Raw genomic sequence first — 57,185 nt, forward strand, 5'->3', positions numbered from 1 at the left:
GGGCGTACTCCACGTGAGCCTGGTCATATCGCATGTCGTTAGCTAGGCTTATTAGTTAGGCTAACTATAGTGACGGAGCAGACGGTGACGGCGAAGAGCGTGCCACCGGCGCAGCTGGCGGTCCAGCTGCGGGATGCGATTACCCGACTCAACCGGCGGGTCCGCCAGGCCAGACCGGTTGGTGACCTGACGGTCACCCAGCTCTCCGCGCTCACCAGCCTCCGGCTGGCGGGCGCGCTGACGCCCCGGGAACTTGCCGACGTCGAACGGGTCCAACCGCCGACGATGACGAAGATCGTCGCGAAACTGGAGGAGCGCGGCCTCGTGCAGCGCACCCCCCACCCGACCGACGGCCGGCAGGTGATCCTCGCCGCGACGGAGGGGGGCGGAGCAGTGCTGGACCAGTTTGAGCGCGTTCGGGACCAGTGGCTGGCCCACCGGCTGGCCGAACTGAGTGCGGAGGAACGGGAGACGCTGCGCCAGGCAGCAGAGATTTTGCAACAGCTCACCCGTACCTGAAGCTCCCGCCTCGCCTGCGCCGTCACGGCAATGACGCGTACGCGAGGGAGGCGCACCAAGAGTGCAGAAGAAGCTGAGCACGATGTTCCAGTCTCTACAGGTCCGCAACTACCGGCTATTCGCCTCCGGGCAGCTGATCAAGCTGATCGGCGTCTGGATGATGTTCATCGCCCAGGACTGGCTCGTCCTCGAGCTCACCGACAACTCCGCCACCGCGCTCGGTATCGTCACGGCCCTCCAGTTCGCTCCCGTTCTGCTGCTCACGCTGATCTCCGGGCGCCTCGCCGACCGGTACGACAAGCGCGTCCTGCTCTTCGCCGCCAACCTGTTCTGGACCCTCCTCTCCCTGGCCATGAGCCTGTTGGTGATCACCGGTCGGGTGCAGCTCTGGCACGTCTTCGCCTTCGCTGCCCTCCTCGGCGTCGCCAACGCGGTGGAAACCCCGGTTCGGCAGGCATTCGTCTCCGAACTGGTCGGCACCCCGCTGCTGCCGAATGCCCTCTCCCTCAACGCGGCCACCTTCAACTCCGCGCGAATCGTCGGCCCCGCCCTCGCCGGCCTGGCCATCGCTGCCGTTGATGTGGGGCCGGTCTTCCTGGTCACCGCCCTCAGCTCGATCGCGCCGCTGGTGAACGTGATCCGGATGCGCCCCGCCGAGCTGCACCGCGAGGCGCTACCGCCGCGCGAGGAGCGGGCCTCGGCCCGGGTGGTGGACGGGCTGCGCTACGTCTGGGCCCGGCCGGACCTGCTGCTGCCGATGGTCCTGATCTCGGTCATCGCCACCTCACTCTTCAATTTCCAGCTCACCCTCGCGGCGCTGGCCAAGACCGTCTTCGACACCGGAGCCGCCTCGTTCGGTCTGTTCAGCAGCGCCCTCGCGGTAGGTGCCCTGGCCGGGGCCCTGGCCGGCACCGGGCGTCGCAGCCGCCCCTCGGTGTGGCTGGTGCTCTCCGCGGCCGTCGTCTGCGCCACCTTCGGCACCCTGGTCGGGCTGGCTCCCACGTACTGGCTGGTGGTGGCGCTGCTCCTGCCGACCGGCTTCTCCACGGTCTTCTTCGCCCAGGCCTGCAACCAGCGCATCCAACTGGGCACCGACGCCGCCTTCCGAGGCCGGGTCATGGCGCTGTGGGTGCTGGTCTTCCTGGGCACCAACCCGGTCGGTGCGCCGGTCATCGGGTGGCTCGCCGAGACGTACGGCGCCGGGGCCAGCATCTGGATGGGTGGGCTGGTCTCCCTCACCGCCGCGCTGCTCGCCCTGGCCTGGCAGCTGCGCCGCTCGGGAGCCCGGCTGCGGTTCCGGGTGCTGCCGATGCCCCGCTTCTACCTCACCGAGCGGGTGTGAGGCCCGCGCGGCGGAGCTTGACAAAACGGCTTATTGTGGCAAATCGGTGGCAGGACGATCGTAGTCGGCCTAGCGTCGGGGCGTGGAGGTGGGACGTGCGCTACTGGTACCCCTGATGGTCGCTGCCGTGGTGTGCCTGCCCATGGTGATCGCCCTGCTCATCTGCGCCGACGAACTCGTTGACCGATTCGCCGGTCGATGGGCGCGGTGGCGGAGCCGACAGCGGGAACGGCGGATAGTCGCTCGTCTGGACCGGGCGGTCGAGGCCGACGCGCTCACCCGGAACATTGATCTGAGCCGGTTGGACCGGCCGGATCGGCAGCCGCTGGAACAGCTCGCCACCGAGCTACGCCAACTCCGGGGTCATCAGGTCGGCCGGGGGCGGGCCACGGTCTGGCACGCAGCGACGCTCGCCAGCTACGACAATCGGCTTCGGCTGGCCTGCGCGGCCCTCGGAATCAGGCAGCACCTGGACGAACTGACCGGGGTGGACCGGGAGCTGGAGCGGGTACGGGTCGAAGGGCTGCTGCACCGGGCGGGCCTGACCTTGCCTGGTGCCCGGCCCGAGCACCGACAGCGCCACCGTTGAGGGGTAGCTGGGGAAGCGACCGGCGGCCGGCTTGAGACTCTTCGTCGCCGTATACCCGCCGCCAGCGGCGGTGGAGCACCTCCGTGCGCGGATCACCGAGCTGCAGGTCGGCCGGGCCGCCAGCGCCGGTGTCCGCCTCGTCGACCCGACCCAGGCGCACGTCACGCTCGCCTTCCTCGCAACGGTGGCAGCGGACCGGCTGGTGGCCGTGGAGCACTCGCTCGACCAGGCGGCGCGGTGGTCCCGCGACTCGTGGCCGGCCCCGCCGCGGCTACGCCTGGCCGGCGGCGGAACATTCGGGCAGGGCCGCTCCACCGTCATGTGGGTGGACCTGCGGGGTGAGGTGGTGGAGCTGCACCGGCTGGGTCGACTCGTCCGGTCCCGGTTGCGGGCCAACGACCTGCGCCACGACGAGAAGCCGTTGCGCCCGCACCTGACCGTGGCCCGGCCCGGCGACCGACTGACATCGGCCGAGGTCGCGGCCGATGTCGCGGCGCTACAGGCCTACGCGGGCCCCCGGTGGCCGGCGCGGGAACTGGTGCTGACGCGAAGCCAACCGGGGTCGCCCCCCAGCTATCACCGCCTGGCCGTCTGGCCGCTCTGAGTCAGGAGGACTCGCGGGCGGACGGTGCGCTGCCGAAGAGCACGTCGTCCCAGCTCGGTAGCCGCTTGCGCGGTTTGCTGCTGCTCTCGCCGGACTCGGTGCTGCCCGCCGTCGCGGGACCCGTGCGGCGCGGCCGGAGCACGGCCAGCGACGGAACAGCCGGCACCTCCTTCGGCGCGTCCGAGTCGTCGTCGAAGGCCGAACCCGGGCCGCCGCCGAGCAACGCCGCCGCGCCGCCAGCGACCGTCCGTGGCCGCGGTGCCTCCGGGCTGGCCGGGCTCCGGGAGTCGAGGCCACGGCCGGACGTGCCACCGAGCGGGCGGTCCAGGGTGGCGAGCAGGGCGTCCCGACCGGCGCGGATCGGATCGCGGCTTGGCCGCTTGGGCTCGGCCGGGCCCGGCAGGCCGTGCCCACCGCGGCCGGGCTCGGCCCGCGCCGGGCCGGGCAGCCCGTGGCCACCGCGCTCGGCGGTCGGTTCCTGCCCGAGGATCGGCATGGGACGCTCGGCGCAGAGGTACTGCGCCATGTCGTCGTGTGGCGTGACCGACTGCCGGGACTTCTCCAGCTCCCAGACGGCCTGCGCGGTGGCCTTGCCGGAGGGCCAGGTAGCGACGATCCGCCAGGTCCCGTCTTCGCGACGCCACGCATCCCACGAGATCTTCTCAGTGTCGATGCCGTGCTGGGACAGCCGACCGTTGACCACCTCGGCGAGGGGGGTCGGCTTCTCGGCCCCGCGCAGCCGGGTGCGCCGGGCGTGCTGGGCGAGCATGGCCCGCTCCTGGAGGACCGGGCCGGCGTAGCGCAACACCCGGTCAACGGGGACGCCCGCGATCCGGGCGACATCCTCGGCGGACTCGCCGGCCCGGATCCGGGCCTGGATGTCCCGTGGGGCCAGCGAGGGGGCCGGGTCGGTGCCCGGCGTGGCGGCCAGCGCCAGGGGCGCGGACCCGGGCTCGGCGTGCAGGGCGGTGGAGACGCGTGCGTCAAGGGGGAGCGCGAGAAGTCGCCCGACCTCGTCGGTGAGGACCAGTGCCTGGCCGTCCTCGGAGAGAGCGACGAAGCGTACAGGGCGCATGGTCTGCCTCCGTCCCGCCTTGCTGGCCCCGCGCCACAGGCGAGCCACCCGGGCGTTCGTACCACCGTACGCCCATCTGCCCGCAGGTGGGGGAACCGACACCCCGTGTTCCCGGCTGAGCTGCGATGATGATCACGGTGGGTGGCTGCCGGAAAGCGGCAGGTCACCCACCGTGACGGTAGCTCAGAGTCGTTCGACCACGTGGTCGATGGCGGCAGTCAAAGCCTCCACATCGGCTGGTTCAATCGCCGGGAAGAGGGCGATTCGTAGCTGGTTGCGACCGAGCTTGCGGTACGGCTCGGTGTCCACGATCCCATTCGCGCGCAACGCCTTCGCGACGGCGGTGGCGTCCACCTCGGCCACGAAGTCGACGGTGGCGACCACGTTGGAGCGTAGCGCCGGGTCGGTGACGAACGGCGTCGTCGCCGGGGAACGCTCTGCCCAGCCGTAGATGATGCCGGCGCTCTCCGCGGTGCGCTTGGCCGCCCAGGACAGGCCCCCCTGCGCGTTCATCCAGTCGGTCTGCTCCGCGGCGAGGAGAATGGTGGCCAGGGCCGGAGTGTTGTACGTCTGCTCCAGCCGCGAATTGTCGATCGCCGTGCCCAGGTCGAGGAAGGCCGGGATGTACCGGCCGCCGGCCTTGACCTCGGCCGCGCGCGCCAGCGCCGCCGGGGACATCAGGGCCAGCCACAGGCCACCGTCGGAACCGAAGCACTTCTGCGGGGCGAAGTAGTAGACGTCGGTCTCGCCGACGTTGACCTCCAAACCGCCGGCGCCGGAGGTGCCGTCCACCAACAGCAGCGCGCCCTCGTCCGCGCCGGGCACCCGGCGGATCGGGACCGCGACCCCGGTGGAGGTCTCGTTGTGCGGGGTGGCGTAGACGTCGACCCCGGCCTCCGCCACCAGGCTCGGGGCGCTACCGGCCGGCGACCGGTGAATGGTGGGTGCACCGAGGAACGGTGCGTCCTGCACCGACTTGGCGAACTTGGCGCCGAACTCGCCGAAGCTGGCGAACTGGGCCCGGTCCCGGATCAGGCCGAACGCGGCGACCTCCCAGAAGGCGGTGGTGCCGCCGTTGCCGAGGACGACCTCGTACCCCTCGGGCAGGGTGAAGAACTCAGCGATCCCCCGGCGAAGTCGGGCGACCTGGTCGCGGACCGTGCTCTTGCGGTGCGAGGTGCCGAGGTAGTCGCCCGCCGCCGCCGCGAGGGCGGAGACCGCCGCCGGACGAACCTTGGACGGGCCGCAGCCGAACCGCCCGTCGGCGGGTCTGAGGTCGTCGGGAATTCGGATGGTCGATGCGTCAGCCACGGTCTTGGAATCCTTCCGCAGGGCGAGGGAGAGGCCGGGGAGGTGCCGGTGCGGATCGATGGCGCGCGACGTGCGGCGCGCACGGCCGATCCTCCGACCGGCGGCGCTGCCAGTCCTCATCCTTACACCCATCGCCGCCCCGACGGCCGCGGGTCCCACCGGCGGGGCTGAGGCGTACGCCACAACCCTCGCCGGTGCGGTTGGTTCGGTTCGATGCCGGTCGGACGGCGGGTGGAACCTGGCCCCAGCCCGGGCGACGGTCAGACGCCGTGCGGGACCTGGTCCCAGCCCTCGACCTCGTGCGGCCGGCGGGGGCCCGGTCCGACGTAGCGGGCGGAGGGGCGGACGAGCCGCTGGAGCTTCTTCTGCTCCAGAATGTGTGCGCTCCAGCCACCCATCCGGGCGCAGGTGAACATCGAGGTGAACATGTGGGCGGGCACCTCGGCGAAGTCCAGCACGACCGCGGACCAGAACTCGACGTTGGTGGCGAGAACCCGGTCCGGCTTGCGACTGTGCAGCTCGGCCAGGGCGGCCTTCTCCAGGGCCTCGGCGACCTCGAAGCGGGGCGCCCCCAACTCCTTGGCGGTGCGGCGGAGTACCCGGGCTCGCGGGTCCTCGGCCCGGTAGACCCGGTGACCGAAGCCCATCAGCCGTTCGCCGCGATCGAGTACGCCCCGGACGTACCCCTCGGCGTCACCGCTGCGCTCCACCGCCTCGAGCATGTTCAGCACCCGGGAGGGCGCCCCGCCGTGCAGCGGCCCGGAGAGCGCACCGATGCCGGAGGAGATGCAGGCGGCGGCGTCGGCGCCGGTGGAGCCGACAATGCGGGCGGTGAAGGTGGAGGCGTTCAGGCCGTGCTCGGCGGCCGAGATGAAGTACGCGTCCACGGCCTTGACGTGCCGCGGGTCCGGCTCGCCCCGCCAGCGCTTCATGAAGCGCTCGACGATGGTGGAGGCCTTGTCGATCTCCTTCTGCGGCACGGCCGGCAGGCCCAGGCCCCGCGCGGACTGGGCGACGAAGGAGAGCGCGGTCACCGACACCCGGGCCAGGTCCTCGCGGGCCTGCTCGTCGGAGATGTCGAGCAGCTGGTGCAGACCCCAGTACGGGGCGAGCATCGCCACCGCGGACTGCACGTCCACCCGGATGTCACCGGAGTGCACCGGGACCGGGAACGGCTCGGCGGGCGGTAGACCCGGGCCGAACCGTCCATCCACCAACAGGGCCCAGACGTTGCCGAACGAGATCTGACCGATGAGATCTTCGATGTCCACGCCGCGATAGCGCAGCGAGCCACCCTCCCGGTCCGGTTCGGCGATCTCGGTCTCGAAGGCAATGACGCCCTCCAGCCCCGGTTTGAAGTCGGCCATGTCGTCTCCTGGATCTGGCTCGGTGCGCCCGGGACGGGCCCGCGTCGGGCCCATGCCTTAGGCGACCCTCAGGGATGTGTTCGTGACATCTTGCCTGCTGACCACGGGACTTTCGACCCATGACCGCTGTGCCTCACCCGACATCCCCGGACGGAACGGCCGTCGAGGAGTCGGTGACACTGGGTGTACGGGCAGGCTGTCAGCGACACGACGGGTCGGTCCGTCATCTGGGAGGGGAGTGGATGTGACAGGCGACACAGTGCCGCCGGCGAACCTACGTAACGAGTACGCCGCGGACCTGGGCCTGACCGAGACGAACCTGGCTGGTGACTGGTACACCCAGTTCGACCGCTGGTTCACCGAAGCGGTGGCCGCCGGTGTGCCCGAGCCGAATGCGATGGTGCTCGGCACCGCCGACGCGGCTGGCCGGCCGAGCGCCCGTACGGTGCTGTTGAAGGGGTATGGGTCGGACGGCTTCGTCCTGTTCACCAACTACGGGTCGCGCAAGGGCACCGAGCTGGCCGCCAGCCCGTACGCGAGTCTGGTCTTCCCCTGGTTCGTGCTGGAGCGCCAGGTGGTGGTGACCGGTCGGGTGGAGCGGCTCGACCGGGCCGAGACCGAGGCGTACTTCGCCAGCCGGCCGCGCGGCTCCCAGCTCGGGGCGTGGGCGAGTGAGCAGTCGCGGGTGCTCCCGGACCGGGCCGCGCTGGATGCCGCCTACCAGGCAGCAGCGGAGCGTTTCGTCGCCGGGGCGCCGATCCCGGCGCCGCCGCACTGGGGTGGCTTTCGGCTGCGCCCCGACGAGGTGGAGTTCTGGCAGGGGCAGGCGAGCCGGCTGCACGACCGGCTGCGGTTCCGCGCCACCGACGGGGGCGGCTGGGCCGTCGAGCGGCTGGCGCCGTGACCGAGGTGCGGGCGGCCCGGCGGCGAAGCGGCCGGTGGGCGATCGACCTGCGCCCGCTGGCGGTGCCGGCGTTCCGCCGGATGTGGCTCGGCAACGCCATGGCGATGTTCGGCTTCCAACTCACCTCGGTCGCCGTCCCGGTGGAGATGTACGCCCTGACCGGGGAGTCCTACTGGGTTGGCCTGCTCGGCCTCGCCGGCTTCGCGCCCCTGCTGCTCTTTGGGCTGTGGGGCGGAGCGGTGGCCGACGCGCGGGACCGGCGTCGGGTGCTGCTCGCCGGGTCGGCGCTGCTCTGGACCACGATGCTCGGCCTGCTGGCGCAGGCCTGGCTCGGCGTGGGCAGCCCCGTGTTGCTGCTGGCGCTGGTGGCCGTCCACTCGGCCGGCTTCGCGATCAGCGCGCCGGCGCGAACCGCGGCCCTGCCCCGACTGCTGCCACCGGGTTTGGTTCCGGCGGCCGCCACCCTCAACTACACCACCTTCACCGCGGCCGCGGTGGTCGGCCCGCTCGCCGCTGGGCTGATCTTCGCGGTTGCCGGCACCGAGGCTGGACTGCCGATCGCGTACGCGGCGGACGTGCTCCTGTTCACCGGGTTGGTGGTGGCCGCGCTGCGGCTGCCGGCGATGCCGCCGGAGCCGCTCGGCGATGGCGAGGTGCGGCGCGGTGGGTTGGCGGGGATCAGGGACGGACTCCGGTACCTGACCACCACGCCGGTGCTACTGCTGTCGTTCGCCATCGACCTGATCGCGATGGTGTTGGCGCTGCCGCGGGCGTTGTTTCCGGAGATTGCCGAGGAGCGGTTCGGTGGCGGGGCGGCGGTCGGCTGGCTCTTCAGCGCCATCGCGATCGGCGCCATGCTGGCCGGCCTCACCTCCGGCTGGATCAGCCGGCTGCACCGACAGGGGCTTGGGCTGGTCGTGGTGGTGGTCGGCTGGGGCCTGGCGGTTGCGGCGGCGGGGCTGGCCCAGCAGCTCTGGTTGATGGTCCTGTTACTCGCGGTGGCGGGCGCGGCCGACCTGGTCAGCGCGGTGCTACGCCAGTCGATGCTGCTGGTCTACGCGCCGGACCGGATGCGGGGCCGGCTTCAGGGGATGAACACGGTGGTCGTGGCCGGCGGGCCGCGCCTCGGTGACCTGCGGGCCGGTGCGATGGCGGGTGGTTTCGGCAGCGGTGTCGCCTGGGTTGGTGGTGGTCTGCTCTCGGCGGTACTCGCGCTCGGGCTGGCGGTGGCCTTCCCGGCCCTGATCCGCTACCGGAGGGCGGTTGTCGCCGGTGAGTAGCGGGTCTGACCGGTGCTGTCGCCAGCGAGCAGCGGATCTGACCGGTTAGGGTCCGGGGATGGACTTCCCCGGGCAGTGGGCCCCGTCGGGGGCACAGTGGACCATCGCGGCCGCCGGCCACGAGGCGGTGATCGTCGAGGTCGGTGGCGGAATTCGGACCTTCCGATCCGGCGGGGTGGAGCACCTGGACGGGTACAGCTCAGCCGAGTTGTGCCCGGACTCCGCCGGCCAGGTGCTCGCCCCCTGGCCGAACCGGCTCCGGGACGGTAGCTATCACTTCGCGGGCCGCGACCTCCAGCTGGCGATCAGCGATCCGGAGCACGACGCGGCCTTCCACGGGCTGGTCAACTGGGTGCCCTGGCAGTTGTTGGAGCGATCGGCCGACGCGGTGACGCTCGGCTGTGAGCTGGCGGCCACCCCCGGCTACCCCTGGTCGCTGCGGCTGCGGAGTCGGTGGGCTGTCGGCCCGGACGGGCTGCGGGCCGAGCATGAGGTGACCAACAGCGGCGGCGAGGCGGCGCCCTTCGGCTTCGCGGTGCACCCGTACCTGCGGGTGCCGGGCGGCGGCTCGGTTGACGATGTCCTGCTGCGGTTGCCGGCGCGGAGCCGGCTGCAGGTGGACGGGCGGCTACTCCCGATCGCCCAGTCCTCGGTCGTCGGTACCGAGTACGACTGGACCGTGTCGCGTCGGATCGGCCGGGCGGTGCTCGACGACACCTTCGGTGACGTGGTGCGGGACGGCGCCGGCGGTTCGGTGGTGGAGCTGGCCGCCCCGGACGGCGGGACCCGGGTCCGGGTCTGGGCGGACCGGCGATTTGGCTGGTGGCAGGTCTTTACCGGGGACACCCGCTCCGGGCCGCGGCGTCGACGTTCGGTGGCGCTGGAGCCGATGACCTGCCCGCCGGACGCGTTCCGCTCCGGCCGGGATCTGCTGACGTTGCGGCCGGGCGACACCTGGCGCGGCGTCTGGGGCATCCGGCCGGCGTAGTCGAGGAGGCGTGATGGAGTTCGTTGAGGTGGTGCGGCGGCGTCGGATGGTCCGCAACTACGATCCCGATCGGCCGGTACCGCCGGAGGTGGTGGACCGGCTGTTGGCGCACGCGATCCGGGCGCCGTCGGCGGGCTTCTCCCAGGGGTGGGGTTTCCTGGTGCTGGAGGCCGCCGAGGATCGGGATCGGTTCTGGGCGGCGACCACGCCGGGCACGGGCGGCCGGGAACGCTGGCTGGCCGGAATGCGTCAGGCTCCGTTGATCATCGTGCCGCACGCCAACCGGTCGGCGTACCTGGACCGGTACGCGGAGCCGGACAAGGGGTGGGCGGACCGGTCAGCGGAGCGTTGGTCGATGCCCTACTGGTACATCGACACCGGCTTCGCCGCTTTGTTGATGCTGCTCACCGCCGTTGATGAGGGGCTGGGGGCGTGCTTTTTCGGTATCCCGCCGCAGCGGCTGGCGGACTATCGGGCGGCTTTCGGGGTGCCGTTGGAGTATGAGCCGGTTGGCGCGGTCACCGTCGGCTACCGTGCGGTGGATCAACGATCCTCGTCGCTGCGCCGCGGGCGCCGCCCGGTGGAGGAGGTGGTCCGACGTGGGCGGTGGAGTTAGTCCGAAAAACGCTGTCTATCCAGTTGGTAAAGCGATCTGTCAGGGCGAAACTGTCATAAAGCGGTAGAACGTGGCGTGACTTGGCCGGTTAGGCTGACACGGTCATTGGCGCCGCTGCTCGCGGCGTCGCGTGCAGCGGTGCCAGGTCGGGGGCGGCCGGTCGCGGGGAGGGGAGCTAACCGTCGTGATCTTCAGAGCGGTCCGGGATGGGCGTCCGTACCCCGAGCACAGCCTGACGCTCAAGCAGTGGGCCGAGATCCCTCCGCGTCCGTTGCGCCTGGATCAGTTGATCACCACGAAGCGTGAGTTGGCGCTGGACAAACTCCTCGCCGAGGATTCGACCTTCTATGGCGACCTGTTTCCGCACGTGGTGCAGTGGGACGGCGGGCTCTACCTGGAGGACGGGCTGCACCGGGCCCTGCGAGCCGCGCTGCAGCAGCGCAACCAGATCCATGCCCGGGTGTTCGCCTTTTCCGCGACGGTCGACTGAAGCGGCGCGGGCTGAGCCTTCGTTAAGGTGCCTCCATGAGCCCTCTCGATTTGCTGGACGTCGATTCGTCACTGAGTGCCGAGGAGCGGCAGATTCGCGCCGTCGTCCGCCAGCTGGTGGACGATCAGGTGCGGCCGTACGTCGCCGGCTGGTATGAGGAGGGCCGCGTGCCCGCCCGCGAGCTGGCCCGGGAGTTCGGCAAGCTGGGCCTGCTCGGCATGCACCTGACCGGGTACGGCTGCGCCGGCTCCTCCGCCGTCGCCTACGGTCTGGCCTGCCTCGAATTGGAGGCGGGCGACTCGGGCATCCGCTCCCTGGTCTCGGTGCAGGGGGCGCTGGCGATGTACGCCATCTGGCGCTACGGCAGCGCGGAGCAGAAGCAGCGTTGGCTGCCCACGATGGCTGCCGGGGAGGCGATCGGCTGCTTCGCACTGACCGAGCCGGACCACGGATCCGACCCGGCGTCGATGGCCACCCGGGCCCGCCGCGACGGCGACGACTGGGTGCTGCACGGCACCAAGATGTGGATCACCAATGCGACGATCGCGGATGTCGCGGTGATCTGGGCCCGTACCGACGAGGGGATCCGCGGCTTCGTCGTGCCGACCCGGACGTCCGGGGTGACGGTGCGCGAGATCCGGCGCAAGATGTCGCTGCGCGCATCGGTAACCGGGGAGATCTCCCTGGACGACGTGCGGCTGCCGGCGTCAGCCCGCCTGCCCGAGGCCGTCGGGCTGAAGGCGCCCCTGGGTTGCCTCACCGAGGCGCGGCACGGGATCGTCTGGGGAGCGCTCGGCGCGGCCCGGGACTGTCTGGAGACGGCGCTGGAGTACGCGGGCAACCGTACCCAGTTCGGCCGCCCGCTGGCCGGGTTCCAGCTCACCCAGGCGAAGCTCGCCGACATGGCGGTGGAGTGGAGCAAGGGCTACCTGCTGGCGTTGCAGCTCGGTCGCCTCGCCGACGCCGACCGGCTCCGCCCCGACCAGGTCAGCGTTGGCAAGCTCAACAACGTTCGGGAGGCGCTGGCGATCGCCCGGCAGTGCCGCACGATCTTGGGGGCCAACGGCGTCTCCGGTGCGTACCCGGTGCTGCGGCACGCCAACAACCTGGAGAGCGTGCTCACCTATGAGGGCACCTCGGAGATCCACCAGCTGGTGATCGGGCAGCGGCTGACTGGCGTGTCCGCTTTCGCCTGATCGCTCCCGGCGCGGGTCCGGCCCCGGTGCGGGCTGTGGTATCGGGTGGAGATCGGGGTCGGGGCGGGTAGGCTGGCCGGCCGGCCCGACATTTCCGGGCACCCCGGAAGGCCCGCCGTGCCGGCGGTCATCCCGGGCCGGTGATCCGCGCGGTGGGTAGGACGGCGAGGAAGTGCAGCCATGATCAGCATATTCGATCTCTTCAGTGTCGGTATCGGGCCGTCCAGCTCGCACACCGTCGGGCCGATGCGTGCCGCCCGGACGTTCGTCGGCGGCCTCAAGGCGGACGGGCTGCTCAGCGAGACGGTACGGATCCGCGCCGAGCTGTTCGGTTCGTTGGGGGCGACCGGCCGCGGCCACGGCAGTGATCGGGCGGTCCTGCTCGGGCTCGCCGGTGCGGAGCCGGAGACGGTCGACACCGACGCCGTCGAGGGCTGGATCGACCGGGTCCGGGCCGAGCAGCGGATCTCGTTGCTCGCCGCACACGAGATCGACTTTGATTCGGCTCGGGACCTGGTGCTGCACCGCCGCCGGTCGCTGCCGTACCACCCGAACGGGATGACCTTCGCCGCCTACGACCTGACCGGGGCCGAGCTCCGGGCCCGTACCTACTACTCGGTCGGGGGTGGGTTCGTCGTGGACGAGGCGGCGGCGGGGGCGGACCGGATCACCTCGGACACCACCCCGGTGCGCTACCCCTTCTCGACCGGTGCGCAGCTGCTGGCCGTGACCCGGGAGACCGGACTGTCGATCAGCGAGGTGATGCTCGCCAACGAGCTGTCCTGGCGTAGCGAGCGGGAGGTGCGCGCCGGGCTGCTGGAGATCTGGCGGGTGATGCGGGAGTGCGTGGCACGCGGCTGCGAACGCGACGGTGTACTCCCCGGCCGGTTGCGGGTCCGGCGGCGGGCCGCCGAGCTGTACCGCGGCCTGATGATGGACGCGGACCCGATGCGGTCAACGGCGGGCCGGGGTGCGGTGGATCCGCTGCGCGCGATGGACTGGGTGACCCTCTTCGCCCTCGCGGTAAACGAGGAGAACGCCGGCGGTGGCCGGGTGGTGACCGCACCGACCAACGGCGCGGCCGGCATCATTCCGGCGGTCCTGCACTACTACGACCGGTTCGGGCCGGGTGCCACCGCGGACGGCGTGGTGCGGTTCCTGCTCGCGGCCGGTGCGATCGGTGTGCTGTTCAAGGAGAACGCCTCCATCTCCGGCGCCGAGGTGGGTTGCCAGGGCGAGGTGGGTTCGGCCTGCTCGATGGCGGCGGCCGGGCTGGCCGAGGCGCTGGGGGGCAGTCCGGAGCAGGTGGAGAACGCCGCCGAGATCGGCATGGAGCACAACCTGGGGCTGACCTGTGACCCGGTCGGCGGCCTCGTGCAGATCCCCTGCATCGAACGGAACGCGGTGGCTAGCATCAAGGCGATCACGGCTGCCCGGCTCGCGTTGCGGGGCGACGGCGTGCACCACGTCTCACTCGACAAGGTGATCAAGACGATGCGGGAGACCGGGGCGGACATGAAGGTCAAATACAAGGAGACGGCACGGGGCGGCCTCGCCGTCAACGTGATCGAGTGCTGAGTGCCACCGGCCCGCCGGGCGGGGGTGTGGCGCGGACCGGGCAGGAGGCGACGCGGTGGCCGCTGGCGTCGGGACGCTCTGGTCGAACCGGGGCGCGCTGCGCATCCTCGTTCGGCGGGACCTCGCGGTCAAGTACCAGCAGTCCGCGTTGGGCTATCTCTGGTCCCTGATCGAACCGTTGGGCTTCGGCGCTATCTACTGGTTCGTCTTCGGTGTGCTGTACGAGCGGGACACCGATCGGTATCTGGGTGAGGCGGCTGACTCGTACCCGTTGTTCCTGTTCACCGGGATCTTCGCCTGGATGTGGGCCAACTCGGCGCTGGGCGAGGCTACCAACGCGCTGACCGGCCAGGCGAGGTTGATCACCACGATGAACCTTCCCCGCCAGTTCTTCCCGATCGGGCGGGTCGCCGGGCGGGTCGCCGAGTATCTGGCCGGCCTGCCCCTCCTGGTGGCGGCCGCGGCGGCGTACGCGGTGGCGGGGCGGATCCACCCGGGCTGGTCGGTGCTCGCCCTCCCGCTGGCGATCGCCCTCCAGGGCGTTCTGCTGGTCGGCCTGGCGCTGCTGCTCTCCGCGGCCAACGTGCTGATGCGCGATGTCGAGCGGATCATGCGGTTGGTCGTCCGGGTACTCTTCTACGCCACGCCGATCATCTACCCTTTCGGCCTGGTTCGGGATTCCAGCCTGCCCGACTGGCTTAAGGTCGGGTACGAACTGAACCCCCTGGTCGGGATCTTCCAACTGCACCACGCGGTCTGGTACCCCGACGAGTTCCCCGACGCCCGGCTACTCGGTACCACGATCGCCGGCTGTCTGGTGGTACTCGTCATTGGTTGGTGGACGTTCCGTCGCCTCGAACCGGCGGTCCTCAAGGAGCTGTGAGATGGCCGATCCGATCATCGAAGCAGCGGGGCTCGGCATTCGCTTCGTCCGGAACCGCCGTCGGCAACTGCGGCTGCGGGACCTCGCCCTGCACCGGGGGCGGCGCGGTGGTCGTACCGATGGTCGGTTCTGGCCGCTACGGGATCTCTCCTTCTCGATCGAGGCCGGCGACACGGTCGGCGTGATCGGCCGCAACGGCACCGGCAAGAGCACCCTGCTGCGGCTCATCGCCGGCGTGCTGATCCCCGACGAGGGTTGGATCACCGCGCGCGGCGCGGTCGCCCCGCTGCTGGAGCTCTCCGCCGGGTTCTCCGCCGACCTGACCGGTCGGGAGAACCTCTACCTGGTCGGTGGCCTACACGGCCTCTCACCGAGCTACCTGCGGCGCCGGGTGGACGAGATCGTGTCGTTCGCGGGCAGGCAGGTGGAGCAGGCCCTCGACACGTCGGTGCGACATTACTCGTCCGGTATGAAAGTTCGGCTCGGATTTGCGATCATTTCGCACCTGCCGCACCCCATTTTGTTGATGGACGAGGTGACCGCGGTTGGGGACGCCGAATTCCGCCAGCGGTGCTATGCGACGATCGATCGTCTGCTCGGAGAGGGGCGCACCCTGGTGCTGGTATCACATAACGAACAGGACCTGACCCGATTCTGCCGGCGCGGCTTCTACCTCGACGCCGGCCGAATGATGGTGGACGGGACGATGGCCGAGGCACTGGCCGCGTACCACGGGGCGGTGGCCCGGTGACGCTCGCGCTTGTGTTGACCACGGACGGGTCACCGGACCTCGCCGACCGCCTGGCCGGACAGTGCCACCACGCGGGGATCGACGAGGTACGGCTGGTGAGTGACCTGGTCACCCTGGCCGACCTGGCGGAGGCGGCAACCGGTCCGGTCCTCGTCACCGGCGCTGATCTGGTCGCGCACACGGCCGTCCTGCGGCACCTCGCCACCAGCCCGGCGGAGCCGACGGTGGCGCTGGTGCTCGCCGGTCCGCCGGTGCCCGGTCGGACGGTGGTTCGGGAGGATCGGGGGCAGGTCGTCGCCGCTGGAGCGCCGGCGGCCCTGGACGGCGAGGCCACCGGGGTGTTCGGCGGTGCGCTGCGGGTCGATCCGGCCCACCTGCCGGTCCTGGTTGCCGCCGCGCGCGCGACCGCCGCCGAGGTCGTACCGGTGGGAGCCGCTGCGGTCCGCGGTGTCGTGGACGACGGGCCCGCCATTGACCGGCTCTTCACCAACCTGGTGACCCGCGACGTGGTGACCTTCGCCCACCGGGTACGGCTACTCGTCGCACACCGGGTCGCCGCTGCCGACGACCCGGCCGCTGCCGACGACCGGGCCGCCGCCGAGGCGGCCGTCGCCGCCGTTGATCCGGACCGGGCCGAGCTGCGGCTGGCGGTGAAGGAGCGAGACGACTTCTTCACCACTTTCTTTGTCAGTACCTGGTCGCCGTACGTGACGAAGGTGGCGGCCCGGCTCCGGCTGAGCCCCACCACCGTCACGATGATCTCGGTGGCGTTCGCGGTGGCGGCGGCGCTGCTGTTCGGCGCCGGCGGGCGGCCCGCGTTGGTCGCCGGTGCGGTGCTGCTCTATCTGGGTTTCGTGCTGGACTGCGTGGATGGGCAACTCGCCCGCTACACCCGTAACTTCAGTGCCTGGGGTGGGTGGCTCGACACCATGGCCGACCGGGCCAAGGAGTTCATCGTCTACGCCGGCCTCGGCTACGGCGCCACCCAGGCCGGATTCCGCTACGGGTGGGCCCTGGCGATCGCCGCGATGGCCGTGCAGACCGTCCGCCACATGAGCGACACCTGGTACGGCGCGATGCACGACGAGGCAGCCCGCCGGCCGCAGGCGACCTCGGGGGGTGGGTTCGGTGCCCGGCTCAGTGCCGCCTCGAACCGGGTGCAGGCCGACGTTGGTTCGGTGACCTACTGGCTGAAGCGGACGGTGGTCTTCCCGATCGGTGAGCGATGGGCGTTGATCGCCCTGGCGGCGGCCCTGTTTGACCAGCGGGTCGCCCTGTTCGCGGTGCTGACCGGGATGGTGCTGGCGCTTGGGTACACCGCGGCGCTGCGGCTGCTGCGGGCCCGCTCGATGCAGGTCGGAGTATTGGAGCTGGTGGATACCAGCCTGCATCGCGATGACGGACCGCTGGCCCGCGCCTTGCCGACGCTGCGCCGGCCGGGCCCGCTGGGGCTGGCGGTGTCGGCGGTGCTGGCGTCGGCGGTGCTGCTCGGGCTCGCGCTCTTCGGCCCGGATTCCCTCCCACGGTGGACGGCGTTGGTGGGGCTCGGTGGGCTGCTGCTGGCTGCCGCGGGGGCGCGGGCCGGGCACGGCGGGGCGCTGGACTGGCTGGTGCCGGCGGCGCTACGCGCGGCGGAGTATCTCTTCGCGATCGCGGTCGGGGTGCTCGGGGGCGTCCCCGCCGGGTTGGTCTTCGGGTACGTCTTCGTGCTGACCCTGCACCACTATGACCTGACCGCGCGGCTGGAGAAGCGGAAGCTGGCCCCGCCGTTGCACGATGCCACGCTGGGTTGGGAAGGGCGGTCAGTGGTGCTGACGCTCTCCGCGATCACCGGAATTGCTGCTGTCGGCATGGCTACACTCGGTATATACCTTTTAGTGGTCTTCGTGGGGAGCGTGGCCCTCGCCTGGGTGATCCGGCCGGCCCGCGCCGTACGGGCGGTGGGATCGACAGGTGTTGTTGGCGGTCGCCCACCGGGTTAGGGGGCCGGGTGGCACTGATCAGCTTCGTGGTCCCGGCCTACCGGGTGCAGGGCTACCTGCGCGAATGCCTGGACTCGATCCTCGGGCAGCCGGTGGCCGGGATCGAGGTGATCGGTGTCGATGACTGTTCACCGGACAGCAGCGGCGAGATCCTGGCCGAGTACGCGGCCCGCGACCAACGGGTACGGACGATCGCGTTGCCGGCGAATGGGGGACTTGGCCCAGCCCGCAACGCCGGCCTGGAGCAGGCCGGCGGGGAGTACGTGTGGTTCGTCGACGGCGACGACTGGTTGGCCCCGGAGTGCCTCGTCGAGGTGGCCGAGCGGCTGCGCGCCACCACACCGGACGTCCTCGTCGTCGACCACGTACGGGCCTGGTGGAACGGGGACAGCACCCAGAGCGGGATGCGCGAGGTCTTTCCGTCCTCGCCCGGGTCGGCGACGTTCCGGCTGCGTGAGCGACCGGAGCTGATCCGCCTGCTGCACACCGCGTGGAACAAGGTGCTGCGCCGCGATTTCCTGCTCGAGCACGGGCTGCGCTTCGCCCCCGGCTGGTACGAGGATGTCTCGTTCACCTACCCGCTGCTCCTCCGCGCCCAGCGGATCGGGGTGCTGGACCGGGTCTGCGTGAACTACCGGCAGCGCCGGGCCGGTGCGATCACCCGAACCCGGGGGAACCGGCACTTCGAGGTCTTCGGACAGTGGCACCGGGTGTTCGCACTCCTGGACGAGGTGGATGCGGGCGAAGACGACCTCCGCCCGGCCCTCTTCGAACGGATGATCTGGCACTACCTGGCCGTGCTCGGCACCGGGGAGCGGATCCCGGCGGACCTGCGGCCCGCCTTCTTCGTCCGGATCGCCGCCGACCATGCCCGCTGGCGGCCGGCGCAGGGCCAGCCGGTCCCGCCCGGGGTCGAAGGGCTGAAGCACCGCCTGGTCGCCACCGGCCGGTGGCGGACGTACAACGCGCTGCGCGGTGCCGCTCGGATCCGGGGTATCGCCGCCCACACCACCCGACGGGCCCGGCGCGGGGCCGTGCCGCTCCTCCGGCGGGTTCGGGACGCCGGGTTGCGCGAGTACTACCGGGCCGAGTTGCTGCGGCCGGTTGACCCGCGGCTGGCGGTGTACGCCGCCTACTGGTACCGCGGGTACGCCTGCAATCCGGCGGCCATCTATGAGGCTGCCCGGCGACTCGCCCCGCACGTGCGGGGGGTGTGGATCGTGCGGCGGGACCGGGTGGATTCGCTGCCGGCGGGCGTGGACTACGTGGTCTCCGGCACCCCCGCGGGCTACCGGGCGTTGGCGCAGGCCCGCTGGTTGGTCAACAACGTCAACTTTCCCAACTTCGTCCGGAAACGACCTGGCACCGTGCATGTGCAGACCCATCACGGCACGCCGGTCAAGGTGATGGGCCTGGACCAGCAGCGCTACCCGGTCGGTGCGCTGATGGACTTCGCGGGGCTGCTGCACCGGGTGGACCGGTGGGACTACAGCATCACCTCGAACAGCTTCTCCACCCAGATGTGGGAGCGGGCCTACCCGGCCGCGTACACCACGCTGGAGGTGGGGTATCCGCGCAACGACCGGCTGGCCACCGCCACCACCGAGGAGGTGCTGCGGATCCGGGCCGAGCTGGGCCTGGGGGTCGGCGAGCAGGTGGTTCTCTACGTGCCGACGCACCGGGAGCACCTGCCGGGGTACCGGCCACCGTTCGACCCGGACCGCTTCCTCGCCGCGTTGGGGCCCGCCGGTCGGTTGCTGGTGCGCAGTCACTACTTCGACGATCGAGCCGGCACGGCTCCGGATTCGGCCTATCCGGACCGACTGCGCGACGTGAGCGACCATGCCCGGGTGGAGGACCTCTATCTCGCCGCCGACGTGCTGGTCACCGACTACTCGTCAGCGATGTTCGACTACGCCGTCCTGGATCGGCCGATCGTCGTGTACGCACCGGACTGGGCGGCGTACCGGCTGACCCGCGGCGTCTACCTGGATGTGCTCGCCGATCCGCCGGGGGCGGTGGCGACGGACTTCGCCGGTCTGCTCGACCTCTTCCGCTCCGGCGCGCTGCGGGCTCCGTCGGCGGAGGCGGCGCGGCGTCGGTTCCGGGACCGGTTCTGCCGGCTCGACGACGGCCACGCCGCGGAACGGGTGGTCCGGCGGATCTTCGGCGTGGATGCCGCCGGAGCCAGCCCGGCCAGCTAGCGTCCCGCCGGGCCGGACGTGCTCCCCAGCGTTGCGCGGTACGGGCCCGCCGGGGCGGCGGTCCTGCGGCGAAGATTGAACGCGGCGAGCGAAACGCCGGCCAGCGTGGTTCGCGACCCGGGTCGCGCTGGCGGTGCCTTGTCGCCCCGGTTACCGGCCGGTAACGTGTCCGGGCATGAGCATCGATGCGAGCCAGGTGGCCGCCAGCATGCTGGCGGCCGTGCCCTTCGCCCGTACGCTGGGCTTCGAATTCGTCGAGGTGGTCCCCGAAGCCGACGGCGCGATCCACGCGGTGGTCCGGCTGCCCGACACGCCGGCCACCCACAACCATGTCGGTGGGCCGCACGCCGGCGCCATGTTCACCCTCGGCGAGACGGCCTCCGGTGCGGTCGTGGTGGCCGCGTTCGCGTCGGTGCTCGACCGGGCGACGCCGCTCGCCGTCAGCGCCGAGATCGCATACCGGAAGCTCGCCATGGGGGCGGTGCGGGCGACCGCGCGGCTCGATCGGCCGGTCGCCGACGTGGTCGCGGAGCTGGACGCCGGAGAGCGACCCGAGTTCCGGGTCGGCGTGGAGATCGCCACCGAGGAGGGCAAGCCCACCGGGGAGATGACCATCGTCTGGACGCTTCGTCCGCACTGATCGGCGCGTTGAGCGCCGAAACGGTTTGCGCCACGACCAGGCTGGATAGATTCGAACGATGCTGGGTCTGCCTGCGCACGTGACCGCCTGCCTGTTCGATCTGGACGGGGTGCTCACCCAGACCGCTCGGGTGCACAACGCCGCGTGGCGCGCGACGTTCGACGAGTTCCTGCGTCGTCGCGCCGCCGCCAACGACGAGCCGTTCACCCCCTTCGACCCGGATGAGGACTACCGGCGATTCGTTGACGGCCGGCCCCGGTACGACGGGGTCCGCAGCTTTCTCTCCTCGCGCGACATCGTGCTTCCCGAGGGATCACCGGACGACCCGCCCGAGGCCGAGACGGTCCACGGCCTCGGCAACTGCAAGAACGTCCGGCTGCTCCAGGAGTTGCGGACGCACGGGGTGGATGCCTACCCCGGCTCGGTGCGGTACCTCCGGGCGGCGACCGACGCCGGGCTGCGTCGAGCGGTGGTCACCGCCAGCGCCAACGGCGGCGAGGTGGTTGCCGCGTCCGGGCTGGCGGAGTTGCTGGAGGTGCGGGTGGATGGTCTCGTCGCCCGCACCGAGAAGTTACGCGGCAAACCAGAACCGGACACCTTCCTGGCCGGGGCCGAGCGGCTCGGGGTGGCTCCGGGGAGCGCGGCCGTCTTCGAGGACGCCCTCGCCGGAGTCGCCGCCGGTCGAGCCGGTGACTTCGGGTACGTGGTGGGCGTGGACCGGGTCGGGCAGGCCGATGCCCTGTTGGCGCACGGCGCGGACATCGTGGTGCGGGACCTCGCGGAGCTGATCGGGAATCGGGAGCCGGGGGCATGATTCGAGAACGCGCATACCCGGTCGAGCCGTGGCATGTCCGAGAAACCAGGCTGGACATGGATGTGTTGGCCCAGTCCGAGTCAGTGTTCGCCCTCTCCAACGGGCATATCGGCCTGCGCGGCAACCTCGACGAAGGCGAGCCGTACGGCCTGCCGGGAACGTACCTGAACTCCTTCTACGAGCTACGCCCCCTGCCGCACGCGGAGGCCGGCTTCGGGTTCCCCGAGTCCGGACAGACCCTCGTCAACGTGACCAACGGGAAGATCATCCGGCTGCTGGTCGACGATGAGCCGCTCGACGTGCGATACGGCGAACTCCTCGCCCACGAGCGGGTGCTCGACCTACGCGAGGGCACGCTGCACCGGACGGTGCACTGGCGCTCACCGGCCGGTCGGGAGGTCTGCGTCCGCAGCACCCGGCTGGTCTCGTTCCGGCAGCGCTCCGCAGCCGCCATCAACTACGAGGTCGAGGTGGTGGACGGCAAGCCACTGCGGCTGATCGTCCAGTCGGAGTTGGTGGCCAACGAAACCCTGCCGGCCCAGAGCAAGGATCCACGGGTGGCGGCGGTGCTGGAGTCGCCGCTGTCTGCCGAGGAGGAGCTGACCACCCACGACGGTGGCCTGCTGATCCACCGCACGAAGGTCTCCGGCCTGCGCCTCGCCGCCGCGATGGAGCACGAGGTGCAGACCACCGCGCGGACCAACATCGAGTCCGAGGGGTACGAGGACTGGGTGCGGACCACCATCGCCTGCGTGCTCAAGCCCGGCGAGACGCTGCGGGTCGTGAAACACCTGTCGTACGGATGGTCCAGCCGCCGATCGCTGCCGGCACTGCGGGACCAGGTCGGTGCCGCGCTGGCCGCCGCCCAACTGGACGGGTGGGACGGGTTGCTGCAGGAACAGCGGGAGTACCTGGAGGAGTTCTGGGACTCCGCCGACGTGCTGGTGGAGGGCGACCCCGAGGTGCAGCAGGCGGTACGCTTCGGGCTCTTTCACGTGCTCCAGGCGGGTACCCGGGCCGAACGCCGGCCGATCTCGGCGAAGGGTCTCACCGGCCCGGGGTACGACGGCCACGCCTTCTGGGACACCGAGATGTTCGTGCTGCCGGTGCTCACCTACACCCACCCGACGGCGGTGCGCGACGCCCTGCACTGGCGGCACCACACCCTGCCGATCGCGCGGGAACGGGCCCGTACGCTCAACCTGAAGGGCGCGGCCTTCCCCTGGCGCACCATCGAGGGGCCAGAATCCTCGGGCTACTGGCCGGCTGGTACCGCCGGCTTTCACATCGCCGCCGGCATCGCCGACGCGGTACGTCGCTACGTGCAGGCCACCGAGGACACCGACCTGGAGCGGGAGATCGGCCTGGAGTTGCTGGTGGAGACCGCGCGGTTGTGGCGGTCGCTGGGCCACCACGACCGGCACGGGCAGTTCCACATCGACGGGGTGACTGGCCCGGACGAGTACACCGCGATCAAGAACGACAACGTCTACACGAACCTGATGGCGCAACGGAACCTGACCACCGCCGCGGAGACGGCGATGCGGTACCGGGAGGAAGCCGAGCATCTGGGCGTCACCGACGAGGAGGCGGCGGCGTGGCGGGACGCCGCCGCGTCCATGCATGTCCCCTACGACCCGGAGATCGACGTACACGCGCAGGTTGAGGGCTTCACCCGGTTCCAGGAGTGGGACTTCGTGCACACCCCGTCGGAGAAGTATCCGTTGCTGCTGCACTATCCGTACTTCGATCTGTACCGCAGGCAGGTGATCAAACAGGCCGATCTGGTGCTGGCCATGCACTGGCGGGGGGACGCGTTCACCCCGGAGGAGAAGCTGCGCAACTTCCTCTACTACGAGCGCCGTACCGTCCGCGACTCGTCGCTGTCGGCCTGTACCCAGTCCGTCCTGGCAGCTGAGGTGGGGTATCCGGAGCTGGCCCACACCTATCTGCGGGAGGCCGCCCTGATGGACCTGCACGACCTGAACGAGAACACCCGCGACGGCGTCCACATCGCCTCCCTGGCCGGTGCGTGGATCGCCCTGGTCGCCGGGTTCGGCGGGTTGCGCGAGCACGACGGAACGCTCTGCTTCACGCCCCGGCTCTCCGGCCGCCTGGGCCGGCTGGAGTTCTCCCTGCACTGGCGCCGGATCCAGCTTCGGGTGGACATCCAGCCGCACCAGACCACCTACGCGTTGCAGCACAGCGACCCGAAGGAGACGCTGGTGGTGCTGCACCACGGCGAGCGGGTCGAGGTCACCGGCGCCGAACCGGCGACCCGGCCAACCCCACCGGTGAGTGAGCCGCGCCAGACCCCGGAGCAGCCGCCCGGTCGCGACCCGCTGATCCGCCTCCCGGAGCGGGATCCGTAGGGCCCGGCCCGGCCCGGCCGGATCGGGCCCCGGCCGGGGTCAGCACCTCACAGCTGCCTGCCCTGGGAGGGGCGGCCGGCGGCGTCCCGCGGCGCCATCGCCCGCGGATCATCGGCGGTACGCGCCCGCGCTGCCTCGTCCGCCCAGTCTCGGTTCCGGTTCGCGTCGCGCTTTCGTCGTTCCCGCTCGGCGGCCTGCTGCCGAGACTCCTGCTGCTGCGCCATGGCGATCCTCCCCATCCATCACCGGCGCTGCCCGCGCCGGTACGGTCTGCCCGCACCAGCCGGGTACCCGACGCCCGCCTTGGCGAAACGAGACCCGGACCGGCCCCGAGGCGTACGCATGGCGGGCGAACGGGTGGGAAGGACCGGGGTGTGGACGTACGGAGTGAGGTGTCGGTTCCAGCGGGGGACGTCCAGCTGACGGCTGATCTCCGGGTGCCGCCGGAGCCGGCCGGAGTGGTGCTCTTCGCACACGGCAGCGGCAGCTCGCGGCGGAGTTCCCGCAATGTTGCGGTGGCGCAACTCCTCAATCGCCGCGCGCTCGGCACCGTCCTGGTGGACCTGCTCACCCCGGATGAGGAGGTGGCCGACGCGCGTACCGCGCAGCTGCGGTTTGATATCGGCCGGTTGGCCGGCAGGCTGTCCGCGATCGTCGACTGGCTGGCCACCGGAGAGCCGGTGGGCGCGGTGCCGATCGGGCTCTTCGGGGCCAGCACCGGCGCCGCCGCAGCCCTGGTGGCCGCCGCCGAGCGCCCGGACGGGGTGGGCGCGGTGGTTTCCCGGGGCGGCCGGCCGGATCTTGCCGGCCCGGCGCTGGGCCGGGTGCGGGCACCGACCCTACTGCTGGTGGGCGGCCGCGACGACCAGGTGCTCACCCTGAACGAGCAGGCTCGGGCGGCGCTGCCGGGGTTGACGGAGCTGACGGTGGTCCCGGGCGCTGGGCACCTGTTCGCCGAGCCCGGTGCGCTGGAACAGGTGGCTCGAGCGGCGGCGACCTGGTTCACCGATCACCTCGGGTGACCCGCGGTCGGTGCGTGCTGTCCCGGCACGGTCAGGGTTTGTGCTCCCGGGCGCCGGGGAACCCCGTACGTGCAACACCCCGACCCTAGGAGGACACATGAAGAAATTCATGGACCAAGCCAGGGAGTACGTCGAGAAGCAGGACGAGCAGGTCGACCGGGGCATAGAGAAGGCCGGTGACATGGTCAACGAGCGCACCGGCGGCCGGTACAAGGAGCACGTCGATCGCGGCGTGGACATGATGCAGTCCCGGACCGGTGAGGGCGACCAGAACCGCTGACGCTGACGCATCCGAGTTTCGGCGCGGTACGCGCCGAACGGGCCGGTCTCCCCGCTGGGGAGGCCGGCCCGAAGGCGGTCAGGACGAGTAGCCGCGTTCGGCGATCCAGTTGGCGACTTTCGGTACGGCCATCCAGTATTCGCGTTTCGGTGCGGCCGGATCGGCGACCCGGAGGAGGTCGTCCTGGGGGCGGTAGCCCACCAGCGTCAGGTAGTGGCCTCCCTCGTACGAGTGCGGGGTGCCGTCGGTGTCGACCGTGGTCCCCCGGACGTTGGCCACGACCGCGCGTCCCTGCGCCAGGGCGTGCCGGGTGTCCTCGCGGAGCTGGTGCACCTCGTCCGGTTTGGCCGTCGTATCCGGTATCTCGGTGGTTCGGTACGCGTCTCCGGTCAGCTCGTTGAGGACGCGGGTGATGTCCAGGGCCGAGTCGGTGCCGGCCTGGGTGGTGCCGAGCCGTTGGGCGACCTCATCCTGCGGGAGTTGCCAGCCCAGCGCGGAGAGCGCCATCCGGGTCGCCGCCGGCCCGCAGTAGTAGAAGTTGGGCTGGGCCTGATAATCGATGGTGACCAGCAGCCCGGCGACCGCGCGGCCGTCGGTGGGGGTGATCGTGCTCATGGTCGGGCTCCTCTGGGGGTCTGACGTCCGGTGGGGGACGGCAAGCACCGCGTGGCGCTCGGCACGAACGGCGGGCCGGGGCCCGGACGGTCCGGGGATCGGGGGCGCCGGAGTTTTCCGGGGTACCGGAGCTACAACGGGCCGGACGCGGTGGGCATTCCTCGGCCCGAGGGGGCCGCTCGCGGCCAACATATGAAGCGCAGATCACGCATGTCTTGACGTGCTTTCTGCTTCATGTGAGCGTGGGTACGGCCCAGGGGTCCCGTACTCCGGGCTTCAGGTTGAGGCCTCCCACAGGGATGAGGTAAGGGCATGAATCGCCCGGAAACGCCCGATGCGCAGTCGGGCGCAGTTCAGCTGTCCGCCGGTGGATCCGGCGATCTGCGGAAGCCGCCGGTCGACCCCCGCGCAGCGGTCGCCGCGCTACATGCCGGTAACCGGCGGTTTGCCGCCGGAACTCCGGACCGCCCGCACCAGGATGTCGGCCGCCGGATCGCGCTGGCGGAGGGCCAGCAGCCCTTCGCGGTGATCCTCGGCTGTTCCGACTCGCGACTGGCGGTTGAGCTCATCTTCGACCGCGGTCTGGGTGACCTGTTCGTGGTACGCACGGCTGGGCACGCTGTCGGGCCGGAGGTGCTCGGCAGCGTCGAGTACGCGGTCACCGCGCTGGGTGCCCCGCTGGTGGTGGTGCTCGGGCACGACTCCTGTGGCGCGGTGCAGGCGGCCCGGTCAGCTGAGGCCACCGGGGCACCGGTCTCCGGGCATCTTCGGGCGGTGGTGGAGGCGGTGCTGCCGAGCGTCCGTCAGGCCCAGACCGCCGGGGTTACCGACCTCAACCAGATCGTGGACCACCATGTCGAGCGGACCGTTGCCGTGCTGCTGGACCGCTCCGCGGCGGTCGCTGCCGCGGTGGCTGCCGGCACCTGCGCGGTCGTGGGAATGTCGTACCAGCTCACCACCGGCGCGGTGCGGACCGTGACGGAGGTCGGGCCCGCGACGTCGAGCGCACCCCCGGCGGACGGCGCCGGGTCGGAGCCGCCCGCTCCCGCCTGAGCCGCCCGTCGGCGTCCTACCACAACGACACGTGGACGTGGTCGGTGTGGTTCGACGGGCCGCTGTACGACTTCCAGCCGGTGGCCGGGAACCAGATCTGCCGGTTCCAGATCACGTAGTAGATACCGAGCCGGTCGGCGTTGCGGACCAGGAACGCCGTCAGGTTGTTGCCGTAGATGCGCATGTCGTTGTTGTGCCAGGGGCTGAAACCGCTGTTCTGGAGCGACCAGTCACAGGCCCGGCCCTTGGGGTGCTCGTACGGCCCACCCGAGCGGTAGCATCCGACGAATCGGTCAAAACCGGCTCGCTTGACCTCGTTGTACATGTGCAGTGTCCGCGCGGTGATGCAGCCGCTGGTGGTCGGGTCGTTCTCGGTGCAGCCCAGCGACTGCCAGCTGCCGTCCGAGTTGCGTCCCGGGGCGACCCGGGCGACCGGCGATTCCGCGTCAACCAGGCCGCCGGTGAGCCCGGTGCCGCCGACGAGGCGGAGCGCCTTCTCCGCCTCGAGCTTTCCGCGTTCGAGGTCGCTCTCCAGCTTCTGTTGCTTGCGTACCTCTTCGTCGACTCCCACCTTCGCCTGCTCGGCGCGAATCTTGACCGTGTTGACTTCTTTGATGCGCTGGTCGTTGACGCGGTTCAGCTCATCCAGCGCGGTAGCCCGGGCGATGAAGGAGCCGGGGGTGTCTGCTTCCAGCAATGTCGATATTGCCCCGACCCGTCCCGTCTTGTACGACTGGGTCGCGATCTCCGCCACCTGGGGGGCGAGCTCCTTCAGCTCGGCCTCCGCCTTCTTGATCTCCTTCTCGAGGGCGACCTGGCGCTTCTCGGACTCCGCCAACTGCGACTTCACCTTCACGTACTCGCGGTTGCGGACCTCGATGAGATCACCGAGGAACTCCGGCTCCTCGTCCTCCTCGTCGTGCCCCGAGGGCTGCGGGGGAGTGGTGGGGGTGGCGGACACCGGGATCGGCCCGGCGAGCACGGCCAGCGCGGTGAGCACGGCCGCCACGGGCGTCAACCAGCGGCGTGGGGGTGCCGTCACAATGATCCCTTCCGTTGACCGCCGGCTGGGCGAGCTGGCGGGTTGGGGCGGTAGGTGCGCCCTGGTGGGGCAACCGCACTCCGGCTGCCCGCTTCCCCGGCTCGCCTCGCGGCGATTGGGCGGTGGTCCCGCAGGTGCCGGTACGCGCCTGTGGCGGTGACCGGCAGCGAGGTTACCTGACGCTCATCCGGTCGAGCTACGCCCCATACTCGACTAATCGCACGAAATCGTCGACATGTTGGGTGATAAGGGCCCCGGTTGCCCGGCCCGTGGGTTCCGTTCGTTACGCCGCGTACTTCTACCATGGGTCTTCCGTGTTCTGCGCACCGCCGGTCCGTCGGTCGCCGGCGGAGGCGACCGGGCCGGAGCGGGCGGTGCCGAGCGCCTCCAGCACCTCGACGCGAGCGGTGCGCGGTCGCGGCGCCGGCGCGGTGCTCCCGCCCGACTCGTCACCAGCGGTGCGACCGGCGGTGCCACCAGCGGTGCGACCGGCGGTGCCACCAGCGGTGCGACCGGCGGTGCCACCAGCGGTGCGACCGGCGGTGGTCACGATGGCGGCGAGCCCGGTGGTGAGGGGGACCGCGGCGATCAACCCCAGTGTGGCCACCGCGCTGCGGACGATCTCCTGGGCGAGGAATTCGCTGGTCAGGATCTGGCTCACCGGCCGTGAGTCGGCGGTCAGCAGGAGTAGCACCGGCAGCGAGGCTCCGGCGTACGCCAGCACGATGGTGTTCACCGTGGAGGCGATGTGCGCCCGACCAACCCGGGTGGCGGAGCGGTAGAGCTGGCGACGGGACAGCCCCGGGTTCGCGTTCGCCAGCTCGGTCACGGTGGCGGCCTGGGTGACGGTGACATCGTCCAGTACCCCGAGCGAGCCGATGATGATTCCGGCCAGCAGCAGGCCGTGCAGGTCGACGTTGGTCTGGAAGATCGACAGCGTGATCGCCTCCTCGCTGCCGTACCCGGTCAGCCGGGTGGCGGCGGTGGCGAGTGAGCCGAGGAGGCCGGTGAGGATCAGGCTGCCCAGGGTGCCGAGAACCGCCACCGAGGTCTGCGCGGTCACGCCATGGGTGAGGTACAGGACCACAAACATGATCAGGGCGGCGCCGACCACCGCGACCAGTAGCGGCGACTGGCCGGCGCTGATCCCCGGCAGGACGAACGTCAGGAGGACGGCGAAGCTCGCCGCCAGGCCGGCGAGGGCGGCGAGCCCGCGCCAGCGGCCGAACGCCACGATCGCGGCGGCGAAGAGCGCCACCAGCCACAGTAGGGGCTTTCCCCGCTGGTGCTCCGCGATGGTGTACATGCTCGTGGTCGGGTCGGCGGGGTCGGTCAGCTCGACCAGGATGATCTCGTCGTCGACGGTGATGTCGGGGGCGCCCGGTCCGGCGGGAATCGGCGTGCTGACCGTACGCCCGGCCTCCGGCCCCTGCTCGACGCGGACGGTCACCTCACCGCAGGGGCCGAGATCGGTGGCCAGCCCATCGGCCAGCTCCGGGCTGGGAGGGCAGGGCGCGGTGACCACCTTCGTCACGGTGCCGTGGTAGCGGGGTAGCTCGCTGCCCGCCTCGGCCGTGCGGGTGTCGCGTGGCCAGAGGGCCACCGCGGTGACCAGGGTGGCGAGGAGCAGGGGGACCACCGTCGCGACGAGAATCCGTCGCACCCGTGGTGGGGTGGACGGAGCGGGTCGGGTGTGGTCGGCGCCCATTTATTCTCCCAACGACTACCGGGCGAGTAACGGGACGGGGCGGTCAGCCGCGTTTCATCAGCCGGCCGACGGCAGCCATCATCTCGGTCGCCATCTCGTCGGCCCGCCCCTCGGCCGCCCCCTCGCGCAGGCAGTGCCGGGCGTGCCCGTCGAGCAGCCCGAGCGCCACCTTATCCAGTGCGGCCTGGATCGCCGAGATCTGGGTGAGGACGTCGATGCAGTACCGATCCTCCTCGACCATCTTCTCGATCCCCCGGACCTGCCCCTCGACCCGGCGCAGCCGGGTGAGTAGCTGGTCCTTGCTGGCGGTGTAGCCGCGGACCGGGGCGGGGTCGGGTCTGGTCATGCGGATCAGAATAACGTACCCCTCAGGGGTATGTTACTGTCGCTGGCAGTTACCCCGGGGGGGTATTGTGGCCCCGGGGGGTTCCGGAAGGGGAGGTTTCCATGGTCACCACCACGTACCAGGTGCAGGGCATGACCTGCGGGCACTGCGTAGCCGCGGTCAGCGCCGAGGTGGGTGAGCTGCCGGGGGTGGAGCAGGTCCAGGTTGACCTGGCAGCTGGCCGACTGACCATCACCAGTCAACACCCGATGCAGGTCGAGACCGTACGCGCCGCGGTCGACGAGGCCGGCTACGACCTCGTCGACGCCTGACCCGCGTCCAGACCGAGGCCCCCATGAAAACGGCGACGAAGCTCACCGCCTTCCTGCTCGGTCTCGCCGTGGTGTTCGGCGTGGCCTACGGGGTCGGTCAGGTGACCGGCCCCGGCAGCCCAGCCGTCGAGACCCACCACGACGACCCCGGGCACGCCAACCCGGAGCACGACGCCCCCGAGCACGACGACCCCGGCGCCGGGTCCCACCCCCCGGCGCGCGGGCCCGACCGGTAGGGAGTGCGATGACCACCACGAGCAGCCCGAAACCGCGGGCCGCCAACCAGATTGAGCTGTCGGTCGGCGGGATGACCTGCGCCTCCTGCGCCGCCCGCATCGAGAAGAAACTGAACCGGATGCCCGGTGTCACCGCCACGGTGAACTACGCCACCGAGAAGGCCCGGGTCGCGTACGGCGATGGGGTGACCCCGGACGACCTGATCGCCACGGTCGAGAAGACCGGCTACACCGCCGTCGTACCGCCGCCACCGGCAGCCGCAGCGGCGCCCGCCGCCGAACCGGCGGACGAGCTGCGCGGGCTTGCCAACCGGTTCTGGGTCTCGGCCGTGCTCACCGTGCCGGTGATCCTGCTGGCGATGGTGCCGCCCTGGCAGTTCACCTACTGGCAGTGGCTGTCGTTGACGCTGGCCGCCCCGGTGGTGGTCTGGGGCGGCCTGCCGTTTCACCGGGCCGCCTGGGTCAACCTCCGGCACGCCGCGGCGACCATGGACACGTTGGTGTCGCTGGGCACCCTCGCCGCGTTCGGTTGGTCGCTCTGGGCGCTCTTCCTCGGTACGGCTGGCGTTCCCGGCCTGACCCACCCCTTCAGCTTCGCCATCGTCTCTGGCGGTGGTGCGGGCCACATCTACCTGGAGGCGGCGGCCGGCGTCACCACCTTCATCCTCGCCGGCCGCTACTTCGAGGCGCGCGCGAAGCGCACCGCCGGTGCCGCCCTGCGCACCCTGCTGGAGCTGGGTGCGAAGGACGTGGCGGTGCTGCGCGGTGACGCGGAGACCCGCATCCCGATCGACCAGCTGGTGGTGGGGGACCGGTTCGTGGTGCGCCCGGGTGAGAAGATCGCCACCGACGGGGTGGTGGTGGCGGGAAGCTCGGCGGTCGATGCCAGCATGCTCACCGGTGAGTCCGTGCCGGTCGAGGTCAAGGCCGGCGACGCCGTGGTGGGCGCCACCGTCAACGCGGGTGGACGGCTGGTCGTGAAGGCCACCCGAGTCGGCAGCGACACGCAGCTCGCCCAGATGGCCCGACTGGTGGAGGCCGCGCAGTCCGGCAAGGCGGCCGTGCAGCGTCTCGCAGACCGGATCTCCGGGGTCTTCGTTCCCATCGTGATCGCCCTCGCCGCCGCCACCCTGGGCTGGTGGCTGGGCAGTGGCGCCGGCCCGACCGCCGCCTTCACCGCCACGGTAGCTGTGTTGATCATTGCCTGCCCCTGTGCCCTGGGCCTGGCCACCCCCACCGCGCTGTTGGTCGGCACCGGCCGGGGCGCGCAGCTCGGCATCCTGATCAAAGGGCCGGAGGTACTGGAGTCCACTCGGACGGTGGACACGGTCGTGCTGGACAAGACCGGGACCGTCACCGCCGGTCGGATGACCCTGGTGGACGTGGTCGCGGCGAGTGGTGTGGAGCGGGCCGAGTTGCTCCGGCTCGCCGGCGCCCTGGAAGCCGCCTCGGAGCATCCGATCGCCCAGGCGGTCGCGGCGGGCGCGGTCGAGGCGGGGCCCCGGCCGCCGGTAGCCGACTTCGCCAACCTCGAGGGGCTGGGCGTCGAGGGCGCGGTGGCGGGTCACCGCGTGCTGGTCGGCCGGCTTCGACTGCTGCGGGAGCGGGGACTGGACGTACCGGAGGAGCTGGTGACGGCCGGGGCCACGGCGCAGGCCGCCGGTGCGACGGCGGTGCTGGTGGCCTGGGACGGGCGGGCCCGCGGGCTGCTCGCGGTCGCCGACGTGGTCCGACCGACCAGCGCGCTCGCGCTCCGACAACTGCGGGAGCTGGGCCTGAACCCGGTGTTGCTCACCGGCGACAACGAGACCGTCGCCCGGGCGGTCGCGGCCGAGGTCGGGATCGACGAGGTGGTCGCGGAGGTGCTGCCCGCCGAGAAGGTGGCGGTGGTCCAGCGGCTCCAGCGGGAGGGCCGGGTGGTGGCGATGGTCGGTGACGGGGTCAACGACGCCGCGGCGCTGGCCCAGGCCGACCTCGGGTTGGCGATGGGCACCGGTACGGATGTGGCGATCGAGGCGTCCGACCTGACCCTGGTGCGGGGTGACCTGACCGCCGCGGCCGACGCCATCCGGTTGTCCCGGCGGACCCTCGCGATCATCAAGGGCAACCTGTTCTGGGCGTTCGCCTACAACGTGGCAGCGCTTCCCCTGGCCGCGGCCGGTCTGCTCAACCCGATGATCGCCGGGGCCGCGATGGCCTTCTCCTCGGTCTTCGTGGTCGCCAACAGCCTCCGGCTGCGGGGTTTCCGCCCGCTGCCCCCGCTCCCGGCGGGGCTCCGCCCTTCCGGCCACCCCGGGTCCTCCGGCCACCCTCGCCCTTCCGGCCACCCCCGGTAGCGAGGAGCATCCCAAGCCCGCCCGGCCAGCGCGTTTTGCGGCGCTGCCGGGCGGGTACGCGTTCCGCCGGGACTGCTGTGTCGCTGGGGCCGTTGTCGCCGGGCCCGCCCCGCCGTGCGGCGGAACGTGTCCCATCGTCGAGTCCACTCGTTGCCAGGAAAACGCCGTCCGGCGGCGTTGACATCAGCTGGGGGATGTCGCGGTGCGAAACGGGGGTGAGTCGGGTGTCGAGGTGCGTGGTGATCGCGCGGCGGGCCGCCGCGGTAGCGGCGCTGGTCGTGCTGGTACTCAGCGGTCACGGCGAGCAGCACGACGCTGGCAGCAGCCCCGTCACGCCACCCCCGCCGGTCCCGACGAGCCGCTGACCCGCACCAGCCCCGGCGACGGTCCGGCTGTCCTGGCGCCGGTCAGGTGGCCAGGATGACGGTCATCACCGCGTAGCTGGTCAGCAGCAGGATGCCCTCGAAGCCGAGCCGCCCCCAGCCGTACGCCTGCCGCACCAGCAGGCCGCCGAGCAGGATCGCGGTCATGAACAGCGCACTGGTGGTCACGAAGAGTTGAGCGTCGCCGGCAGCGTGGTAGATCGAGCCGCCCCGGTAGGCCACGTCGCCGACCACCAGGTTGAGGGCGTCCAGGCTGTTGCCGCCGAGGACGGCGGCGATGGCCAGGGTCGGGGCGCCCCGGCGGACCGCCGCCACCGCGGTAACCGTCTCCGGGAGGGCGTTCACCGCGCCCATCAGGATCGCCCCGACGAAGCCCGCGCTCAAGCCGGTGCCCAGCACCAGGCTCTCGGCGGCCCGGGCGATCGCCCACCCTCCCATCGCGACCAGCAGACCCACCGCCGCGAAGCGTACCCAGAGCCGGCTGGAGCGGGTCCGGTCGAGGCTGCCGTGCTCGTGGCTGATGTCCGGCAGGGTCTCGGCGGTGGCGACGGCTCGCCACAGCGGACTGGCTCCGGAGCGGCGGACCAGATGCAGGCCGCCGAGGTAGGCGGCGACCATGGCGAGTGAGGCGGGGTGCAGGCCGGCCACGGTGACATCCGGTGCGTATCGGCCGAGCAGTACCAGCGAGAGCAGCACGATGAGCAGGACCCCGAAGAGCACGTTCGACAGCGATGCCGAGGCGTGCTCCAGGTTGGCCCGGCGGTGGAAGGCGTCCGCCACGGCGACCGCGGTGGTCTGGGCGGCGATCCCGCCGACCGCGTTGCTGTAGCCGAGCTGCGGCTGCTCCGCCGCCGCGGTGACGGCGGTCATCACGATGCCGGACAACGAGGTCGCCAGCCCGATGAAGACCGCGCCGAAGAACGCCTCACCCCAGCCGGTTCGGTCGGCGAGCGTGTCGCCGAGGGCGACCAGGCGGATGCTGCCCAGCACCGTGAGGATCCCCGCCACCCCGAAGACGGCGATGCTCGGCCCGGTCGGCCACGGCAGGCTGGTCAGTACGTCCGGCACCGGCCGGGGATTCCCGGATCTGCCCGATCAAATCCCGCGGTGGCGGATGTCCGGATCGCAAACCCGATGGCGGGCGGGCCGGAACGGGTTGGTGCGTTTCGCCGTTGCCGGAACAGCCCAATGCCTATGGTTTTTACGTCATTTGCCGCAAGGAGCCAGCTATGAGTATATTCCACGGAACTATCGGGTTCTACCGAAAGTTCCGGCCGGACATACCGACGGCAGTGGCCGATGTCCTGGACGCCGCGGTCCCCGCCGGTTCGCCACGACGGCTGCTCGACATCGGCACCGGCACCGGCCTCGTGGTGGAGGCGCTGCGGGACCGGTTCGACGACGTGATCGGCATCGACCCGGACGCCGAGATGCTGGCCGCAGCCGAGAACGCACTCCGCCCGCGGCTACCCGCCGATGCCCAACTGCGCCTCCAGGAGGCCACCGCGGAGGAGTACACCCCACCAACCGGGTGGCAGGCCGACCTGGTGACGATCTGCCGGACGTTCCACTGGCTCGATCAGGCGCGGGTCCTGAACCAACTGGACGCACAGGTCAGCCGGGACGGTGCCGTCGCCATCTTCGCCGACAAGAGCTTCTGGGTCGCCAACAACGAGTGGGAACTGGCGGTCCGGGCGGTCATCCAAGAGTTTCTCGGCGAACAACGCCGGGCGGGTGGTGGCACGTTCCACGGGCAGCGCCGTCCAGACCTGCAGGCCCTACGTGACTCGCCGTTCAACCGGGTCGAGGAGACCGTCGTACCGGTGCACCGGACCTGGACGGCCAACAGCATCCTCGGCTACCTGCACTCCACCACGTTCGCCGAACCGGAACTCTTCGGCGACCGGCTCCACGAGTTCGACGAGGCGGTCCGCGCCGTCCTGGCCCGGTACAGCGACACCGACACCTTCGTCGAGGAGAACGAGTTCCTCATCCACCTCGGCCGGCGGCCGAGCGCGAGCCGGTAAGCCGGCCGGACCAGGTGACCTCGGCTTTTTTGGGTGGCTGCACGCGGTTCACCGGATGAACACCCGGGGCCGGCAGGATAGCGCCGACAACGTTGTCGGCGCGTGAGGAGTTCTGCTGTGCCACCACGTTCACCCGACCACCAGGGTGGAACCGCCACCGGGCCGAGGCGGCGGGCCCACCGCGGGCGCCACGGCCTGCGTACCACCGCGATCACCGCGGTCCTGGCCGTTGCGTCCGCCGGTGTGGTCGCCGCGCCGGCGACGGCCACCCCGGTCGAGGGCTCGTCGGTCGACTACACCTCGTTCGTCAACCCGTTCGTGTCGACCGCCGGTGACTACGGCAACGACCTGCCCGGGGCGCAGGCGCCGAACGGGTTGGCGAAGGTCAGCCCGCTGACCATGCCGGAGCGCAACCACGCGGGCTACGACCACGACCAGACCCACATCGCCGGCTTCACCCAGACGAACCTCGACGGGGTCGGCGGCTCCGGCGGCGGTGGCGACATCCTCGTCGTGCCGACCCAGGTCGAGTACAGCGCCCGACCATCGACCGAATCCTATGCACATCCGTTCACGCACGAGGCCGAGACGGCCGCACCCGGGTACTACCAGGTGCGTCTCGGCGAGATCACGGGCCCGGACGGCGCCGTGGAGAACGGCCCGGGCGAGATCAACGCTGAGGTGACCGCGACGACGCGTACCGCGCTGCACCGCTACGCCTTCCCCGCCGGAGCCACCCCGGAACTCGTCGTCGACCTGCACAACAACTTCACCAACCGGACCGGCTCGTCGGTGGACGTCACGCAGCTCGACGACGGTCGGGTCGCGCTCACCGGTGAGGTTCGGGGCAGCTTCTACGGCGCCTCCTACGCCCTGCACTACCACGCCGAGACCGAGCAGCCGGCCACCTCGGTCACCACGTGGGCAGCGGACGAGTTCGGCGACGCGCCGTCCCGGCAGGGCGTCGACACCGGGGCCATCCTCGCCTTCGCGCCCGAGGACGCGGACGAGATCGGCCTGCGCATCACGCTGTCGCCGATCGGCGTGGAGCAGGCGCGGATCGACCAGGTCGCCGAGGTCGGCGGCCGGACCTTCGACGAGGTACGCGCGGGAACGAAGGCGGTCTGGAACGAACGTCTCGGCCGGGTCGACATCTCCGCCTCGGCGACGGCTGACCCGGACGGCACCCTGCGTCGCCTCTTCTACACCCACCTCTACCGCATGTTCGCGCTCCCGGTGAACGCGACCAGCACCTCGGGTACCTACCGCGGCGTGGACGGCGTGGTGCACCAGGTGGACGACTTCACCTACTACGACGGATGGGCGTCCTGGGACGACTTCCGCAAGTACTCCGTCCTGGCGTACCTCGACCCCGAGCTGTACCGCGACATGATCCAGTCGCTCATCTACCTCTTCGCCGACGTGGCGAGCACCGGCAGGAGCATCGGCGGGCTCACCCACTCGGTGCCGACCGTACGCTGGGAACGCTCCGCGGTCATCGTCGCCGACGCCATCTCGAAGGGCTTCACCGGCTTCGAACGGCTCGACCAGGCGTACCCGGCGTTGCAGGAGTACGTCGGCTTCTCCGAAGGCGACCAGCTGGGCCAGGGGCACCCGGGAGACCGCCCCGGCGACTCGGTGCAGCGCGGCTACGACCAGTGGGCGTTGGCGATCATCGCCGACGCGCTCGGCCACGGTGCCGAGGCGACGGAGCTCCGCGAAGCGGCCGCGCTGCCGATGGCGAACCTGTACAAGCCGGATGCGTGGACGGCGGCGGACGGCACCCAGGTCGGGCTGCTGACCCCACGTGCGGACGAGGGCGACTGGATCGAGGCCGACTACGAGCGGCTCGGCGCGGCGAACCTCTACCAGGGCACGCTCTGGCAGTACAACTGGTACCCGGTCTACGACCTGGCCGGCGTCGTCGCCGCGATGGGCGGGCCGGCGGCGGGGCAACGCGGCGCCGTGCACTTCCTCGGCGAGGACGACCCGGACAACGGCCTCGGCATGCTGCACTCGAACGCGAACGAGGTCGACCTGCACGCGCCCTACCTCTTCAACTACGTGGGGCTGCCGAGCCTCACCCAGAAATGGGTGCGCACGATCTACACCAAGGAGAGCTGGAACCGCTACCTCGCCTCCAGCAGCACCGACGACTACCCCAGTAGCGACGGTGAGTTCCGCCCACCGATCAAGACCAGGGTCTACCAGCTTGACCCGCGTGGCTTCCTGCCCACCATGGACAACGACGCCGGCACGATGTCGACGATGTTCGTCGCCGCGGCCATCGGCCTCTTCCCGGTGACCTCGGGCTCGTCCCAGTACCAGCTCGGCTCGCCGTTCTTCGACCGCACGACCATCTCGTACGCGGACGGGCGCACCTTCACCGTCTCTGCGGACGGCGTCTCCGCCGACAACTACTACATCCAGTCCGCCGCGCTGAACGGGGCGAGTTTCGGCAACACCTGGCTCGACTACCACACCCTCGTCCAGGGCGGTGCCCTCGACGTACGGATGGGGGCCGCCCCCTCCGACTGGGGTGCCGACAGCGAGCCGGCGTACTCGATGAGCACCGCGGGTGACGACGACGGCGGCGCGCCGAGCGACTACACCGTGCGCGCGTCGGACACGACGATCGCCGCTCGCGCCGATGGTGCCCTGGATGGCTCGATCAAGCTCGGGCTGGAGGGGGGCGCCCGCTTCGCCGGCCGTCCCGGCACGAACTACCTCAAGACGGGCGCGGCCTCGATCCACGGGCTGCCGGCCGGCGTCTCGGCGAAGGTTGAGGTCGTCAACGCGAAGACCGTCCGGGTGGCGCTGACCGGCTCGACCACGACCAGTGCCCGGTTCTACCTCACCTTCACCGACGCCGCCTTCGCCCGCGGCGTCTCCGCCGCCCAGGTCACCGGCGACGGGCTGTCCGCGCGCACCCCGCTGGCGATCTCGGTGGCCGCGGCGCAGCGCCAGCAGCTGCGGGAGCTCGTTGCCGAGGCAGTCCTGGTCCGTCAGGGAAACTACTCCTACGCCTCCTACCGGGTGTTCCACGCCGCGGTGCAGTGGGCCCAGGCGGCGCTCGCCGACACCTCCGCCAGCACGGCGACGCTGCGCAGCGCCGCCGAGTCGCTGACCGGCATGACCGCCGCGTTGGCCATCGACGAGGGCGGCCAGCGCGTCCTGGAGGGGGAGCAGTCCGACGAGTGGTCGGGCGGCGACCTGAAGAACGAGACGAACTCCGGCAGCGGCAACCTCGGTGGGGTGCGGGACGGCTCGTGGATCCAGTACCGGAATCTCGCCTTCGACGTCGCACCGACGACGCTGGCGATCCACTACGCGAGCAAGTACTCGCCCGACGGCGCCCCGAGCTCCCTGGAGGTGCGCGCGGGCACGCAGGACGGCCCGGTCGTGGGCGAGGCGCTGCTGCCGGGCACCGGCAGCTGGGGCAACTGGGTCACCACCCAGGCGGAGATCACCGATCCCGAGGCGCTCGTGCAGGCCCGCGACGTGACCTTCGTCTTCCACGCCCCGGACGGGCAGGACTGGGTGTCGAACTTCGACTGGTTCCAGTTCGGTCCGCAGCCCGACGACCCGGGAGACGGGCCGGTGGACACCACGGCGCTCGACGCCGCCATCACCGAGGCGCAGAAGTACGTCGACAGCGAGGACCGGTACGGCAGCATCGACTTCGGGGTGTTCCGACAGGAGCTGGAGAAGGCCCGCGCGGTCGCCGGCTCCGGAACCGCCACCCAGGTCGAGGTGGACGCCCAGGCCCGGGCGCTACGGCTGGCGTACGAGCAGCTGGTCCCGCGGGCCCGGCTGGCGCTCGAGAACACCGTCGCGCAGGCGGACTCGCTCGACGAGGACCGGTACACCAAGAAAACCTGGAAGGCGCTGACCCAAGCCCTCGACAAGGCCAAGACCACCCTGGCCGACGCGGCGGCGAGCGACGCGAAGCTGACCAGGGCGGAGGCGGCGCTGGCGAAGGCGCTGGCCGGGCTAAAAGTGAAGCCAGCCTAGGCCCGGGGCCGTCCTTGCCCACCCAGCTCGTCGGTGAGGTGGGCTCCGACGGCGGCCGGGTCCGCTGCCCGCCGCGCCGCCGTCGAAGCCCGGACCAGGTAGACCACGTCCGGTGCGCCCGCGTCGGTCGGTGTCTCCAGCAGCTCCAGGTCACCGAAGCGCTCCCGGAGGCGTCGCTCGAAGGCCTCGTCCCGGCTCGCGCTCCAGATCGCCAGGACACCCCCCGGCCGGAGCCGGCCGGCCACCAGGCCGAGCCCGCGCTGGGCGTACAACTCGGCGTTGGCCTCGAAGACCAGCCAGTTTGGGCCGTTGTCGGTGTCCAGGCAGATGGCGTCGTACTGGTCGTCGGTGTCGGCCAGCCAGGCGAGGATGTCCGCCTCGATGATCCGTACCCGGGGGTCGGCCTGCGCGGCGCCGGTGAGGTGGCGTAGGTGGTGGGCGTGCCAGCCGATCACGGTGGCCTCGATCTCGACCACGTCAACGGCGGCGAGCCGCGCGTGCTCGATCGCGCGCAGCAGCGAGAACCCGACGCCGAGCCCGCCGATGAGCAGCCGGGGCGCCGATGCCGTGCACCTGCTCATCGCCGCGTCAACCAGCAGCCGCTCGGACCGGCCGTCCGCGGTGTCCATCAGGAAGACGCCGTTGCTGATGACCTCGTAGCGGCCGTCCGCCTCACGGAGCACCAGCTCACCCCGGCTGGTCGTCACCCGGTCCAGGGTGATTGGTGGCTGCCGGAAATCGTTCACGATAGGTACCCCCGCGGGACGTGAAAGACGGGACGGGTCAGGCGGGCCAACGCGTCGCATCACTATAGGCGCCGGTCAGCGAACCGGCCCGGGGAGTTCTGCGTCCTAACCTTTCATGGTGGACGCAGACGATGGGGAGCTGCTGCGCCTCGTCGGTACGGGGGACCGCGGGGCGTTCGAGCTGCTGTACGCGCGGAACGCACCCTGGCTGTTGCTCCGGCTCCGGCGCCGGTGCCGAGATCCGGAGCTGGCGCGAGAGCTGCTGCAGGAGACGTTCCTGACGGTGTGGCGGGCCGCGGCCAGCTACCGGGGGGACGGGACCGCGGTGGGCTGGCTGTGGTCGATCGCCAGCGGCAGACTGATCGATGCCCGGCGGCGGGCCTCGGTTCGTCCGCAGCTCGTGCACTCGCCGGGGGAGGACACCCTCACCTGGTCGCCGTCGGCCGAGGACGAGGCCCTGACCGACGCGTACGACGCCGGGTTGGAACGGGCGCTGCATCAGCTCCCGCCGGAGTTGTCGGCGGTGCTGCAGGCGACGGTGCTGGACGGCCGGACCGTGCGGGAGGCGGCGACATTACTGGGGGTGCCGGAAGGCACCGTGAAGTCCCGGGCGATGCGCGCCCGGCAGCAGCTACGGGCGGCCCTGTCATGACCGGTGAGCATGTGAGTGCGCAGGTGCTGGCGGCGTACGCCGAGGAGCGGCTGACCGACGGGGACGCCGAGTCGGTGGAGACGCATCTCGACAGCTGTGACGCCTGCCGGGCGAGCCTTCCGCCGAGCGAGGAGGTGCGGCGGGTGGTCGCGGGCGTCGCGCTGGCGCTGGACGACCGGTTGTCGACGCCGGGGCGGGTACGACCCGCGACCGGGTGGCGACGGGTGCGGGTGTTGGTGGGTGCCGCGCCGGCCGTGCGGGCCGCGTGGCTGCTCTCCGTGCTCGTCACCGGGCTGCTGACCCTGGGGTTGGCGGTCAGCCCGCGGACGCTGCCACCGTGGGTGCTGCTGCTGATCGCCCCGGCGCTGCCGGTGGTCGGTACGGCCCTGTCGTACGGGCCGCGCACCGACCCGCTGCACGAGGTGGTGGCGGGGACACCGCAGGGGGGCCTGCGCATCGTGCTGTGGCGCACGCTGGCGGTGCTCACCGTGACCACGCCGGTCGCGGTGCTGGCCGCCGTCGCGACCGGTATCAGCACTCCCCTGCTGTGGATGCTGCCGGGCGCCGCGTTGACCGCCGGCACGCTGGCGCTCGGCTCGCTGATCGAGCCGACATACGCCGCGGCGGTGGTGGCGGGAGCGTGGGCGGTGGTGGTGCTGGTGCCGCCGGTTGCTGGGTTGGCCGTCGTGGCCGCGAGTGCCCCGGTGTGGCTGGCCGTCACCGGGGTGGCAGTTGTCGTGCTGTACGCGCGGCGGGAACGAGTGGGGAGACAGGCGGGATGACGACAATCAGCGTGGCCGGTCTGCGGGTCAGCTACGGCAAGCGGGTCGTCCTCGACGATCTGGCCATCGAGCTGGGCGTGGGCGTGCACGGGCTGCTCGGCCCGAACGGTGCCGGCAAGACGACCCTGATGCGGGTGCTGGCCACAGTGCTGCGTCCGGATCGGGGGGAGGTCCGGCTGCTGGGGCACCGCACCGATGACCGGGTGGGGGTGCGCCAGGCCCGTCGCCGGTTGGGCTACCTGCCCCAGGCGTTCGGCTTCTACCCGCGCTTCACGGTCCGGGAGTTCGTCGAGTACTTCGCCTGGCTGCGGGAGATGCCGGCGGCGCGGATACCGCTCGCGGTGGACCGGGCCATCGAGCGGGTCGGCCTGCTCGACCGGGCGGACGACCGGATGAAGCACCTCTCCGGCGGAATGCTGCGGCGCGCCGGCATCGCCCAGGCCATCGTGAACGACCCGCGGGTGCTGTTGTTGGATGAGCCTACGGCCGGGCTGGACCCGGAGCAGCGGGTGGAGTTCCGAACGTTGCTGCGGGAGCTGGGCCTCGACGCCGTGGTGCTGGTCAGCACGCACCTGGTGGAGGATGTCGTGGCGGCGTGCGCCCGGGTCAGCCTGGTCGACGATGGGCGACTGGTCTTCGCCGGCCGCCCGGAGGAGCTGATCGCGGCCGGCGGGGACGGCGACAGCGGTGACTCCCCGATCGAGCGGGGCTACACGGCGGTGTTGCGCGGCGCGCGGCAGGTGTCGCGATGAGGCGCGCGCTGTGGGTGGAGCTACGCCGCGGCACCGCACCCGTCGCGGCGCTGGCGATGTTCGGGGCCGGGGTGTGGGTGCTGGTGGTGCACCCGGACGACTGGGGTGGCCGCTGGGTCGGCCTCGCCGACTACCTGCGGGTGACACTGCTGGTCCTCTGCCCCCTCATGGTCAGCGCCGGGGCGTGGCAGGCCGGCCGGGAACGGCGACGCGACATCGGCGAGCTGATCGCCGCCACCCCACGCCCGGGCTGGCATGCGCTGGTGGCGGCCTGGCTCGCCGTGACCCTGGCCGGGATCGTCGGCCTGGTGCTCGCGTTCGGCGGGGCGGCGGTGCTGGTCGCGCGGGTCGCGACCTACGACGGTGGGGACTGGTGGCAGCGGGCGTCCGTCGGGGTCCTCGCCCTGGCCGCCGCCACCGCGGGTGGTGTCCTCGTCGGCCGGCGGGTCCGGCTGCGGGTGGCGGCACCGATCGCCGGCCTGGCCACCTACGTGGGCCTGACAATCCTGACCTACTGGAACGCGCCCCCCGCGCGGCTCTCCCCGGCCGACACTGTCGGGTCCGTGTACTCGCTGATGCCGGGGTGGGTCACCGGGTTGCAGGCCACCTGGCTGGTGGCACTGACCGCCCTGCTGCTCGCCGTCGCCGTACGCCGGTGGCGCGTGGCGCTGCTGGCCGGTGCGGTCGCCATCGCCGCCGCGGTCCCGATCAACACCGCACCCAGCTGGTATCGCGCGCCGGCCGACCCGGCCGCGGTGGAGCTGGTCTGTACGAGCAGCGGCCCAGAGGTCTGCCTGACCCGGGTCAACGCCTTTCTGCTCGACGAGGTCGCGGCGGTGGCGCAGCCGATCCTGGCCCGGCTCGACGGGATACCCGGAGCCCCCCGGCGGGCGGTTGATGAGGCCGTCCGGCCGCCTGGTGATTCCGTCCCGGAGGATGCCGACACGGTCTGGCTCGACCTGTACTCCCAGGCCACCGCATTTGGCGACCTGGCGAATGTCGACTATCTGCGTTGGGCCTTTGGCCAGAGGGCCGGGGGCGAGTGTGCGAAACCGTTACACGGTGAAGAATTCGACCAGCGGATTTACCAGGCCGACGACATAGCCACCGACTGGCTGCTCGACGTGCCCCCGGTAGGGAGGGCGTCGGCTGGGCTCCGCGAGCTGCCGCCTTCAGCGCAGCGTGACTGGTTCGCCGACTACCTCGACGCCGCCGGTCGCTGTGACCTCCCGGCCCTGGTCCGCCTGGCGGAGCAGCCGTGACCGGTCGGCTGCTCCGGCTGCATCTGCGCGCCCGAGGAGCGTCGGCCTTCGTGGCCGGGGTCAGCGTCATCACGCTGCTGGCCTGGGCCGGCGGAACCTGGCTCGCCGGCCGGTCCTTCTTGGACGGGCCGGCCGCCCGCCTCCCCGTGGTCGTGCTCGCCCCGCTGCTGGCCGCGGTGCTGCTCGGGTCGACCCTGGCCGGGGCCGACGAGGAGCTCGAATGTGGCACTCCGCTGCGCTGGCCGGCCTGGCGGGCCGGGCATGTTCTTCTCGCCGTTTTCGCCGTGGCCGCGGCGCTCGTCCTGACGGGGCTGCGCGTTCCCGAGACGTTCGGTGCCCATGCGCTGGCCCGCAACACGTTCGGCTGGATCGGCCTGGTCGCTGGTGCCGCGGCGCTGCTGGGCGCGCGGCTGGCGTGGTTGCCGGCCTTCGGCTACGGGTGTGCGGTCTACTTCGCCCGGCCCCGGGACACCGGCGTGTTCGTGGCGCTGTTGTCCTGGCCGGTGCAGCCCTCCGCCGCTGCCGCCTCGTGGTGGGCCGCCAGTGGGGTGCTCGCGCTCGGCCTCACCGGCTACGCGTACCGTGGTTCTGCCGTCAGTCGCCGCCCTCGCCCCAGCCAGTGACCGTCTGAAGTGGATCGGTTACAAACGTTCACAACGTACATATTGATCGGTAGGGTGTCCTGAATGCGTCGCTTTGGGATGCTCCTGCGGTAGGTCCGTTGGGGCTCCCGGTGGTAGAAGACGGAGGACGGATCGTGACGGTTCCGCAGGAGACTGGCGTACCAGTCGCCCGCATGACGTTCGAGGAGTTCCAGGCACTCGGCCCCGGCGGCCTCTTCAAGGCCGACGTGCCGACGGTGATCTCACTGCCGGAAAGCGTGCGCGGGCTCGGGCGCGAGGGGGTGGCGGCCCGGCTGGCCGACATGACCGTCACCCTGTTCACCGAACCGGGCGACAAGCACCACCCCGGACGCTGGGAGACCCGGGACATCACCCTGCGGGACTTCTTCGCCGACGAGCGCCACCTGACCGAGTCCGACACCTGGCACCGGGTGGTGTCGAACATCCGGAACAGCCCGGCCGACGTCAACGCCGTGATCGGCTTCGACGCCGAGGGGTTCTTCGGCTACGGCAGCTCGTTGTACGCGGCCAACCTCTGGATCAGCCACCGCGGTGTCTTCACCAAGAACCACTTCGACGAGTTCGAGAACTTCAACATCGCGCTGGAGGGCCGCAAGCGGTTCATCATCGCGCCGCCCGGGTCCCGCGACTACTACCCCCGGTCGATGCTGCGCGGCTTCGGGGACAAGTCCCACGTGTTCGACCTCGACAACGTCGACCTGGGGCGCTATCCGAAAGTGGCGCCGAAGCTCGCCCAGCGCCGCGACTTCGTCCTCGAACCCGGCCACATGCTCTACCTGCCGCTCGGCTGGTGGCACCAGGCCGAATCCCTCGACCCCATCAACATCAATGTCAACTTCTGGTTGAAGTCGAAGAAGATTCTGCGCCGGCCACATGTGCTGGGTGTCGCCCTCTACACGTACGCCTACCGGCGATTCAAGGGCGTCTACAGCTACCAGCCCACCGAGGTGAACTCGTGAGCGACCGCAAGACCATCACCCCCACGCACCGCTACCGCAACAACGACAAACTCATCGGCATCGGCAACGCCTTCTGGAACATGTCCGAGGCGAACGGGGTCGCCGGAATCGTCGGCGACCTCGCCGACGGGGTGTTCACCATGGCCGACGGCCACCAGTTCGTGAACTTCACCGTCTGCTCCTATCTGGACCTGGACACCCACCCGAAGGTCATCGACGGCGCGGTCGCGGCGCTGCGCCGGTTCAACGTGCTGGACCACTGCATTCCGCGCACCCGGGTGCAGACGCCGGTGCTGCTGGAACTGGAGGAGTCCCTCGGCGAACTCTTCGGCGCGATGGTGATCAGCGCTGTCTCCACCGCGGCGGCGAGCACCGGCCTGCTGCCGCTGATCGCCTCCGGTCACCTCGGCAACGGCACCCGGCCACTGATGGTCTTCGACAAGAACGCCCACGTGTCGCTGGCCAACGCCAAGCCGAGCTGCGCCGACGAGTCCGAGGTGGTCACCTGCAAGCACCACGACCTCGACTACCTCGAAGACATGTGCCGCAGCTACGAGCGGGTCTGCTACGTGGTGGACGGCGCCGATAGCCTCGGCGGCTACGCCCCGGTCAAGGAGCTCGCCGACCTGCAGGACAGGTACAACATGCTGGTCTTCTACGACGACTCGCACTCGCTGTCGGCGTACGGGCAGCGGGGGATCGGCTACGTGCGGAGCCACGCGCCCCTCCTCGACCAGCGCACCATCACCGTCGCCACGCTGAGCAAGGGCTTCGGCGCGGGCGGTACGGCGGTCCTGCTCGACGGCTACCCGCACGAGACGCGTCGGCTCGTCGAACGCTTCGCCGGCCCGCTGGGCTACTCGCAGAAGATGAACGCCGCCGCCGTCGGCGCCGCGCTCGCCTCCGCGGAGATTCACCGCACCGAGGAGCTGGACCAGCTCCAGGGGCGGCTCCGCGCCAACATCGCGTTGTTCGACTCGCTGCTCGACACCGAGCAGTCCGGCGAGTCGTACCCGATCCGGTTGGTGCCGATGAGCGACGACACGGTCGTCGACGCCGCCCAGCAGGTCTTCGCCGCCGGCTTCTACACCTCGCCGGTGTTCTTCCCGATCGTTGCCCGGGGCACCGCAGGGCTGCGGGTGATGCTGCGCGCCGGCCAGACCGAGGAGCAGATCCGGCGGCTCTGCGCGGTCCTGGTGCAGGCCGGGGCGCGTCCGGCCGCCCCGCTCGACGGCCCGGTCGTCCGGTGAGCGGCGCCGTGCGCGCCATCCCGCGCAGCATCCTCTACACCCCGGCGCTGTCCCTGGACCGGGTCGTGAACGCCTGGTCGTACGACGCGGACGTGCACCTGATCGACCTGGAGGACTCCGTCCCGCCGGCGGAGAAGCCGGCCGCGCGGGTGGTCTGCCGGGACGCGTTGGACAAGGCCCCCCAGCCAACCAACGTCGCCGTCCGCATCAACGAGCTGGGCAGCGTCGAGGCCGTGCACGACCTGCTGCTACTCGCGGAGAGCCCGGTGCGGCCCGGCATCGTCGTGATGACCATGGTCACCTCCGCGGCCGAGGTCACCCTGCTGCGGCGGATCCTGGCCTCGGCCGGCGCCCAGCCGGAAATCTACGTGACGGTGGAGACCGTCGAGGCGGTCACCGGGATCGACGCGATCGCCGAGGCGGCTGACGGGCTGGTGCTGGGCTCGGCCGACCTGGCCGCCACGCTCAACGTCGAGATCACCTGGGCGGCGATGCTCGCCGCCCGGCAGTCCATGGCGATGGCCTGCGCGCGGCACGGCACGGCCTGCATCGACACCGCCAACTTCCGGCTCTCCGAGCCGGCCGTGCTGGCGGAGGAGACCGTGCGGGTCCGGGCCCTCGGCTTTCACGGCAAGGCGACGGTGCACCCCAGCGAACTGGCCACCATCAACCAGGCCCTGCGCCCCCAGGACAACGACCTGCGGCTGGCCCGCCGGGTGGTTTCGGCGGTGGGCAGCGCCAACGGTGGCATCGCCGTGCTGGACGGCAGCATGGTGGGCCCACCGTTCGCCCGGATGGCCCACGCCACGGTGGCGCGTCAGGACGCGTGGGAAGCCCGATTCGGTGGTGCCCGATGACCGCGACGGCGATGATCACCGCCGGCGACATGGCGGGTGCGCGCCGGATGACCCAGGTGATCGACGTACTCGGCGAGATGTTCGTGGACCTGGCCACCGGCCGGACCAACTCCCCGGCCCGTACGGTGGTGGAGCACGGCGAGCAGCGGGTGCTGCTGGTCAGCCCGGCCGTCTGGGAGCGGCGTGGGGTCGGCAGCGTCAAGGTCACCACCCTTACCCCGGACAACCCCGGGCGGGGGCTGCCGCTGATCCACGGGATCGTCGCCCTCACCAACCTGGAGACCGGGCAGATCACCGCGCTGCTGGACGGCGCCGAGCTGACCGCCGTACGAACCGGGGCGGTGGCGGCCCTGGCCACCCGTTTCTGCACCGCGGCCACCGCCGATGACCTCGCGGTCATCGGCGCCGGGGCGCAGGCCCGTGCCCTCATCCGCGCGGTGGCGGCGGTACGTCCGATCAAGACCCTGCGGATCTTCTCGCGAACCCGGGCCGGTGCGGAGAAGCTCGCCGAGGAGGTGCGGGCGACGACGTCGATCCGGGTGACGGTCTGCGACAGCGCGAAGACCGCCGTCGCGGACGCGCCGATCATCTGCACGGCCACCTCCACCAGCGACAGCACGCCGGTGGTGGCGGCGGACTGGGTGGCGCCCGGGGCACACCTGAACGTGATCGGCGGCACCCACCCGGACGCGATCGAGGTGGACCCGGCTCTGCTGGGAGACGCGGTGACCGTGGTCGAGGAGCAGTCCGCCGCGCTGAACGGTGCCGGCGAGGTTCGCGCCGCCCTCGCCGCTGGCCAGCTCGCCGCCGAGGACCTGCGCGAGCTGGGCCGCCTCGTCGACGGCGAGGTCGAGTTCGGCGGCCGAAACTCGGTGCTGCGCACCGTCGGGATGGCTATTGAGGACACCGCCGCGGCGGTGGCGCTCCACGAGGCGGTGGCGGCGCGCAGCGCGGTGGGGGAGCCGGATGCGCGGGGTTGAACCGGTCGTCACGCAGGGACACCCGTGGTTCGGCGATCAACGGCTGGCGCCGGCCGCGCCGGCGGAGACGCTCCGGCGTCGGCTGCGCGACGTGCTGCAGGACACCGGCTGGCCGTACCAGCCGGTGCTGCCGGCCGCCCCGATGACGATCCCCCGGGCCTCGTACGCGGAGCTGTTCCGGGTGGCCGGTGTCCTGGTGGGGCTGCTGCGCCGGACCGCCCTGGAGACCGCGCCCACCGCTCGGGAGCGGCTGGCGGTCTACCGGATGCCGGCCAGCGAGGACCAGCTCTGGCTGCGCGACCCCCTCCTTGAGGAGCGGTACGCGGACTGGGTGGCCCGGCCGGACGTGGTCATCGGCCCAGGTGGACCACGATTCGTGGAGTTCAACGTCAGCGGCGCGCTCGGCGGTGCGGTGGAGACGCAGCGCCGCCTGGATGTGTGGCGTGGGCTCTACGCCGACGCCGACGGCCGCCTACCGTATCGCTCGCCGGACCCGTTCGCCGTACGCGCCGAGATGTTCCGCGCGCTCAGCGCGGAACTGGCGGTGGCCCCCCGGGTGGCTATCGTCGGCAGTGCCCAGGTCACGGGAGTTACCAGCTACTACTTCGAGGTCGAGGCCGAGTATCACCGCGGCCAGGGGCTGTCCACCCGGTTCTTCGAGCCGAAGGAGCTGCACGAGGCGTGGGACTGCCCGCCGGAGCTGCGCTATCCGATCGGGCTGCGCAACTTCACCATCCCGGACTGGAATGACGCCGGCGTCCCCACGGCCGAGGTGCAGCAGGCCCTGGATCACGGCACCCTGCTGGTGGGTACCCAGACCGCCACCTTCCTGCACAGCAAGTTGACCATGGGCCTGCTCTCGGAGGGGCGGCCCTGGATGACCGCGGCCGAGCGGGCCCTGGTCAACCGGTACCTGCCCTGGACCCGGGTGCTCTCCGAGCGACGGACCGAACGCGCGGGCGAGCAGGTTGACCTGCTGCCGTACGTGTTGCGTAACCGCGAGCGGCTGGTGCTCAAGGAGGCGTTGGGTGACTGCGGCAAGCAGGTGGTGATCGGACCAGAGGTGACCGCCGCGGAGTGGGAGACCGCGGTGGAGGCCGGGGCCGACGGCACCAGCATCGTGCAGGAGTTCGTCCCGCCCCAGACCTGCCGGGTGGCGTTGCTGGCCGACGGCGCCGACAAACCCCACGACGCCGACGTCGCGCCGGTGCTGGGGCCGCTGCTGTTCGGCGGTCGGCCGGCGGGGCTGTGGTGCCGCTACCGCACCGATGGCGCGGCCGGAATTGTCAACGCCCGGGGATCGGCCACCGGGGCGGACAACGTCATGGTGGCGCTCTGACGGCCCCTGACCCTATCCACCCGAAACGTCGGAGAGACCACAGATGACGCTACGCCGAGTCAGCGACCACGAGTACGTCGAAGAGCACGGTGGGGACTACGAGGACTTCGCACCCGGGATGGTGATCCGGCACTGGCCGGGACGCACCCTCTCCGAGGCCGACAACACCTGGTTGACGCTGTTGACGATGAACCAGCATCCGCTGCACTTCGATCAGCACTACGCCGCCGGCGCCGAGTACGGCCGGGTACTGGTCAACAGCGGCATCACCCTCTGCCTGATCGGCGGGATGACCGTGCAGGCGCTCTCCGCGCGCGCCGTGGCCAATCTGGGCTGGGACAAGGTGCGCCTCAAGGAGCCCGTCTTCGTCGGGGACACCCTCTACGCGACGAGTCGCATCCTGCAGAAGCGGCTGTCCCGGTCCCGTCCCGGCAACGGGATCGTGACGGTGGAGACAACGGGTACGAAAGCGACCGGAGAGCCAGTGATCGTCTTTGAGCGATCCTTCCTGGTCCGGTGCCGGGAGGCGGGCTGAGCCGGTGCCGGTAGGCGGGCTGAGCGTGCTGCCGGGAGGCTGGCGCCGCCACCGGGCACGGCACCTGGAAAGGTGCCATAGCCCATCGACCGCTTACCACGTGGGCAAACCGTGGGTCGGCGCCGATGACCCGATCTGGCAGGATGTGTCGGCATGACGAGCGAGAAGCAGGCGAAGGCCAGCCACCGCGGCATTCCCAGCAGCAACGAGTTCCGTGAATTCATCGGCTCCGGATGGGCCAACCCCGACCGGGAGCCCACCCCCCGCGCCGCCGTGGCCGACCACGCCGCCCGGCGCCGGGCCGCGCTGTCGCAGCAGTTCCCCGGCGAGCGGCTCGTCATCCCGGCCGGTGGTCTGAAGGTGCGCAGCAACGACACCGACTACCCGTTCCGGCCGCACACCGCCTTCGCCCACCTCTCCGGGCTCGGCGCGCACACCGACCCGGACAGCGTCCTGGTGCTCGACCCGAAGCCAGGTGTTGGCCACCACGCCATCCTCTACTTCCGGCCGCTGGCCCCGCGAGACAGCGAGGAGTTCTACGCCGACTCCCGTCGCGGTGAGTTCTGGGTGGGTCCGCGCCCGAGCATCGCCGACCGTGAGTCGGAGCTGGGCATCACCGCGCGGCACATCGACTCGCTCGCCGACGACCTCGCCAAGGACGACGCCGCCGCCCGGCTGCGGGTGGTCCGGGACGTCGACTCCCGCCTCACCGAGCTGGTGGACAGCGTCCGTACCCAGGCCGGCGCGACCGGTTCGGAGCAGGAGCGGGAGGAGGCGGACGCGGAGTTCGCCCGGCACCTCTCCACCATGCGCCTGATCAAGGACGAGTGGGAGGTGGGCGAGATGCGTAAGGCCGTCGCCGCCACCCACAAGGGCTTCGACGCGATGATCGCCTCGCTGCCCGAGGCGGTCCGCAAGGGCCGCGGCGAGCGCTGGGTCGAGGGCGTCTTCGGCCTCTACTCCCGGCACGAGGGCAACGGCGTCGGCTACGAGTCGATCTGCGCCGCCGGCGACCACGCCAACACGATCCACTGGACGAAGAACACCGGCGAGGTTCGCAAAGGCGACCTGATCCTGATCGACTGTGGGGTCGAGATCGACTCGCTCTTCACCGCCGACATCACCCGTACCCTGCCGGTCACCGGTCGCTTCACCGACGTGCAGCGCCGGATCTACGACGCCGTGTACGAGGCGCAGCAGGCCGGCCTGGCCGCGGTGAAGCCGGGCAACAAGTTCAGTGACATCCACGCCGCGGCGAACGCGGTCATCGCCCGGATCCTGCACGAGTGGGGGCTGCTGCCCGAGGGGGTCACCCTGGAGCAGACCCTGGACCGGGAGAAGGGCGGCTGGCACCGCCGCTGGATGGTCCACGGCACCTCGCACCACCTGGGCCTGGACGTGCACGACTGCCAGCTGATGCTGCGCGAGAAGTACATGGACAGCGAGTTGCAGCCGGGCATGATCCTCACCGTCGAGCCGGGCCTCTACTTCAAGTCCGACGACCTGCGGGTGCCGGCGGAGTTCCGCGGCAACGGCGTCCGGATCGAGGACGACGTGCTGGTGACCGAGGACGGCTGTGAGAACCTCTCCGCGGCGATGCCGCGAACCTCCCACGAGGTGGAGGAGTGGATGGCGCGGGTCTGGGCGAACGCCTGACCCACCCACCCCGTACGACGATGTGGCCCGCGACCGGCGTACCGGTCGCGGGCCACGCTCAGTTGCTCCGCGGACGCAGCTGGCGCCAGGACACGACGGCGCTCGCGGCCGTCGCCAGGGCCAGGGTGCCGAGGACCGCCCCGGCCACCACCGCACCACTGAGCTGCACGGACACGCGGGTCGTGGTCTCGGCGCCGAGACCCGAGGCGACGCCGACCAGCGCCGGCACGGTGGCGAGCAGACCCAGCACCGATCCGATGATCACCAGTAGTCCGGTCTCGCCGACCGCGACCCCGAGCAGCTGTCGCCGGGTGCCGCCGGCCGACCTCAGCACGGCGAGGCTGCCACGCCGCCCCACCGCCGCCAGAGCCATGCTGTTGGCCACCGCCAGCCCGCTGTAGCCGACCGCGACCACCGTGAGCATGCTCGCCAGGCTGTCGGTCAGCTCGGCGTCGGTGTGGTAGTCCTGCAGCGCGAACTCTTCGGCGTCGTGTAGCCGAGCGCCCGCGCCCAGCCGGGCCGGGGCCTGGTCGGCGGCGAGGAAGATGTTGTCGGTCAGGGCCGTCGGATCGTGCTCCCGGACCGTCTCCCGGGAGAGCACGAACGCGCCACGGGTCGGGTCCGGGGGCAGCACCTCGGCGACCCGCAACGGGGCGCTACGTCCATCGGCGAAGCGTACGGTGACCGTCGAACCGGCCTGCACGCCCAGGAGTTCCGCCATCGTGGTGTCCAGGACCGCCTCGCCCGGCCGGGACCAGCGCGGGTCCCGCGACCCGACCCCGTCGAGCACGGTGTCGCCGCCGTCCGGCCGGGTCACGAAGAGGCGGGTCGGCAGCGGCGCCCGACCGGTCGGGTTCGCCCGGACCACCGCCTCGCTCAGGCCGGGCGCGTTGCCGGGGTCGATGAGCACCTGCCCCGCAAGCTGCCGGGTGACCTCCGCGGGGTACGCCATCCGCATCGTCTCGACCAGTCCGCTGATCAGCACGGCGAAGCCCACCGCGACGATGACCGGGGCGGCGATGGAGGCGGCGCGGCGGGGCGAGTTGAGCAACTCGGCCCGGACGAGCATCGCGCCCGCGCCGCGGGACCAGCGGGCAACCGCTGCCGTACCCAGGCGTACCAGCGGCCCGATCACGACCGGCGCCAGCAGTGCCGCGGCGGCGATGAGGCACATCGACGTCGTGAGCGCCAGGGTGACCCGTCGGTCCGCGTCGCCGACCGCGGCCAGGACGGCCAGCACCAGACCCAGACCGAGGATCACCAGCCCGGTGACCCCCCGGCCGCGGCCCAACCGGCGCCGCTCCGTCGCGGCGTCGCGCAACGCCTCGATGGGCGGTATCCGGGCCGCCGAGCGGCTGGCCGCCCCGGCGCCGAGCACGGCGATCCCGGTGCCGACCGCGCCGGCCGCCAGCAACGGCCACGCCGAGATGACTATCCGGGCACCGGGCGGGGTGACGTCGAGCCGAGCGAGCGACGCCAGCAGGGCGGGTGCCGCGAAGACACCGGCCAGGCAGCCGACCACCGAGCCGAGCAGACCGAGCAGGACCGCCTCGCCGAGCACCAGGCGACGGAGCTGGCGCCGGTCGGCGCCGATCAGCCGGAGGAGCCCGATCTCGCGGCGGCGCTGCGCGGTGGCCAACGCCAGGGTGGCGGTAACCACGAAGATCGTGGTGAAGAGCGCCATGATCGTGATCGCGCCGATCAGCTGGGTGCCGAGGAACCGCCGGTGCGTGTGGTGCCCGGGCTCCACCACCCCACGGGCGGCACCGGTCAGCGCGGTGCCGCCGTCGCCGACGATCCGGCCGGCCCGGTCGGCGATCGCCGAGCCGGCGAAGCCCGGCGCCGCCAGCAGCCCGATCGTGGTCACCCCGGTGTCCCGCCGCGCCGCCTCGGCGTCGGTGAAGTAGAAGCCGTGCCCGGGTACCGTCCCGCTCACCGTGTAGGTGCGCACCCCGTCCGCAAGGCCGACCGGGAGGGTGGCACCGACGGCCACCCCGAGAGCGGTGCTCACCACCACCTCGTGGTCGGAGCGCGGCGCCCGGCCGGCGGTCAGCTCGTACGGCGCCAGCCGGGTACTGGACCAGCCGTGCCCGGCCTCCGCCGCGGCCTCGTCGGGCACCGGCTCGTCGTCGGCGAAGGCCTGCGCATAGAAGTTACGGTCGATGACGGCGGCCGCGACGCCGTCGATCCCCTCAAGCTTCCGGGCCAGGTCACCGGCTTCGCGCTCGCTCCACGGTACGCGGTCCCGGAGCGAGCCGGTCGGCTCCGCCGCCTGCTTCGCCACCACCAGAACCGGGGCGTTGGCCACCCGCGGCAGCGGCCTTGGCCGGCTCGAGTCGTAGAGCAGGAGGGCGGCGGCGATCAGGCCGACCCCCACCACGACGGCGAGGAAACTGGCCAGAAAGGAACGCCAGTGTTCGCGGAGATTGGCAGCGGCCAGCATCATGCCCCCAGCCGCGTCATCTCGGCGGCGATCCGGCCGGGCTGCGACCCGTCCGCCGGAGCGAGCTCCATCCGCTCGGCGATCCGGCCATCCTGGAGGAAGACCACCGTGTCGGCGTACGAGGCAGCAACCGCATCGTGGGTGACCATGATCGTGGTCTGGGCCCGCTGGTCAACCAGGCGGCGCAGCAGCGACAGCACCGCACGCGAGGTCTCGGTGTCGAGCGCACCGGTCGGCTCGTCGGCGAAGAGCACGTCCGGGCGGGTGATCAGCGCGCGGGCCAGCGCGACCCGCTGCTGCTGACCGCCGGAGAGCTCGCTCGGCCGGTGCCCGGCGCGCTCGCCCAGGCCGACCGCGGCCAGCGCCCGGGCCACCTCCGCCCGGTCGGGGCGGCGGCCGGCGAAACGCAGTGGTAGCTCCACGTTCTGCGCCGCGGTCAGAGACGCGACCAGGTTGAAGGACTGGAAGACGAAGCCGATCCGTTGCCGCCGCAGGGCCGTACGCTGGTGCTCGTCCATCCCGCCGATCTCCTCGCCGGCCACGAGGACCTGCCCCGAGCTGGCCTCGTCCAGGCCGGCGGCGCACTGCAGGAGGGTGGATTTGCCGGAGCCGGACGGGCCCATGATCGCGGTGAAGCTGCCCCGCGGAAAGCGGAGCGAGACCCGGTGCAGCGCCGGAACCTCCGCCCGGCCCCGGTGATACACCTTGCGTACGGAGTTGAGCTCCACCGCTGGCGAGGCCGAAGATCGAGTAGCAGTCATGCCGTCGATTTGATCGCGTACGGGCCCCCCGCACACTGACCCGGGAGATAGTCCTCAAGGTAGAGTCCGCCCTACTGTGCCGGGCCCGGTGCTGACCTATCGTGGCGCGGTGCGACGTGATGGTGAGCGGCGAAGCCGGACCGCGTGGCAGGCGCTGGCCCGGCAGCCGGTGGGCTTCCTCGCCTCGGCCTGGCCCTGGCGAGCCCTGCTCTATCTGATCTCGGGCGTGCTCGCCGGAGCCCTCACCATGTGCCTGTTCGTTGCGACGCTCACCGCCGGCATCCTCACCGTCGTCGTGGGCGTCGGGGCCCTGCTGTTGCTGGCCACCGCGTTGATGGGGCTGCCCTTCGCCCGCCTGGAGCGGCTACGGCTGCGGCTGGTGGACCTGGACGGTATCCGGGATCCGCACCGGCCACCGGAGCAGCCGGGGCCGCGCGCATGGCTGCGTACGCGGCTGAGTGAGTCGGCGACCTGGCGTGAACTGACCCTGATGGTGATCTCGCTGACGGCGCTCTGCTGGGTCGACGCCGCCGTGCTCGGCCTCGCCTTCGTGGTGCCAGCGCTGTGCATCAGCGCGCCGGTTGACGACCCGGCCGCCTGGCCCTGGGCCGTGCTGGGCGGGCTCCTGCTCCTCGCGGCCCCCTACTCGCTGACCGCCTGGGCGGGCGCCCGCGCGGCGCTGTGCCGGATCGTCCTCGCACCCCGGGGCGTCGAAGTCGACCCGCACCTGAAGGAGATCAGCGAGTCGCGGGCGCGGCTGCTCGACGCGTTCGAGACCGAGCGGGCGCGGATCGAACGCGACCTGCACGACGGGGCCCAGCAGCGGCTCGTCTCGCTGAGCGTCACGCTGGGCCTGATCCGCCTGGACCTGCCCGAGCCCTCCACACTGCACGGCCAGCTTGCCACGGCGCAGGAGCAGGTCGGGCTGGCCCTGGCCGACCTGCGCCACCTGGTCCGGGGCTTGAACCCGCAGGTCCTCACGGACAACGGGTTGGTGGCCGCGCTGGAGGACGAGGCCAGCCGGTTTCCGGTGCCGGTCTCGCTCGACCTGCGGCTCACCGGTCGGCTACCGCCGCCCGTCGAGGCCGCCGGCTACTACGCTGTCACCGAGGCACTGGCCAATGTGGCCAAGCACAGCCAGGCCACCCAGGTTGAGCTGGTCGGGCGGCACCACGCCGACATCCTGTCCCTGGCGGTGCGGGACAATGGCGTGGGCGGCGCCGACGTCTCCGGTGGGACCGGGCTGACCGGGCTGGCGGACCGGCTCGCCGTGCTGGACGGGCGGATGCGGGTCTCCAGCCCGCCCGGCGGCCCGACCCTCGTACTGATGGAGATCCCATGCCCCTTCGAGTGACCCTCGCCGAGGACTCCGCCCTGCTCCGGGAGGGGCTGGTGAGCATCCTCAGCCGGTTCGGGCACGACATCATCGACGCGGTGGCCGACGCCGACTCGTTGACCGAGGCCGTCCAGGCCCGGCGCCCAGACCTCATCATCACCGACGTGCGGATGCCCCCGGGCAACGCCAACGACGGGCTGCGAGCCGCCGTACGGCTGCGCCAGCACCTCTCCCGCCTGCCGGTCCTGGTCCTCAGCCAGTACGTGGACCAGTCGTACGCGGCGCAGTTGCTGGACTCCGACGACGGCGCGGGCGTCGGCTACCTCCTGAAGGACCGGGTCGGCGCGGTGGCGGAGTTCAACACCGCGGTGGAGCAGGTCGCCGCGGGGGCGACGGTGATCGACCCCGAGGTGGTCCGTCAGCTGATGCGCCGCCGTTCCGACCCGAGGCGGCGGCTGACCGCCCGTGAGCTCGAGGTGCTCGCGCTGATGGCACAGGGCCGCTCCAACGACATGATCGGCCGGCAGCTGCACGTCACGGACGCCGCGGTCAACAAGCACATCGGCAACATCTTCAGCAAACTTGACCTGCCGGTCACCACCGACGGTCACCGGCGGGTGCTCGCGGTGCTGGCCTACCTGCGGCGCTGAGCGGCAGGGACGCCGGGGCGGCCGGCCAGCTGATCACCCGCCGCCGCGGGCCACCGAACCCATCAACTGGCGCTCGGTGTGGGTCACACTCAGCATGACCCACTGCACCTTGCCCCTGGTGATCAGGCCAACCATTTCCGGGTGCAGCTGGGTGAACCAGCTCTGCACGCTCACCAGCCCCAGCGCGTTCGCCGCCATCCCCGCCTCCACCGCCGTCAGCCGCTGAAGCAGCACGATGTCGCTGCGTACCAGTGCGGTGGAGTCCCAGCCGGCCAGGTCGTCGCGGACCACCAGGGTGGCCCGCCACGGCGTACTGAGCCCGGGGTTGGGGCCGGTGACCGGGCCGGTGTCGACAACCACGAGCTGCGGTTCGGTGGGGTTGGCCGGGGCCGGCGGCGGGCTACCCGGCGGCAGGAACGTGGCGATCTCCCGGCCGATGACGCAGCGCCGCAGGAAACCGTCCCACTCCCGCTCGCGGCCCGTCTGGATGTACAGCCGGGCGCCGAGCGCGATGGCGCGGAAGGCGATCAGCTGGGCGCTGCGGACTCCACCGACCAGCATCAGCTGGGTCGGTTCGGGGCGGAACACGCGCAGCCCCACCGGGTCCTGCTGCCGGTTGCGGCCGACCACGAGGCCACCGCCGCCGGCGACCAGGCGCAGGCCGTCAACGGACGCGGTGTCGGTACGGTGCAACCCCATCCGA

Annotated in this window: 54 protein-coding genes (1 of these 54 cut by a window edge); 41 read left to right on the forward strand and 13 right to left on the reverse strand. The window is 71.4% G+C overall.

The features are described 5' to 3' along the window. The first annotated feature begins 69 nt into the window (after window positions 1-69). The 4 genes from H0524_RS15610 to thpR all read left to right on the forward strand — a co-directional run bounded on the left by H0524_RS15610 (window position 70) and on the right by thpR (window position 3,054). Window positions 70-519: a MarR family winged helix-turn-helix transcriptional regulator gene (locus H0524_RS15610; protein WP_018726958.1), complete on the forward strand. Its 450-nt coding sequence runs from the start codon at window positions 70-72 to the stop codon at window positions 517-519. A gap of 61 nt (window positions 520-580) precedes the next feature. Beyond that, the gene (locus H0524_RS15615; RefSeq protein ID WP_018726959.1) at window positions 581-1,861 is read left to right on the forward strand and encodes an MFS transporter; all 1,281 of its coding nucleotides are present in this window, start codon (window positions 581-583) and stop codon (window positions 1,859-1,861) included. A gap of 82 nt (window positions 1,862-1,943) precedes the next feature. After that, the gene (locus H0524_RS15620; RefSeq protein ID WP_180199297.1) at window positions 1,944-2,450 is read left to right on the forward strand and encodes a hypothetical protein; all 507 of its coding nucleotides are present in this window, start codon (window positions 1,944-1,946) and stop codon (window positions 2,448-2,450) included. A gap of 31 nt (window positions 2,451-2,481) precedes the next feature. After that, a complete protein-coding gene (thpR, locus tag H0524_RS15625) occupies window positions 2,482-3,054 on the forward strand; it encodes an RNA 2',3'-cyclic phosphodiesterase (protein ID WP_180199298.1) in 573 nt (190 codons plus the stop codon). Window position 3,055: 1 nt separating this feature from the next. Here thpR and sepH read toward each other — a convergent pair whose 3' ends face one another. The 3 genes from sepH to H0524_RS15640 all read right to left on the reverse strand — a co-directional run bounded on the left by sepH (window position 3,056) and on the right by H0524_RS15640 (window position 6,807). Further along, entirely contained in the window at window positions 3,056-4,129 is a 1,074-nt protein-coding gene (gene sepH, locus H0524_RS15630) for a septation protein SepH (RefSeq protein ID WP_180199299.1), read from the reverse strand. A 183-nt stretch (window positions 4,130-4,312) separates the two neighbouring features. Beyond that, entirely contained in the window at window positions 4,313-5,440 is a 1,128-nt protein-coding gene (gene serC, locus H0524_RS15635; protein WP_180199300.1) for a phosphoserine transaminase, read from the reverse strand. Window positions 5,441-5,700: 260 nt separating this feature from the next. Further along, window positions 5,701-6,807 (reverse strand): citrate synthase 2, encoded by a 1,107-nt coding sequence (locus tag H0524_RS15640; protein WP_018218255.1) that lies wholly within the window; start codon window positions 6,805-6,807, stop codon window positions 5,701-5,703. A gap of 238 nt (window positions 6,808-7,045) precedes the next feature. On the opposite strand from H0524_RS15640, the gene pdxH reads away from it, so the two are divergent. The 14 genes from pdxH to H0524_RS15710 all read left to right on the forward strand — a co-directional run bounded on the left by pdxH (window position 7,046) and on the right by H0524_RS15710 (window position 23,505). Then, complete coding sequence (pdxH, locus tag H0524_RS15645) at window positions 7,046-7,711, forward strand: pyridoxamine 5'-phosphate oxidase (RefSeq protein ID WP_180199301.1); 666 nt, start codon at window positions 7,046-7,048, stop codon at window positions 7,709-7,711. Further along, entirely contained in the window at window positions 7,708-8,991 is a 1,284-nt protein-coding gene (locus H0524_RS15650) for an MFS transporter (RefSeq protein ID WP_180199302.1), read from the forward strand. Before pdxH ends, H0524_RS15650 begins: the two co-directional genes overlap by 4 nt. A gap of 58 nt (window positions 8,992-9,049) precedes the next feature. Next, a complete protein-coding gene (locus tag H0524_RS15655; protein ID WP_180199303.1) occupies window positions 9,050-9,979 on the forward strand; it encodes an aldose 1-epimerase family protein in 930 nt (309 codons plus the stop codon). A 13-nt stretch (window positions 9,980-9,992) separates the two neighbouring features. Then, window positions 9,993-10,595: a nitroreductase family protein gene (locus tag H0524_RS15660; RefSeq protein WP_018218258.1), complete on the forward strand. Its 603-nt coding sequence runs from the start codon at window positions 9,993-9,995 to the stop codon at window positions 10,593-10,595. 184 nt (window positions 10,596-10,779) lie between these two features. Next, a complete protein-coding gene (locus H0524_RS15665) occupies window positions 10,780-11,085 on the forward strand; it encodes a type II toxin-antitoxin system VapB family antitoxin (RefSeq protein ID WP_018218259.1) in 306 nt (101 codons plus the stop codon). Between the two features lie 35 nt (window positions 11,086-11,120). Next, a complete protein-coding gene (locus H0524_RS15670) occupies window positions 11,121-12,281 on the forward strand; it encodes an acyl-CoA dehydrogenase family protein (protein ID WP_180199304.1) in 1,161 nt (386 codons plus the stop codon). A gap of 180 nt (window positions 12,282-12,461) precedes the next feature. Then, window positions 12,462-13,859, forward strand: a complete 1,398-nt coding sequence (locus H0524_RS15675; RefSeq protein WP_180199305.1) for an L-serine ammonia-lyase — start codon at window positions 12,462-12,464, stop codon at window positions 13,857-13,859. 55 nt (window positions 13,860-13,914) lie between these two features. After that, window positions 13,915-14,742: an ABC transporter permease gene (locus tag H0524_RS15680; protein WP_018726970.1), complete on the forward strand. Its 828-nt coding sequence runs from the start codon at window positions 13,915-13,917 to the stop codon at window positions 14,740-14,742. Window position 14,743: 1 nt separating this feature from the next. After that, window positions 14,744-15,493, forward strand: coding sequence for an ABC transporter ATP-binding protein (locus tag H0524_RS15685; RefSeq protein WP_018726971.1), 750 nt, complete (start codon window positions 14,744-14,746; stop codon window positions 15,491-15,493). Next, window positions 15,490-17,475: a DUF5941 domain-containing protein gene (locus H0524_RS15690; protein ID WP_180199306.1), complete on the forward strand. Its 1,986-nt coding sequence runs from the start codon at window positions 15,490-15,492 to the stop codon at window positions 17,473-17,475. The genes H0524_RS15685 and H0524_RS15690 overlap by 4 nt, the downstream gene beginning before the upstream one ends. A gap of 8 nt (window positions 17,476-17,483) precedes the next feature. After that, window positions 17,484-19,679: a bifunctional glycosyltransferase/CDP-glycerol:glycerophosphate glycerophosphotransferase gene (locus H0524_RS15695; protein ID WP_180199307.1), complete on the forward strand. Its 2,196-nt coding sequence runs from the start codon at window positions 17,484-17,486 to the stop codon at window positions 19,677-19,679. Window positions 19,680-19,854: 175 nt separating this feature from the next. After that, window positions 19,855-20,319, forward strand: a complete 465-nt coding sequence (locus H0524_RS15700) for a DUF4442 domain-containing protein (protein WP_180199308.1) — start codon at window positions 19,855-19,857, stop codon at window positions 20,317-20,319. Between the two features lie 58 nt (window positions 20,320-20,377). Further along, the gene (locus tag H0524_RS15705) at window positions 20,378-21,133 is read left to right on the forward strand and encodes an HAD family phosphatase (protein ID WP_180199309.1); all 756 of its coding nucleotides are present in this window, start codon (window positions 20,378-20,380) and stop codon (window positions 21,131-21,133) included. Beyond that, entirely contained in the window at window positions 21,130-23,505 is a 2,376-nt protein-coding gene (locus tag H0524_RS15710) for a glycoside hydrolase family 65 protein (RefSeq protein ID WP_180199310.1), read from the forward strand. Before H0524_RS15705 ends, H0524_RS15710 begins: the two co-directional genes overlap by 4 nt. Before the next feature lie 47 nt (window positions 23,506-23,552). Here H0524_RS15710 and H0524_RS15715 read toward each other — a convergent pair whose 3' ends face one another. Then, window positions 23,553-23,729: a hypothetical protein gene (locus H0524_RS15715; RefSeq protein WP_018221437.1), complete on the reverse strand. Its 177-nt coding sequence runs from the start codon at window positions 23,727-23,729 to the stop codon at window positions 23,553-23,555. A gap of 150 nt (window positions 23,730-23,879) precedes the next feature. Here H0524_RS15715 and H0524_RS15720 point away from each other — a divergent pair, with 150 nt between their 5' ends. Together H0524_RS15720 and H0524_RS15725 are read left to right on the forward strand one after the other, a co-directional pair. Further along, window positions 23,880-24,527 (forward strand): dienelactone hydrolase family protein, encoded by a 648-nt coding sequence (locus H0524_RS15720; protein ID WP_026322702.1) that lies wholly within the window; start codon window positions 23,880-23,882, stop codon window positions 24,525-24,527. A gap of 97 nt (window positions 24,528-24,624) precedes the next feature. Beyond that, entirely contained in the window at window positions 24,625-24,807 is a 183-nt protein-coding gene (locus tag H0524_RS15725) for an antitoxin (RefSeq protein ID WP_180199311.1), read from the forward strand. A 78-nt stretch (window positions 24,808-24,885) separates the two neighbouring features. Here the strand turns inward: H0524_RS15725 and H0524_RS15730 are convergent, their stop codons facing one another. After that, the gene (locus H0524_RS15730; protein WP_180199312.1) at window positions 24,886-25,422 is read right to left on the reverse strand and encodes a C39 family peptidase; all 537 of its coding nucleotides are present in this window, start codon (window positions 25,420-25,422) and stop codon (window positions 24,886-24,888) included. Between the two features lie 312 nt (window positions 25,423-25,734). Between H0524_RS15730 and H0524_RS15735 the strand changes: the two genes are divergently transcribed. After that, a complete protein-coding gene (locus H0524_RS15735; protein ID WP_180199313.1) occupies window positions 25,735-26,475 on the forward strand; it encodes a carbonic anhydrase in 741 nt (246 codons plus the stop codon). A 16-nt stretch (window positions 26,476-26,491) separates the two neighbouring features. Here H0524_RS15735 and H0524_RS15740 read toward each other — a convergent pair whose 3' ends face one another. The 3 genes from H0524_RS15740 to H0524_RS15750 form a co-directional block, all read right to left on the reverse strand. Beyond that, complete coding sequence (locus H0524_RS15740; protein WP_309225126.1) at window positions 26,492-27,517, reverse strand: hypothetical protein; 1,026 nt, start codon at window positions 27,515-27,517, stop codon at window positions 26,492-26,494. Between the two features lie 298 nt (window positions 27,518-27,815). Next, a complete protein-coding gene (locus H0524_RS15745; protein ID WP_180199314.1) occupies window positions 27,816-29,225 on the reverse strand; it encodes a YibE/F family protein in 1,410 nt (469 codons plus the stop codon). Between the two features lie 43 nt (window positions 29,226-29,268). Beyond that, window positions 29,269-29,571 carry a metal-sensitive transcriptional regulator gene (locus H0524_RS15750; protein ID WP_018218277.1) on the reverse strand — a complete coding sequence of 101 codons (303 nt, stop codon included), beginning with the start codon at window positions 29,569-29,571 and terminating at the stop codon, window positions 29,269-29,271. Between the two features lie 101 nt (window positions 29,572-29,672). Here H0524_RS15750 and H0524_RS15755 point away from each other — a divergent pair, with 101 nt between their 5' ends. From H0524_RS15755 to H0524_RS15770, 4 genes are all read left to right on the forward strand, one after another. Next, window positions 29,673-29,882: a heavy-metal-associated domain-containing protein gene (locus H0524_RS15755; RefSeq protein WP_018726983.1), complete on the forward strand. Its 210-nt coding sequence runs from the start codon at window positions 29,673-29,675 to the stop codon at window positions 29,880-29,882. 23 nt (window positions 29,883-29,905) lie between these two features. Beyond that, the gene (locus H0524_RS15760; protein ID WP_180199315.1) at window positions 29,906-30,118 is read left to right on the forward strand and encodes a hypothetical protein; all 213 of its coding nucleotides are present in this window, start codon (window positions 29,906-29,908) and stop codon (window positions 30,116-30,118) included. 8 nt (window positions 30,119-30,126) lie between these two features. Beyond that, window positions 30,127-32,454 (forward strand): cation-translocating P-type ATPase, encoded by a 2,328-nt coding sequence (locus H0524_RS15765; RefSeq protein ID WP_180199316.1) that lies wholly within the window; start codon window positions 30,127-30,129, stop codon window positions 32,452-32,454. Between the two features lie 224 nt (window positions 32,455-32,678). Next, window positions 32,679-32,819 (forward strand): hypothetical protein, encoded by a 141-nt coding sequence (locus tag H0524_RS15770; RefSeq protein WP_180199277.1) that lies wholly within the window; start codon window positions 32,679-32,681, stop codon window positions 32,817-32,819. 42 nt (window positions 32,820-32,861) lie between these two features. Here H0524_RS15770 and H0524_RS15775 read toward each other — a convergent pair whose 3' ends face one another. Continuing rightward, the gene (locus H0524_RS15775; protein ID WP_180199317.1) at window positions 32,862-33,905 is read right to left on the reverse strand and encodes a sodium:calcium antiporter; all 1,044 of its coding nucleotides are present in this window, start codon (window positions 33,903-33,905) and stop codon (window positions 32,862-32,864) included. A 161-nt stretch (window positions 33,906-34,066) separates the two neighbouring features. On the opposite strand from H0524_RS15775, the gene H0524_RS15780 reads away from it, so the two are divergent. Further along, window positions 34,067-34,864 carry a trans-aconitate 2-methyltransferase gene (locus H0524_RS15780; RefSeq protein ID WP_180199318.1) on the forward strand — a complete coding sequence of 266 codons (798 nt, stop codon included), beginning with the start codon at window positions 34,067-34,069 and terminating at the stop codon, window positions 34,862-34,864. 117 nt (window positions 34,865-34,981) lie between these two features. Beyond that, window positions 34,982-38,878, forward strand: a complete 3,897-nt coding sequence (locus H0524_RS15785; protein WP_180199319.1) for a glycoside hydrolase domain-containing protein — start codon at window positions 34,982-34,984, stop codon at window positions 38,876-38,878. On the opposite strand, the gene H0524_RS15790 is transcribed toward H0524_RS15785, so the two are convergent. Beyond that, complete coding sequence (locus H0524_RS15790) at window positions 38,875-39,624, reverse strand: spermidine synthase (protein WP_180199320.1); 750 nt, start codon at window positions 39,622-39,624, stop codon at window positions 38,875-38,877. The two genes, H0524_RS15785 and H0524_RS15790, sit on opposite strands and share 4 nt — an antisense overlap. 115 nt (window positions 39,625-39,739) lie before the next feature. Here H0524_RS15790 and H0524_RS15795 point away from each other — a divergent pair, with 115 nt between their 5' ends. The 12 genes from H0524_RS15795 to H0524_RS15850 all read left to right on the forward strand — a co-directional run bounded on the left by H0524_RS15795 (window position 39,740) and on the right by H0524_RS15850 (window position 51,292). Further along, a complete protein-coding gene (locus H0524_RS15795) occupies window positions 39,740-40,276 on the forward strand; it encodes an RNA polymerase sigma factor (RefSeq protein ID WP_018726991.1) in 537 nt (178 codons plus the stop codon). Continuing rightward, window positions 40,273-41,058, forward strand: a complete 786-nt coding sequence (locus H0524_RS15800) for a zf-HC2 domain-containing protein (RefSeq protein ID WP_180199321.1) — start codon at window positions 40,273-40,275, stop codon at window positions 41,056-41,058. The genes H0524_RS15795 and H0524_RS15800 overlap by 4 nt, the downstream gene beginning before the upstream one ends. Continuing rightward, window positions 41,055-41,810, forward strand: coding sequence for an ABC transporter ATP-binding protein (locus H0524_RS15805; RefSeq protein WP_180199322.1), 756 nt, complete (start codon window positions 41,055-41,057; stop codon window positions 41,808-41,810). The genes H0524_RS15800 and H0524_RS15805 overlap by 4 nt, the downstream gene beginning before the upstream one ends. Further along, complete coding sequence (locus H0524_RS15810; protein WP_180199323.1) at window positions 41,807-43,072, forward strand: hypothetical protein; 1,266 nt, start codon at window positions 41,807-41,809, stop codon at window positions 43,070-43,072. The genes H0524_RS15805 and H0524_RS15810 overlap by 4 nt, the downstream gene beginning before the upstream one ends. After that, window positions 43,069-43,695 (forward strand): hypothetical protein, encoded by a 627-nt coding sequence (locus tag H0524_RS15815; RefSeq protein ID WP_180199324.1) that lies wholly within the window; start codon window positions 43,069-43,071, stop codon window positions 43,693-43,695. Before H0524_RS15810 ends, H0524_RS15815 begins: the two co-directional genes overlap by 4 nt. Window positions 43,696-43,868: 173 nt before the next feature. Continuing rightward, window positions 43,869-44,675 carry a cupin-like domain-containing protein gene (locus H0524_RS15820; RefSeq protein ID WP_180199384.1) on the forward strand — a complete coding sequence of 269 codons (807 nt, stop codon included), beginning with the start codon at window positions 43,869-43,871 and terminating at the stop codon, window positions 44,673-44,675. Then, window positions 44,672-45,925 (forward strand): aminotransferase class I/II-fold pyridoxal phosphate-dependent enzyme, encoded by a 1,254-nt coding sequence (locus H0524_RS15825; RefSeq protein ID WP_180199325.1) that lies wholly within the window; start codon window positions 44,672-44,674, stop codon window positions 45,923-45,925. Before H0524_RS15820 ends, H0524_RS15825 begins: the two co-directional genes overlap by 4 nt. After that, entirely contained in the window at window positions 45,922-46,782 is an 861-nt protein-coding gene (locus tag H0524_RS15830; RefSeq protein ID WP_180199326.1) for an aldolase/citrate lyase family protein, read from the forward strand. The genes H0524_RS15825 and H0524_RS15830 overlap by 4 nt, the downstream gene beginning before the upstream one ends. Then, a complete protein-coding gene (locus tag H0524_RS15835; RefSeq protein WP_180199327.1) occupies window positions 46,779-47,762 on the forward strand; it encodes an ornithine cyclodeaminase family protein in 984 nt (327 codons plus the stop codon). The genes H0524_RS15830 and H0524_RS15835 overlap by 4 nt, the downstream gene beginning before the upstream one ends. Further along, window positions 47,749-49,101: a hypothetical protein gene (locus H0524_RS15840; protein ID WP_180199328.1), complete on the forward strand. Its 1,353-nt coding sequence runs from the start codon at window positions 47,749-47,751 to the stop codon at window positions 49,099-49,101. Before H0524_RS15835 ends, H0524_RS15840 begins: the two co-directional genes overlap by 14 nt. A 43-nt stretch (window positions 49,102-49,144) precedes the next feature. Continuing rightward, on the forward strand, window positions 49,145-49,636 hold the full coding sequence (locus H0524_RS15845; RefSeq protein ID WP_018727001.1) for a MaoC family dehydratase: 492 nt from the start codon (window positions 49,145-49,147) through the stop codon (window positions 49,634-49,636). A 153-nt stretch (window positions 49,637-49,789) separates the two neighbouring features. Beyond that, the gene (locus H0524_RS15850; protein WP_180199329.1) at window positions 49,790-51,292 is read left to right on the forward strand and encodes an aminopeptidase P family protein; all 1,503 of its coding nucleotides are present in this window, start codon (window positions 49,790-49,792) and stop codon (window positions 51,290-51,292) included. A 58-nt stretch (window positions 51,293-51,350) separates the two neighbouring features. Here H0524_RS15850 and H0524_RS15855 read toward each other — a convergent pair whose 3' ends face one another. Continuing rightward, the gene (locus tag H0524_RS15855) at window positions 51,351-53,735 is read right to left on the reverse strand and encodes an ABC transporter permease (RefSeq protein WP_180199385.1); all 2,385 of its coding nucleotides are present in this window, start codon (window positions 53,733-53,735) and stop codon (window positions 51,351-51,353) included. Then, the gene (locus H0524_RS15860) at window positions 53,735-54,463 is read right to left on the reverse strand and encodes an ABC transporter ATP-binding protein (protein ID WP_180199386.1); all 729 of its coding nucleotides are present in this window, start codon (window positions 54,461-54,463) and stop codon (window positions 53,735-53,737) included. Before H0524_RS15860 ends, H0524_RS15855 begins: the two co-directional genes overlap by 1 nt. 142 nt (window positions 54,464-54,605) lie before the next feature. On the opposite strand from H0524_RS15860, the gene H0524_RS15865 reads away from it, so the two are divergent. Together H0524_RS15865 and H0524_RS15870 are read left to right on the forward strand one after the other, a co-directional pair. Beyond that, entirely contained in the window at window positions 54,606-55,850 is a 1,245-nt protein-coding gene (locus H0524_RS15865; RefSeq protein WP_180199330.1) for a sensor domain-containing protein, read from the forward strand. Next, the gene (locus H0524_RS15870; RefSeq protein WP_180199387.1) at window positions 55,847-56,482 is read left to right on the forward strand and encodes a response regulator transcription factor; all 636 of its coding nucleotides are present in this window, start codon (window positions 55,847-55,849) and stop codon (window positions 56,480-56,482) included. The genes H0524_RS15865 and H0524_RS15870 overlap by 4 nt, the downstream gene beginning before the upstream one ends. Before the next feature lie 33 nt (window positions 56,483-56,515). Here H0524_RS15870 and H0524_RS15875 read toward each other — a convergent pair whose 3' ends face one another. Beyond that, window positions 56,516-57,185: the 3' portion of a hypothetical protein gene (locus H0524_RS15875; RefSeq protein ID WP_180199331.1), read on the reverse strand. It continues 26 nt past the right edge of the window; the window shows 670 of its 696 coding nt (coding positions 27-696); its start codon lies off the right edge, out of view — the gene reads right to left on this strand; its stop codon occupies window positions 56,516-56,518.

Origin of the sequence: Salinispora sp. H7-4 (assembly GCF_013416675.1) — a bacterium.
Taxonomy (GTDB): Bacteria; Actinomycetota; Actinomycetes; order Mycobacteriales; family Micromonosporaceae; genus Micromonospora; species Micromonospora vitiensis.

What these genes read in the sequence shown, in the direction of transcription:
- sepH (WP_180199299.1), bottom strand. Translation starts at nt 4,129, where the DNA reads ATGCGCCCTGTACGCTTCGTCGCTCTCTCCGAGGACGGCCAGGCACTG.
- H0524_RS15840 (WP_180199328.1), top strand. Translation starts at nt 47,749, where the DNA reads ATGCGCGGGGTTGAACCGGTCGTCACGCAGGGACACCCGTGGTTCGGC.
- H0524_RS15845 (WP_018727001.1), top strand. Translation starts at nt 49,145, where the DNA reads ATGACGCTACGCCGAGTCAGCGACCACGAGTACGTCGAAGAGCACGGT.
- H0524_RS15640 (WP_018218255.1), bottom strand. Translation starts at nt 6,807, where the DNA reads ATGGCCGACTTCAAACCGGGGCTGGAGGGCGTCATTGCCTTCGAGACC.
- H0524_RS15835 (WP_180199327.1), top strand. Translation starts at nt 46,779, where the DNA reads ATGACCGCGACGGCGATGATCACCGCCGGCGACATGGCGGGTGCGCGC.
- H0524_RS15700 (WP_180199308.1), top strand. Translation starts at nt 19,855, where the DNA reads ATGAGCATCGATGCGAGCCAGGTGGCCGCCAGCATGCTGGCGGCCGTG.
- H0524_RS15715 (WP_018221437.1), bottom strand. Translation starts at nt 23,729, where the DNA reads ATGGCGCAGCAGCAGGAGTCTCGGCAGCAGGCCGCCGAGCGGGAACGA.
- H0524_RS15760 (WP_180199315.1), top strand. Translation starts at nt 29,906, where the DNA reads ATGAAAACGGCGACGAAGCTCACCGCCTTCCTGCTCGGTCTCGCCGTG.
- H0524_RS15850 (WP_180199329.1), top strand. Translation starts at nt 49,790, where the DNA reads ATGACGAGCGAGAAGCAGGCGAAGGCCAGCCACCGCGGCATTCCCAGC.
- H0524_RS15705 (WP_180199309.1), top strand. Translation starts at nt 20,378, where the DNA reads ATGCTGGGTCTGCCTGCGCACGTGACCGCCTGCCTGTTCGATCTGGAC.
- H0524_RS15745 (WP_180199314.1), bottom strand. Translation starts at nt 29,225, where the DNA reads ATGGGCGCCGACCACACCCGACCCGCTCCGTCCACCCCACCACGGGTG.
- H0524_RS15710 (WP_180199310.1), top strand. Translation starts at nt 21,130, where the DNA reads ATGATTCGAGAACGCGCATACCCGGTCGAGCCGTGGCATGTCCGAGAA.
- H0524_RS15660 (WP_018218258.1), top strand. Translation starts at nt 9,993, where the DNA reads ATGGAGTTCGTTGAGGTGGTGCGGCGGCGTCGGATGGTCCGCAACTAC.
- H0524_RS15730 (WP_180199312.1), bottom strand. Translation starts at nt 25,422, where the DNA reads ATGAGCACGATCACCCCCACCGACGGCCGCGCGGTCGCCGGGCTGCTG.
- H0524_RS15755 (WP_018726983.1), top strand. Translation starts at nt 29,673, where the DNA reads ATGGTCACCACCACGTACCAGGTGCAGGGCATGACCTGCGGGCACTGC.
- H0524_RS15855 (WP_180199385.1), bottom strand. Translation starts at nt 53,735, where the DNA reads ATGCTGGCCGCTGCCAATCTCCGCGAACACTGGCGTTCCTTTCTGGCC.
- H0524_RS15780 (WP_180199318.1), top strand. Translation starts at nt 34,067, where the DNA reads ATGAGTATATTCCACGGAACTATCGGGTTCTACCGAAAGTTCCGGCCG.
- H0524_RS15725 (WP_180199311.1), top strand. Translation starts at nt 24,625, where the DNA reads ATGAAGAAATTCATGGACCAAGCCAGGGAGTACGTCGAGAAGCAGGAC.
- H0524_RS15735 (WP_180199313.1), top strand. Translation starts at nt 25,735, where the DNA reads ATGAATCGCCCGGAAACGCCCGATGCGCAGTCGGGCGCAGTTCAGCTG.
- H0524_RS15675 (WP_180199305.1), top strand. Translation starts at nt 12,462, where the DNA reads ATGATCAGCATATTCGATCTCTTCAGTGTCGGTATCGGGCCGTCCAGC.
- H0524_RS15685 (WP_018726971.1), top strand. Translation starts at nt 14,744, where the DNA reads ATGGCCGATCCGATCATCGAAGCAGCGGGGCTCGGCATTCGCTTCGTC.
- H0524_RS15765 (WP_180199316.1), top strand. Translation starts at nt 30,127, where the DNA reads ATGACCACCACGAGCAGCCCGAAACCGCGGGCCGCCAACCAGATTGAG.
- H0524_RS15655 (WP_180199303.1), top strand. Translation starts at nt 9,050, where the DNA reads ATGGACTTCCCCGGGCAGTGGGCCCCGTCGGGGGCACAGTGGACCATC.
- H0524_RS15820 (WP_180199384.1), top strand. Translation starts at nt 43,869, where the DNA reads ATGACGTTCGAGGAGTTCCAGGCACTCGGCCCCGGCGGCCTCTTCAAG.
- H0524_RS15670 (WP_180199304.1), top strand. Translation starts at nt 11,121, where the DNA reads ATGAGCCCTCTCGATTTGCTGGACGTCGATTCGTCACTGAGTGCCGAG.
- H0524_RS15750 (WP_018218277.1), bottom strand. Translation starts at nt 29,571, where the DNA reads ATGACCAGACCCGACCCCGCCCCGGTCCGCGGCTACACCGCCAGCAAG.
- H0524_RS15810 (WP_180199323.1), top strand. Translation starts at nt 41,807, where the DNA reads ATGAGGCGCGCGCTGTGGGTGGAGCTACGCCGCGGCACCGCACCCGTC.
- H0524_RS15795 (WP_018726991.1), top strand. Translation starts at nt 39,740, where the DNA reads ATGGTGGACGCAGACGATGGGGAGCTGCTGCGCCTCGTCGGTACGGGG.
- H0524_RS15805 (WP_180199322.1), top strand. Translation starts at nt 41,055, where the DNA reads ATGACGACAATCAGCGTGGCCGGTCTGCGGGTCAGCTACGGCAAGCGG.
- H0524_RS15800 (WP_180199321.1), top strand. Translation starts at nt 40,273, where the DNA reads ATGACCGGTGAGCATGTGAGTGCGCAGGTGCTGGCGGCGTACGCCGAG.